This window comes from Sphingobacterium sp. UBA5639, assembly GCF_002421245.1.
GTDB classification, from domain to species: domain Bacteria; phylum Bacteroidota; class Bacteroidia; order Sphingobacteriales; family Sphingobacteriaceae; genus Sphingobacterium; species Sphingobacterium multivorum.
The window spans coordinates 1-57671 of record NZ_DIJR01000014.1 but is presented as its reverse complement, the minus strand read 5'-3'; the positions used below and the strand labels follow the sequence as shown (position 1 = coordinate 57671).

The window sequence follows — 57671 nt, the reverse complement described above, 5'->3', positions numbered from 1 at the left end:
CTGAATCCCAAAAAGGTGCGCGTTGTTGCATTGCCTAAACCAACCGAGGAGGAAGCTGGACAATGGTATTTTCAACGATATATCAAACAGCTCCCCAATGCTGGGGAAATTGTGATTTTCGACCGCAGCTGGTATAACAGAGCTGTTGTTGAACCAGTATTTGGATTTTGCACCAAGGAACAGCACGAGCTGTTTATGAACCAAGTTCCTGAATTTGAGAAGCAGTTAATCGACGATGGCATCATCCTTATCAAATTATTCCTGAATATCAGCAAAGAAGAGCAGGCCGAAAGATTAAAAGAGCGAAAAGAAGATATCCTAAAACAATGGAAAATCGGTGTGCTGGACGAGCAGGCGCAGGAGAAATGGGATGTTTATACGGGTTATATTGAAGATTTATTTAAAAAGACAAGCACCAAAAAATCGCCTTGGTTAGAAATTACCAAAGATAACAAGAAAAAGGCCCGCTTAGCGTCCTTCAAACTGATTATCAATGCGCTTGTTGGAAGTGAGCAGGAAAAAATAGATTCTTTCGTTACAAAACACGACTAAATGACTGTCGGTCTGGTAAGGTATCATTATAAAAAAACAGGAGGAAAAGTATTTCCTCCTGTTTTTTTATAATATTAAAACGAATTAAGATACAAGTATCGTAGTTTCGATTTTAGGTCCTGCGGCCAGCACGGAGTCCGGCATTTCATTATTGAATTTTTCAAAATTCGAAATGAACAGCTTCGCCAAGCGTTTTGCTTGCATGTCATAAGCCTCATCATTGTTCCATAAACCGCGTGCATCTAAAATTTGTGCAGGAACATGCTCTCCACAGCTCGTTGGATATTCCAATCCAAAAATATCATGCTTATTAAACTGAGATTCCAGTAGTGAACCGTCCATGGCCGCGCGAATTAGCGATCGTGTATAATTCAGCTTAATACGTCTACCTATTCCGTAAGGACCAGCAATCCAGCCTGTATTCACTAGCCAAACTTTGATGTTACGATTTTGCTCTAGTTTCGAACGCAGCAAGGCCGCATATTTTGAAGGATGGAGCGGTAAAAATGCCTGTCCAAAACAGGTTGAAAATGCTGCTGTAGGCTCCTTTATCCCGACCTCTGTACCGGCAACCTTTGCTGTATAACCACTGACAAAATGATATACCGCCTGATCGGTGGTCAACAATGAAATGGGAGGAAGTACACCAAAAGCATCTGCTGTAAGGAAAAAAATATTTTCTGGTTCATTGCCAATTCCATTTATTTCGGCATTTTCCATAAAATCGATGGGATAGGATACCCTCGTATTCTCTGTCTTGCTAATATCGTTATAATCAGGTCGATCAAATTCATCCAACACAACATTTTCAAGGAGAGCCCCAAAACGAATTGCGTGAAAGATCTCAGGTTCTTTGTCTTCTGACAACCCTACACATTTGGCGTAGCAGCCGCCTTCGAAATTGAATATTCCCCTTTCGCTCCATCCATGCTCATCATCACCAATCAACTTTCTGTTTCTATCAGCCGACAGGGTCGTTTTCCCTGTACCTGAAAGTCCGAAAAATAACGCTGTCTCCCCTTCCTTCGAAGTGTTCGCCGAGCAGTGCATAGAAAGCACATTATGCTGGAATGGCAAAATAAAGTTCAATATTGAAAAAATGCTCTTTTTAATCTCCCCCGTGTAACCGGTCCCTGCAATCAGTACTATCTTTTTTGTAAAGTCAATCGCGACAAAATTTTCGTTGATAATGCCATATTGATGCGGCTCATCGATAAGCAGCGTCGGAGCGGCTAAAATCGACCAGGCTGGCTGGGCATCTGGATTTGGCTCCGGCCGTAGAAACAGGTTATTGGCAAATATACTTTGATAAGCTGTTTCCGTAACAACACGTAAATCTATTTGATAAGCTGGATCAGCCCCTGCAGCACAATCTCTTACATAGATGATTTGATCACTTAAGTGAGCCGCTACTTTCGAGAGTAGTGCTTCGAAATTAGCCGGAGACATTCGTTGATTGATCTCTCCCCACCAAACGCTATCTTTAGTTAAAGAATCTTCGACCAGAAACCGATCTTTTGGCGATCTTCCAGTAAATTTCCCTGTATCAGCAGCTAGCGCTCCCGTATCAGAAAGTCGACCTTCGTGATTTGCTAAGGCATGTTCGACCAATTCAGAAACAGGCAATTGATAAAATACATTTTTTGTACTATCAATTTTTAAATATTTCAAATCAGGCGCGTTTCCAATGTTACCCTTTTTCATATTTTTTGTTTGTTTTAAAATGTGCCCAAATTTAAAGGCATTTTTCGCTAAAAACAAAACTTAATTACCTAAAAATCAAGCTTATTGTACAAAAAACACAAAAACAAAACACTCATTAACAGCAACTTATAGAGGTAAAAAAAATTAAACTTTTTAGCATATTTTTTTAGCACATCAATTTATCACCATCAAAAAATATCACATATTTTTCGTAAATTGTTCCAAGCTTTACAAATATTAATAAGGTAAAAACAGATCATTAAAAGACATATCATCTGCGAATGAAATTACATGCCATAGAAACGGGATTTTTCAAACTTGATGGCGGTGCAATGTTTGGCGTTGTCCCCAAGAGTATCTGGAACAAAACAAACCCGGCCGACTCAAACAATATGTGTACCTGGGGAAACCGCCTGCTCCTCATCGAGGACAGTAATCGTTTAATGCTGGTCGATACAGGATTGGGAGACAAACAAAATGAAAAATTCTTCAGCTATTATTATCTTCATGGCGATGCAACGCTGGATAAATCATTAAAAAATAGTGGGTTTGACAGAAGTGATATCACCGATGTCATCCTTACACACCTGCATTTCGATCATTGTGGTGGCGCTATCGCCCGCCAAGGTGAACAACTCGTTCCGGCTTTTAAAAATGCTCATTTTTGGAGCAATAGCGACCATTGGTCTTGGGCTACCGATCCTAATCCACGCGAAAAAGCTTCTTTCTTAAAAGAGAACATTTTACCAATACAAGAGAGTGGGCAATTAAAATTTGTCGAAGATCACCAAAATCCTTTCGGAAGCAATATTGCTATCCGTTATGCACACGGTCATACAGAAGCGATGATGCTGCCTCAGATACTGTATAAAGGCAAAACGATCCTCTATATGGCGGATCTATTGCCATCGGTGGGACATATCCCCATTCCTTATGTTATGAGCTATGATGTTAGACCTCTCGTGACCATGGAGGAACGCAACAGCTATTGGAATGAGATCGTCGATAATGAATACATCTTATTTTTCGAACACGATCCGATACATGAATGCTGTACACTTCAGCGTACTGAAAAAGGTATTCGGGTAAAGGATATTTTCAAACTGAGCGACATTTAGCTGAGACGTTTATAGAAGATGAAATAGGATATAAAAAGAATATACAAAAAAGGCTACTTTAAAGTAGCCTTTTTTGTATCGAATATATTTTAAAACCTAAAGCCCAAAGCCCAGTAATTTTCAAAAAACCATATTTGTTGAGAGGCTTTATCTACGCCTCTTCTTCCAGTTGTACGAATGTTTGTTAAATCAGTCCAGCCCGTTTTGAAATTCCCCTGAAGATAGAGTCCTTTATAAAAACGGTAGTGCAAACCAACTTTTGCCGAAGCGCCATACCCTGCAATGTTCCAAAAATGGTTGGCTCCTTCACCAAAAAGATGTACGTCGGAACGAGGAATCAATAAGCCTACATCCACACCCGATTCCATCGTCAATACCTGTTGACCCTTGCGGTTATTGATGATGTCGTCATAACGCTCTAGCCCTACTGAGGCAAAGTTATAGCCATCGGTGTGTTCAAATGTCAGCATGGCGGAGTCTACAGTAATCAATTCACCGTTATATTGACCAGCGCGATTTCCTGTCGGAATACCAGGGTTAGAAATCTCTTCACCGATAAAACCCGAAATTTTCACCTGTTGCGGAATATCGACCACATATTTCATATGGTCCCATCCCAATGAAATGGAATAATTATCCTTGATATAATAACCAAAGTGCAGATTAAATTGCGGAATAGTCAGTCTGCTTGGATCAAAATACGTTGAACCAAATTTAGTTGGCCTGTCACCCGCTTTTACATCATGCAGAATAAAATCATAATTAGGTCCCGTAAAATGAATATCTGATTTCGCGTAAGAAGAGAAGTTGTACCCCCAAAAGAAGAAGAATTTGCCCTTGTTACTCTCTGTTCTCAAATTTTTCGGTTTGAAAATGCTTTTTCCTATCTCAGGATTTTCTTGGGCAAATAAGGCAGAAACACTTAGTGCAAGTGCTCCAATCGTTAAAAATATTTTTCTCATATCGGTGCTAAAAACGTTGGGCAAAAGTACCGGCATTCTATTTTATAAGCAAATAAAAACAGTGGAAATTGGTAAAATATGACGAAGATCACAGAAATGTCATTCGATTTAAAAAACAAACCTTCTTGACTTCTCAAGCACCGAGAGCAGTTAAAGCAAACTAGCAAGTTCTTTCTGTCGAATAACATCAGACACTTTCAAAAAAAAGCTGCTTCCCATTTCCAGGAAAGCAGCTTTTCATTTTATTTCTAAAGAATTATTATCCTTGATTTTTGCGGATGATATTCAAAGCTCCACCGGCTTTAAACCACTCGATTTGTTGCGCATTGTAGGTATGATTCGCCAAAATCTCTTCCGAAGTACCATCAGCATGATGTAACACAAGCGTTAATGGTTTACCTGGAGCAAATTCTGTCAGACCGATAATATCAATGGTATCATTCTCCTGAATCTTGTTATAATCGTCTTTATTTGCAAACGTTAATCCCAACATACCTTGTTTTTTCAGGTTTGTTTCGTGAATACGGGCAAAAGACTTAACTAAAACAGCACGAACACCTAAATGACGAGGTTCCATCGCAGCATGCTCGCGGGAAGAACCTTCACCGTAGTTTTCATCACCGACCACAATTGAACCAATACCGTGTGCTTTATAGTCCCGCTGTGTTGCAGGAACAGGACCATATTCGCCTGTAAGTTGATTTTTAACGCTATCAGTCTTCTCATTGAAGAAATTCAAGGCGCCAATCAACATGTTATTTGAGATATTATCCAAGTGACCACGGTATTTCAACCAAGGACCAGCCATAGAAATATGGTCAGTAGTACATTTACCTTTCGCCTTAATCAATAGTTTCAACCCTTTCAAATCTGTACCTTCCCATGGAGCAAAAGGCTCCAACAATTGAAGACGATCAGAAGTAGGTGCTACATCAACCACCACCGAACTACCATCAGCAGCTGGCGCTTGGTACCCTGGGTCATCTACCGCAAATCCCTTTGTTGGCAACTCATCCCCCACAGGTGGATCCAGCTTCACTTGTTCACCCTTGTTGTTTATCAAGGTATCAGTTACCGGATTGAAACCCAAATCACCAGAAATTGCAATTGCAGCTACCAATTCTGGCGATGCAACAAATGCATAGGTATTTGGATTACCATCTGCACGTTTTGCAAAGTTACGATTGAAAGAATGAACGATTGTATTTTTCTCTTGTTTATCGGCCCCTACACGCTCCCACATACCGATACATGGACCACATGCATTTGTAAAAATTGTCGCATTGAGATCTTCAAAAGTTTTCAGCAAACCATCGCGATCAGCCGTAAAACGCACTTGCTCTGACCCTGGATTAATACCGAATTCAGCTTTTGTGATAAGCCCTTTATCAACAGCCTGTCTTGCAATAGAAGCCGCACGTGACAAGTCTTCATAGGAAGAGTTTGTACATGAACCGATCAATCCCCATTCAACTTGCAGAGGCCAGCCATTTTTCGTTGCTTCTTCACGCATGCGTGAAACCGGAGTATACAAATCTGGCGTAAAAGGACCGTTTAGAGAAGGCTCTAATTCAGACAGATTGATTTCAATTAACTGATCAAAATATTGTTCTGGGTCAGCATAGACCTCAGCATCCGCAGTCAAATGCTGTTTTATAGCATTGGCCGCATCAGCTACTTCGGCACGACCCGTAGCGCGCAGATAACGTTCCATCGATTCGTCATAACCGAAAGTTGAGGTTGTTGCACCAATTTCAGCACCCATGTTACAGATGGTTCCCTTACCTGTACACGATAGCGACTCCGCACCTTCGCCAAAATACTCGACAATGGCACCAGTTCCACCCTTTACAGTCAAAATACCCGCGACTTTGAGGATCACATCTTTTGCTGCCGCCCATCCACTCAACTTACCCGTTAATTTTACACCGATCAGTTTCGGGAATTTAAGTTCCCAAGGTAAACCTGCCATCACATCACACGCATCAGCACCACCCACACCGATCGCAACCATACCTAAACCACCGGCATTCACCGTATGCGAGTCTGTACCGATCATCATACCGCCTGGAAACGCATAGTTTTCCAAAACGACTTGGTGAATAATACCAGCTCCGGGTTTCCAAAAACCGATACCATATTTATTGGATACAGAACTCAAAAAGTTGAATACTTCAGAACTTTCGCTTTTAGCACGAGCCAAATCTTTATCCGCACCCTCTTTCGCCTGAATCAGGTGATCACAGTGTACAGTAGAAGGAACCGCTACCTTTGGACGCCCAGCTTGCATAAATTGCAATAATGCCATCTGTGCAGTTGCATCCTGCATAGCAACGCGATCTGGAGCAAAATCAACGTAAGAAACGCCACGTTTGTAATCCTCAGTAGCATTGCCATCCCAAAGGTGGGCATACAAAATTTTCTCAGATAAAGTCAAAGGTTTGTTAACCACCTGACGAGCAGCAGAAATGCGCTCATCATATTGGCTATAGACCTTTTTAATCATATCTATATCAAAAGCCATATCTCTCTAATTTATGTTGTTTAATTAAGTTACTAAACCCTATCACTAATTATTTTGTTGGAATAGGCGCAAACTTCGTTAAGTTAATGCCTTCCACAGCAGCTTTATATTCTTCAATATTCGGAATCCGGCCCAAAATCGCTGAAAGAACAACAACCGGAGTTGATGCTAATAAAGACTCCCCTTTTTTACCATCTCTGTCTTCAACGACACGTCCTTGGAATAAACGGGTTGACGTAGCCATTACCGTGTCACCTTTAGCTGCTTTCTCCTGGTTACCCATACAAAGGTTACAACCAGGACGCTCCAAATACATAATATTCTCGTATTCAGTACGCGCAGTACTTTTTGGTAAAGCATCGCTAAATTCAAATCCAGAGTACTTTTGTAAGAATTCCCAATCGCCTTCCGCTTTTAGCTCATCAATGATATTGTATGTTGGCGCTGCAACGACCAAAGGCGCTTCAAACGTAACAACACCTTTTTGCTGTTCAATGTTTTTCAACATCTTCGATACGATCTTCAAATCGTCTTTGTGAACCATACAAGAACCGACGAAACCTAAATCCACCTTTTTGTTTCCACCATAGTAAGAAAGATCGCGAATTGTATCGTGTGTATAACGTTTCGAAACATCTGCATTATTCACATCCGGGTCGGCGATCATCGGTTCTTCGATAATATCCAGATCAATAACAACTTCAGCGTAATACTTCGCATTGGTGTCTGGAGTTAAAGCAGGCTTAGCACCAGATTTAATTTCCTCAATACGTTTGTTCGCTTTGTCAATTAAGCCCTGCAAAACATTGTTTTTGTTTTCCATGCCTTTATCGATCATAATCTGGATACGGTTTTTAGCGATTTCCAATGATTCGATCAGCGTATTATCCTGTGAAATACAAATAGAAGCTTTCGCTTTCATTTCTGCAGTCCAGTCTGTAAAAGTAAATGCCTGATCCGCTAAAAGCGTACCGATATGAACCTCAATAATTCGACCTTGGAACACATTTTCACCAGCAAACTGTTGCAACATCTGCGCTTGTGTCGCATGAACCACATCACGGAAATCCATGTGTTCTTTCATACTGCCTTTAAACGTAACTTTGACCGATTCAGGAATTGGCATAGAAGCTTCACCTGTCGCTAAAGCTAGCGCCACCGTACCGGAGTCAGCACCAAAAGCAACACCCTTAGACATACGGGTATGTGAATCACCTCCGATAATGATTGCCCACTCATCGATGGTAATATCATTTAATACCTTATGAATAACGTCCGTCATCGAATGATACACCCCTTGAGGGTCGCGTGCTGTGATCAATCCAAAATCATTCATAAATTTCATCAATTTAGGAATATTGGCTTGTGCTTTTTTATCCCATACCGATGCAGTATGACAACCTGATTGATAAGCCCCGTCTACTGTAGGCGAAATTACTGTAGCAGCCATCGCCTCTAACTCCTGCGCAGTCATCAAACCTGTCGTATCTTGCGAGCCAACGATATTCACCTTCACACGCACGTCAGAACCAGCATGTAATACCTTACCTGGCGTTACACCTACCGCATTTTTATTGAAGATTTTCTCCACTGCCGTTAGACCCTGGCCTTCAATTGTAATTTCTTTTGAAGGGGCAAATACTGCTGGCGCTTGAATACCTAAAGTTTCCGCTGCAAAAGTTTGGATCTTTTTACCAAAGACAATAGCATAAGAACCACCTGCTTTAATAAATTCCATTTTTTGAGGAGTCAAAGCTTTCGAAATATCGATTAGCTCCTGCTCGCCGTTATATAATTTTTTAGTCTTGGTATTAATTGTTAAGACAGTACCTGTAGCAACAGAATAAGCTTCTTCAAGAATTGGCTCGTTTTTCTCATTACGGATTACGTTACCATTTTCATCCACTTTCTTCACCCAGTTTTTAAGGTCTATACCGATACCTCCGGTTACGTCCACTGTTGTCAAGAAAATTGGGGAGATACCATTCGTACCACCAACAATTGGTGCAATGTTGACAAAAGGAACGTAAGGGCTCGCTTGTTTACCGGTCCATAGTGCAACGTTGTTTACACCCGACATACGAGATGACCCCACTCCCATTGTTCCTTTCTCAGCAATTAACATAACGCTTTTACCAGGGTGTTGCGCCTGTAATTCAACGATCTGTTGCTGTGCTTCAGGTGTGATCATACATTTTCCATGTAATTCACGATCTGAACGCGAGTGTGCCTGGTTACCTGGCGACAATAAATCTGTCGAGATATCACCTTCACCAGCGATAAAAGTAACCACTTGAATTTCCTCAGCAACCTCAGGCAGTTTCGTAAAAAACTCTGCTTTTGCATAGCTTTCTAAAATATCTTTCGCAACTTCATTGCCTTGCTCAAAAGCTTCTTTCAAACGAGCAGTATCTGCGTCGTATAAGAAAACTTGTGTTTTAAGAACCTCAGCCGCCTGTTTTGCAATAGCTAGGTCTGTGCCCAAAGCCAGGTCCAATAAGACCCTGATCGAAGGACCACCCTTCATATGTGACAACAATTCAAAAGCAAAATCAGGTGTAATTTCAGCAACAACTGATTGACCCAAAATAATTTCCTTCAGAAATTGTGCTTTAACACCCGCTGCAGGCGTAGTACCCGGCAACGTGTTGTAAATAAACAATCTTAAAGATTCAGCTCTATTTTCATTGTTTAAATCTTTAATCTGAGCAATTACCTCACTTAGTAATTCTGCTCCATCAATAGGCTTAGGATGTAATCCTTGGCCTTCTCGTTCTACAACCTCTTGTACGTAATCGTTGTAAATACTCATAGATATCTATCTTTCTATTTTATGGGCAGCATAAAAACACATTATCTTTCTACGCCACCATGTCTGTTATATAATTAAGCTAATACGCCATCTATCGGGTCCCCCTAACAAATCACAAATTAACCCTTCCACTTCATGTTTTGAAGTTGATTCATTTGTCGTAAATCAACTTGTATGACTAATTACAAAAATAGTGAAAATCCAACTTTAAACGCATGCATTCCATTTATTTAAATCAATTTGGAATTGTTCTAAACAGAACTTATGCAATCCCGCCATCTTTCTTTGCAATCCACTATTTTGCATTTATTTCTTTCAAAAAAAAAGGTGATTTATATTATCAAATCACCTTTTCCTTTAATATACTTTCTACAGTTATATCAATGTCTTTTAATGCTTTCACAGTTTCCAAAGGATCTGTCGCGTTGAAGACAAATGAACCTGCCACCAGCACATCTGCTCCCGCTTTCAATAACTGTGCTGCATTCGCAGTCGTTACTCCTCCATCGATTTCAATCAGCAGTCCATTATTCACGCCCTGTGCCATCGTCCTTAGTTCCTGCACCTTGGCGTAGGTATTCGGAATAAATTTCTGACCACCGAACCCTGGATTAACAGACATGATACACACCAAGTCTAAATCTGCAAGAACATCTTTTAATAGAGCAACCGGTGTATGTGGATTCAATGCGACACCAGCTTTACATCCCAATTCTTTTATAGCAGCTATTGTACGATGCAAATGTGTACATGCTTCGTAGTGCACTGTAATGATCTCAGCACCCGAATCTTTACATACTTGCAGATAACGATCGGGGTCAACAATCATCAAATGTACATCCAAAGGTTTAGCAGCATGTTTTGCAATAGCCTGCATAACTGGAAATCCAAAAGAGATATTTGGAACGAAAACCCCGTCCATAATATCAATATGAAACCAATCTGCCTCACTGTTGTTTACCATGATAATATCATCGTATAATTTTGCAAAGTCTGCAGCAAGAACGGATGGTGCAATTAGATGTGATTTTGTTGACATGTTGTATTTTTTTTGCAAAGATAACAAGTATTTTTTGTTCATCACAGCATTTACCCGATTTAATACCTACAAACGACAATTGGCAGAAGCTGCAGAAAATAAATTATAACTACATTTGTATATTAACATTATATTAAAAATATAGCTCACAGTGGGAAGACTAAAAATAAAGTACAAAAGAGAATTAAATACAACGGAGAACCTCGTCCGAAAAATTGGATTAATACTTATCACTATTATTCTGATCTGTATATTCCTTCCCAAACAGCCTCGTTTTCGCTATGAATTCCAAAAGGGAAAAGTATGGAATCATGAGAATCTGATATCACCTTATAATTTTGCCATATTAAAAACGCAGGAAGAATTGAATGCGGACAAGAAAAGTATCTTGAACACGATTCAACCGATTTATAATGCCAATACGACGACAAGCAAAGAGCAAATTGATCAGTTCAATACCGATTTGGCCGAAAAATGGCAAAGCAGCAAGCTGGATACAACACATGAGAATATTGCGGATTATAGAAATGCCGGCAATGCCATCTTAAGCCATCTCTATGGTAAAGGCATCCTTTCATTGAACAATCGGTTTCAGAACCGCAGCAATGACAAATCTCCAGCTTCCAAGCATTACAATTTCACACTGATCCAGGACAAAGTTGCCAGTCAAAAAAACACGGCCGACTGTTACACCATCGAAAGCTCCTATGGTTACATGGATGAGATCATGCCCAAATTGACCAAAATAAAACAAAAGAGCTGGCTCGAGGAGACTTTAAAAAACTATATTACCATTAACTATATTTATAACGACCAGCAGACGGAGGCCTTGGAACAGAATGCCATTGCTAATATTTCAGCGACACGGGGTGTAGTCCAAAAAGGCGAACTGATCGCCGAAAAAGAAAAAATAATTTCCAATGAAACTTACCAGAAACTCGAATCGCTCCGGAAGGTATACGAAGATGAAGGCAAGATCAGTGGTAATCAAAATTATGTGACATTAGGGCAATTTCTAATCATCTCGCTCGCCCTTTCAATTCTAATGGTTTTCCTTTTTCTTTTCCGCAAGGACATCTATTTCAACAATAGATTGCTGGTCATTATCATGATTGTCATTATAGGTATGCTCGGCGTCCTATCCTGGGCCATTAAAATCAAGATACCGAATCTCTACTATATGCCGTTTTGTGCTGTCCCTATTATAATCCGTATTCTTTTTGATACACGGGTTGCACTCAACATCCATCTGTTGATGGTACTGCTGGCGGGTCTTTTTGTACCAAATAGTTTTGAGTTTGTCTTCCTGCAATTTATGGCGGGAATCGTCGCAATCTATAGTATTAAAACATTGGTCAAACGGGAGCAGCTGTTCATTTCCTCGGCTATCATCCTCGGTACCTATTGGATTGCTTATATCGGCTTGGTCGTCACAAGAAACGGATCAATAGACACCATTTACTGGTCTGACCTTCTTCCCTTTTTCGTAAGCGTAATGATCACCTTATTGGCTTATCCGATGATCTATGCATTCGAAAAGTTGTTTGGTATTGTCTCTGATCTCACACTCATGGAACTTACCAATAGTAATTCCAAATTATTGCGGGAACTTTCTTTTAAAGCTCCGGGAACCTTTCAGCACTCCCTACAGGTGGCTAATCTAGCGGAAGCCGCTATCTACAAAATCGGCGGGAATCCACTGTTGGTCCGCGCCGGAGCCCTATACCACGATATCGGAAAATTGACAAACCCTCAATTTTTCATCGAGAATCAGAAGACAGAAAAAAATCCGCATGACGAGCTTTCACCGGAACAAAGTGCGCAGATTATTATATCACATGTCATCAAAGGGGTCGATATTGCCAAAAAACATCAATTGCCCGACGTGATCCTTGATTTTATCCGCACACACCACGGAACGACGCGTGTTGACTATTTTTATAACGTTTTTGTCAAGAACAATCCCGACAAACTGGTGGATGAGTCTTTATTTACCTACCCCGGCCCTATTCCTTTTTCAAAGGAAACAGCCGTACTCATGATGGCAGATTCGGTCGAAGCCGCATCCCGTGCGTTAAAAGAACCATCGGAAGAGTCTATCAATAATCTTGTCGATAAGATTATTGAACATAAATTGATGCGGGGACAGTTCAATAATAGTAACATTACGCTAAAAGATATCACTGAATCGGCAGTTATTTTTAAGGCAATGCTCAAAAGCATCTACCATGTTCGGGTAGATTACGATTTAAGCAAAAAAACAATGTAATTTTAATTGTCAAACAACAAATTGAATTTCAAACGCTTATTGCAACGTTACATTTTTTTTGCATTTTTTTTATTATTTAGACTTTGCAGAATCAAATAATTGCCTTATGTTTGCAATGTCAAAACGAGGAAGGGTGCCTGAGTGGCCGAAAGGAACAGTTTGCTAAACTGTCGTACTGGAAACGGTACCGCGGGTTCGAATCCCGCCTCTTCCGCAGACAAAAGCGCTTTCAGAGGTATCAGAAAGCGCTTTTTTTGTTTCTGGCGCCAAGGCAGCACCAAATAGCCATCTCGCCTACCGTTGCTATTTGACATTCTTTATTTAACTCCGGCCCATAAAATTGCATTCCTGAACATCGTTGTACAGTCTTTAGGCCCCAATAAGTATTGCAAATATTTTATCGATTTATTACATTGTGTTTGATTTTCATAACGCTATTAGATTGTTAAAAGCAATTTGTCCAACTTTGGCAATATGAAACAGCTTAAAAGAACAGGTCATCTACAAATTCCCTTCGGTACGCTCGAACTTGTACTCCTGACAGATGGTTATTTTACGCTAGAAACATTACAGCCTACCCTTGCCCCAAAAATACCGTCTCAACTAGTCGAAATGGAACTGCAAAGGCTTTCACTTTCAACAAAGATCTACCAAGCACCCATCATCATCATGCTGATTAAACAACAGAATCGATACATACTCATTGATACTGGTGAGGGACATTATGACACCGACAAAGCCGGAAATTTAATGGAAAGTCTGCTTTTAGCGAATATTGACTGTAATAAGATAACAGATATTCTCATTACGCACGCACATCGCGACCATATCGGTGGCATATTGGATGCCGATGGTTCACCCAATTATCCAAACGCAACATACTACATGGCTAAACCCGAATTTGAGTTCTGGATGTCAGATCGTCCTGATTTTTCGAAGAGCGAAAATCCAGAAATTGCTCAAGCTAGCATCGATTTAATACGAAAAACACTCGTTGCTATTGAGGTCAAATTACAGCTATTTGAACCGGGCGATCAACTATTTTCCTGCATTCATACAGAATCAGCAGCTGTGCATACCCCAGGACATATCATCTATACAATAAAATCCGACAATAGAGCAATAACAAATCTTGTCGATCTGATACATTCACCGATCCTAGTTTCCCAGCCTCATTGGGGAACTCAATGGGATATTGACTTCAATCGTGCTGTGGATACACGGATAAAAATACTTGATCGCTGTTATCAAAAACAGACACTTGTGCTCGCATCTCATATGCCTTGGCCGGGGATAGGCTTCATTGGTAGAAAAAACAACGGTAAAGAATTGGAGTGGATTCCTAAAAACAGCATTAACTAAAATGTCTTTTCCAAAAGACACACAGCAAATAAATAATCTTCTTCAATTCCTGAAATATTCAAAATGCTCTCTTTCATAATTTTTGTTTTTCATCATATCCAATTTTTTGTAGCAAATGACATTCTCAAGGATTATCAAATATCGTTTCTGGCACTATACAAAAAAATACCTGAAACCAGTGATAAGGGGTATGGGCCAATTCAGCTATTTTTGTAGAAAAGAAGAGTGAAAAATGAAAAAGTTAATTGGATGCTATTTAATTATTTTAAGCATCGGACCACTTTGCTTAAAAGCGCAGGAAAATTTAAAGTTTGACGATAATTTCAACGTTTGGAACATACAAAAAGGCCAGTCAGCAACTGTTTTTGCAGCCAAGGCTTACGTCCGTGCTCACCCCAGTCTAAAGGCAGCAATCGTAGATTCTTTATCCGTCGGAAATGTCGTTACGATCAATAGTAATCCCATCAAAGGAAATACACTAAAAAATTTCTATGCTCCTTGGTATGAGATAAGTTATTCCGACGGTAACAGCAAAAAGAATGGATTTATTTGGCTTGGACTATTAGCGCTCGGAAAACAGACCGCATCAGACGGCTCGCAATATATTTACGGTTTTGAACGTTTCACCAAAGGTATCAACGAACAGGAACAGGATCATTTCTCAACCGGGGTAAAACTTATCGACGCAAATGGAAATTTTCTAGCTGAACACACCTTCCCTTTCGCCTATTCAGAACAAACCTTCTCCCAAAGTAAATTGCTGCCTGCAATGGGGCTGCAAAATGTCAAACACATTATTCGCATCGAATTTCTTGGCGAAGCTTGTGGCATACCCTCTGAATATAACTATGTGGCCTGGACGGGACGGCAGCTGGTTGATCTTCCTAGCCGATATTCGGTTAGTGATGCTGGTGTGTTCTATTATGATGAAAAGATTCTTTTCCCTTCCGAACACGGAAAAAATAATCAGATTATCTATAAATACATTGAAGAGGGAGAAGTTATCGACGATAATGCGGAAAATTCAAATTTTAGGGTCACAAAAAAGAGTGAAGAATTTCTATGGAACGGTATTGGCTTTGAAAAGCTTTCGAAAGCTAAATAGTATTTTAAACAGATTTCAATATACTGAATACATACAAGAATTAATAAATGGAAGAAAAGAATATATATGATTTGTTCTACAGCGGACAACTAGACCTCTTTATTATTGAAGGAGAAAATCAACTACGACAAAACGATCAAGATGTGACGCTTTGGACACACCTCGCCATCGCCTACCACGATCAGCTATTTTATGAGGGCCACGAAGCTATTTTCGATGTGATTCAGGAAAAAATGATTCCCTATTTTCAAAAAGCATTGGCCATCGAACCTAATAATGAAACGACTCTATATCATATACTGAATTATGTTTTAGACAATCAAGCAACACTAGCGCAAATTGGTCGACCAAAATCCCATATTACCGAAGACAATAAAGGTTTATTTATCGAATATGCAAAAAAATTAATCGCTTCCCCAAATATGTCCGGATATGGTCACAACTATTTAACCAATATCTACGAAGGACTCCAGGATGATACAGCGTTGCTCCCAGCTTTGGAGGAGAGTATTGATTTCGTTAAAGAAACATTCAAGGATGAACGAGAAACCTCTGATCATAATTTTTCCCTCTTTTGGATAAAGAAAATATATCTGCTCGACCGTACAAAACAGATCAACACATCCAATATTTTAGCTTTAATGAAAGCAGATTTTAAGCATTTCATCAGCAGCAATGAAATGAATTATGTGGATCTTGCTGAAATTGCTTACGAAAACAAAGCAATCGACCTAGCATTGCAGATTTTACTTAAGCTCATCAAAGGGGAAAACTCAGCCGTGCATATCCATCAGGAGCTGGTTAAATGGCATACTCGATTTGAAGAATTGATTGCCGAGGGGTATGAGCACCCTGAGGTCTTCTACTATCAGCTTATCATTGAGCGTAATTACTCGGAAGAAATCGGAATCCCCCTTGACTATTATTATCTCCATGCACTCAAATTGATCGACGCCTATCCTGACTCTTACGTCGGTTACCATTTTGCGGCAGCCTATCTCTATGACGAGGGACAGTATGCTGCTGCTATTCCATATCTGACTATGGTAGGCGAACGGAAATGGAACGCAACATCCTGGCGACGTCTTTTTGAATGCACTTTTAAAGCCAATGGAACAGTTTACGATCAGGTCCCTACTTTCAATGACCTTCCCCGTGAATGTTACAATGAAGCTGTTATGCTATCTGATTTCATTCACTCCCTGGACAACTTAACCGCAGTCGATCAGTCTGCACTACAATTGCTCGTCCTCGGACTTTACCGTCAAGCCTACGACGCCTTCAAGGACTATTTTGAACGAAATAAATACGAAAGTGACTATTTTGGAGGCAGTCACAATAGGGCCATGAATTGCAATAATCTAGCTTTAGCTTATAAAGAAGCCGGTGAATTGGAAACCTGTTACGCTATCGCAACCGAAGGATTAAGCTATTCCGACTTTGAAGAACTTCATTTCACCCGAGCCGATACCTTGTCAGCCTTGGAAGATTACGTAAGTCTCGAGCAAGTACTTCAACAGTACTTTGACACCTATCAGATCTCGTTGGAAGCCACTCTTGCGCAGCAAGAATTTACTTCGGAAGAAGACGAAGAAACGGAGTCTGCCATATTTCCTCCTTGTTACCGCATGCTTATGCATCAAATCGACGTCGAATATCAACTGGGTCGTACAGCGGACATTCAATCCCGGGCGCAACAGCTTCTCGAGTTTATTTACAAATTCTATATTGATCATCCCAATTTAGACGAATATCACTACCGTGACTTTGAAGCGTCAAAGAATGGGATCGAGCATATTATCTATCAGATTACCGAACAGGATAGTTTAGCGCAACGCATCTATTATTACGAACAAATGGCTAAACAATATCCACACGAGGCCCAGCCTCAATATGTGTTGATGCAGCTATATAATGAAAAGAGCAACTACAAAGCCATGAACATCGCTGCGCAGCAATATCTTAAAAATAAACCGGAATTTATTATCGACAATTTCGACAAGGCAAAGACACTCTATCTCATCATTAAAAGCCATTATTACCTTATGGAATTTAGTGATGGTAAGGAAACATTCCAAAAGCATGATAACTGGGTACAATCGATCATGGAGCCTAATGACTATGTTCTTTGGTTAAAATTCGGCATTGAACTTTTGGCCGAAAACGGAGCTATAAATGAAGTAGATAAATACGTCAAAGTTTTCAACGGTATTTATGCCCAACACGATTGGGGTTATGACGATGATGTCGAATCGGTTAAATTGGCAGAAGCACATGTGAACTATAAAACTGGGAATCTGAAAAAAGCACACAGCTTACTGGATGAAGTGCTTTCCTATTCGGATCACTCTCCTCTGGCTGATGAATATAAACGTACCTGGAAAAAGCCAGGCTTCTTCTCTGGTTTTAAATTTTAAGTACTTCTTTTGCTTAAAAAAAAGAAAGAATTCCAAACGTCGCTCCATGTTATTCGGCCCTCTGACCCCAAATAATATGGAGCGGATTAGAAAATCCTTAATGCCAAAAAACGTTAAAAAGGAAGCAGATTCTGCCCAAAACAACTATATTTGAACTGACATGGCAATTAAGCGACTTATACTACTTTTTTTAACCTTAGGTTTTCTGTTAAGTGCACCCGGCGCTTTTGCCTGCCATAAAATGAATGCACACAGCAGTCACACCCAAGATGATGCTACCACTGACAAAAAGGACCATTGTTGTGCAAAATTTAAATCTTCCAAAAAAAAGGCTTTCTGTAAACATCATAAAGCCTGTAAAAATTGTAATTGTCAATGTGCTTATAGTTGTACGATTTTGGCAATTTCCAACCCTCTTGAAAAAGGTCATGAGCTTTGCGGTATAGCCATCAAAAAAAATTATAAACCCATAGCGCCAACATTTATTTCTGAAGGATATTTCTGTCCCTGGGTTCCGCCAAAAATAAGTTAATTCTCGTATTGATCATTTATCAATCATTTTTGATTACTTATTTTTATATATTCTTTTATCCAATCATATGAAAATCCAACACTATATCATAACAGGGGCTTTAGTGCTATCCTCTTTGACAAACTATGCACAAGACAACAACACCGTGAACAACAATGTTAAAATTGCCGGGAACTGCGGTATGTGTAAAAAAACAATAGAAAATGCAGGAGCCGCCGCTCAGGCTAAAGTTGAATGGAATGAAGACAACCAAACAGCGACAATAGCCTATGATGCAAAGAAAACGTCCTTAGATGCTGTATTGAAAAGTATCGCTGGAGCAGGCTACGACAATGAAAAATACCTTGCTGCCGAAGATACCTATGCTAAGCTACACACTTGCTGTCAATACGAGAGGAATTTAGCTCCTCCAGCTTCAGACGCCACCCAAGATGCAACCATTGCAGCGGTAGCTTCAGTAGATAACATCAGCAACGCAAGCAATTTTCAAAAGATCTATGACCAATATTTTCTGCTTAAAGATGCGCTTGTAGCAGCGGATGGTAAACGAGCTGCAGGCCTCGCAAACGATCTTGCCGATGCTATCGCCAAGGTAAAAACTGCTGATCTAACGCAAGCGGAACAGGACGTCTGGAAAACCAAAACAGCATCACTCAAAGCCATTGTAAAGAGTCTACAACAGGCCAAGGATATCAGCAAACAACGAGAATCCTTCGCAATTTTGTCAGAAGATATCTATAGTTTGTCCAAAAACTCAAAACCATCTTCTGCTGTTTATTATCAAAAGTGCCCGATGTTTAACAAAGGTAAAGGTGCCACTTGGTTAAGCCGTCATAAAGAAATCAAAAACCCTTACTATGGCGCACAGATGCTAACCTGTGCTATCACAGTTCAAACGCTTTAACCAATAACGTCAGTTAATCGACTCTTAAAAGGTTTATCTCGTCGGGAGATAAACCTTTTTTTGTAATTGCTGCCACAATGATCGATTTTTTATAAACCAAAATAGTATATTTAATATCAGCAGAAATAGGTTCGCTTAAATGACAATATGCGTATATTATAAAACAAGGTTCGATTCATGGAAAAAGTAATTATTACAGGTGGTGCCGGAGCTATAGGTCTTCATTTAACAAAACTATTGGTTGCCAATTTCTATGAAGTTATTATTTTTACTAGAAATCCGAAATCCCATCCCGCACAGCCGAATGTCAGATACGTACACTGGGATCCCTATAAGCAAGAGATAGATGCCAAATCAATTCAGGAGGCCGATTATATCATCAACCTGGCAGGCGCAAACCTCAATGCCAAACGCTGGACAAAAACATATCAGCAAGAAATTATTGGCAGCCGGGTCGAAAGTGGGAAACTGCTCTACCAAAGTCTTAAACAACTACCTAATCAGGTAAAAGCAGTTATATCTGCCTCCGCTATAGGCTGGTATGGAACGGACGATCCCTACCAAAAAAGACCTTTTACAGAAGGAGACCCACAAGGGGGCAATTTTCTATCCTGGGTTTGCAACCTCTGGGAAGGAAGCGTAAAACCTATTGAAACATTGGGAAAAAGACTCGTTGTCTTCCGTTTTGGAGTCGTTATCAGTAAGGATCAGGGAATGCTAAAAGAAATCGGACGCTTCCTACCCTTTCGTTCAGTTCCGATATTGGGTTCTGGTAAACAGATGCTCAGCTGGATCCATATCGATGACCTCTGCCGCATGCTGCTATTCGGCCTGCAGAATAATCATGTAGCCGGGATTTATAATGCCTGCTCCTCCGAACCGCTTCCGCTTGCCGAGTTTACCAAAAGAATAGCGAAACGTCAATACGGTCCATTCTACATACCCCTCCCAGTCCCATCACTGATGATTAAGCTGATGCTCGGAAAAAAAGGAGAGGAAATGGTACTCAATGGGACATGGGTGAGCAACAAAAAGATTGTTCATGAGAAATTCCCTTTTAAATATCCCCTTTTGGACAATAATTGTATAGATAATTTACATATCGATTAATTGTTAATTCGCGTTAATTTCCGCCCTTTTTGGGACAAAATCCGTATATTTGCGGCTTATGAAGATTTTTAGATATGGCGCAAAGGGCTCCGAAAAAGCGGGAGTCATTTTAAACGAAAAGAAATATGATGTTTCGGAAGGAAATTTTCAATATAACCGCGATTTCTTTGCGGATATTGCAAATTTGGAAAGACTTCAAGCATATATAATTGAAAAAGGCGACAAGCTTAAAGAGATAGCCGACGACGAGCGTATTGGTACACCATTGGAAGCTCCTTCCAAAATACTTTGTGTAGGACTTAATTTCGATGATCACGTCAAAGAGACCAAATTACAACAAGCTTCCGAGCCTATTGTATTTATGAAATCTGTATCTGCATTCAATGGCCCTTTTGATGGAATTACCCTTCCGAAGTTCTCTGTAAAATCTGATTGGGAAACCGAATTTGCCATTGTAATAGGAAAAAAAGCTTCTTATGTTACTGAAGAAGAAGCTTTGGACCATGTGTTTGGCTACGTGCTACACAACGATGTGACAGAGCGTGAATTTCAAATCGAGCGTGGCGGAACCTGGGACAAAGGTAAAGGATGTGACACGTTCGCCCCTATTGGTCCGTTTATAGCAACCAAAGATGAAATCACAGATATCGATAACTTAAGAATATGGCTTAAACTCAATGGTGAAATCATGCAAGACGGCAATACAAGTGATTTTATCTATCGTGTGCCCAAATTGATCTCTTATTTAAGTCACTTTATGAGCTTACTTCCTGGCGATATCATTTCCACAGGATCGCCTGCAGGATCTGGCATGGGCAAATCTCCACAAAGATTCCTGAAAGATGGCGATGTCATCGAATATGGTATTGATGGACTTGGATCGGCAAAACAAGTGATTTCAGCTTATCAAGGTTTATAAAAAATAGATATCTGGGTTCTTTCATTCTTTTTCAGTCTGAAAGAGCCCATTTTCTTTCACTTGATTTTATTTTATCCGCGGCATTTGTGTACATTTATATCAACATCATCCATTTGTCCAACTAAAATTGCTAAATCCCTACAGGGTCAATGATTCAACTAAACAACATATCCAAATCTTTTGCGGTAAAAGCGACACGTATTGATGCTTTAAAAGACGTCTCACTGTCTATTGCAAAAGGTGAAATTTTTGGTGTAATAGGCGCTTCTGGAGCGGGTAAAAGTACTTTGATTCGTTGCGTCAACCTTTTGGAAAGGCCAGACAGTGGTCAGGTAATTATAGAAAACAACGACTTGATGTCGCTGCCTGCCAGTGATCTTATGTTAAAAAGAAGGAAAATTGGTATGATTTTCCAACACTTCAATTTGCTATCATCACGAACAGTTTATGGAAACATATCCTTCCCGCTCGAACTTGAGGGCAAATCTAAAGAATTTATCAGCGGAAAAGTGTTGGAGCTATTACGTTTGGTTGGGTTGGAAGACAAAGCCGACGTGTACCCTGCAAATCTTTCAGGAGGCCAAAAACAACGCGTTGCCATCGCGCGTGCATTAGCCAATGATCCTTACATTCTACTTTGCGATGAGGCTACAAGTGCCTTAGACCCAGCAACCACAAAATCTATCCTCAAACTGCTAAAAAAAATCAATAAGCAGCTTGATCTTACGATATTATTGATTACGCACGAGATGGATGTTATAAAAAGTATTTGCGATCAGGTTGCCGTATTAGACCACGGAAAATTGATTGAAACTGGTCCGGTAGAATCAATATTCGCCAATCCTCAGGAAACAACAACCAAAAACTTTATTCAGTCTTCACTTGAAGTTGAAATTCCACTAAGTTTTCAGGAACGCTTGAAAAGCGCTGGAAACCCACTCGTAGAAATCTATCTAACTTCAAATGAAGAATCCATCCCATTTATACAACATTTGGAACAACAATTTCAAGTCAAGACAAATATCATCACCGCTCAAATAGATTATATTGGCGAAATGAAATTTGGTGTTATATTAGCCGAACTATCGGGTGAAAAAGAACATGTTATGCATAGTCTATCTTTCTTAAAAGAAAAGCATTCACAAACTAAAATCTTAGGCTATGTCTGATCAGGTATTTAATCTTCTGCTATCGGGTACTTTAGAAACCCTAACCATGACTTTCTTATCAGGTTTCTTTGGTTTTGTACTGGGTCTTCCACTCGGGATTTACCTGTTCTTGACCCGCAAACATCAACTGCTCGAAAACAAAGCCATGCACCAACTTGTTTCATTGCTGGTGAATGTGTTTAGGTCTATCCCCTTTATTATACTTATCGTATGGATGATTCCGTTTACACGCAACCTTGTCGGAACATCTATTGGTATGGCCGCAGCATTGGTTCCCTTGAGTATAGGTGCAGCTCCCTTTATTGCAAGACTTGTGGAAAATAGTCTTCTAGAAATTCCAAATGGCCTGATTGAGGCCTCAAGAGCAATGGGAGCAAATGCCCAACAGGTAATTTTCAAAGTTTTACTTCCTGAGGCTCTCCCCTCGCTGGTAAACAATGCAACAATTACGTTGATCACACTTGTTGGATACTCCGCGATGGGTGGCGCTGTAGGTGCCGGTGGACTTGGACAGATTGGTTATCAGTATGGTTATGTCGGATATGATACTTTTATCATGAATTCTGTTCTAATTTTATTAATTTTAATCGTATTCCTGTTACAGTATACAGGAGACTACATCTCAAAAAAAGTAAACCATCGTTAACATAAATTATATCATATGAAAAAATTGAACTATGCATTTGCAATCTTAGCCTTCAGTCTCGTATCGATTGTGGCATGCAACAACAGCGAAAAGAAAGAGAATACCCTTAAAGTCGGTGTGGTATCCGGACCAGAAAAGGAGCTTGCAGAAACGGCTAAGAAGGTTGCAAAAGAAAAGTTCAATCTTGATGTGGAGTTGGTAGCTTTCAACGACTATGTTGTGCCCAATGAAGCCCTAAATCAAGGAGATATCGATGTAAATGTATTTCAGCATCAGCCTTATTTACAGGAACAATCCAAACAACGCGGTTTTACAAAGTTAACCATCGTCGGAAACACATTTGTATTTCCGATCGTTGCCTATTCTAAAAAAATAAAAAGCATCACCGAGTTACAGCCTGGCGCCAGTATTGCCATCCCCAATGATCCTACCAATGGTGGCCGCTCACTTTTACTTCTCCAACGCGAGGGCATTATCGGCTTAAAAGAAAATGTAGGCATACAGCCTAAAGTAACAGATATAGTAAGCAACCCTAAGCAGGTTAAAATCATTGAGATGGAGGCACCACAGTTGCCGCGCGTTCTGGATGATCCTCAGGTTACAATTGCCATCATCAACAATAGTTTCGCCGCTCAGGCTGGGTTGGATCCCGAAAAACAAGGCTTATTCACAGAAGACAAAGAATCACCTTACGTTAATCTGATTGTTACCCGTTCGGATAATAAAAACGATGAAAAGGTGCAGCAGTTTATTCAAGCGTATCAGTCACCTGAAGTGGAAGCTACCGCAAAAAAAGTCTTCAAGAATGGCGCCATTAAAGGCTGGTAAAATTTTTAAAATACAAGTGATAGCATCAGATCAATTATGCCCCTGTGGCTCTGGCAATACCTTTGGAGAATGCTGCCAACAAATTCATCGTTTCCATGCCAAAGCAACCACAGCAGAGGCATTGATGCGTGCACGTTATAGTGCTTTTGTGACACAACAGATCGATTTCCTATACGATACATTTCACCCCTCAACACGACGGTTCCAAAATAAACAGGCCATTGGGCAATGGGCGCGGGACAATAAATGGATGCAACTCGCGATCCTGAAATCTACACTCCATACGGTCGAGTTTGAAGCACATTATCTGGATCCACAGATGGAAGTTCATATTCACCATGAAAAGTCTACCTTCAAAAAACAAGGTGATTTATGGTACTACGTTGACGGGCGCTGATATAAATAGTTTGCTTGCAAGCCATTGGAAAGGATACCAGACTATCAACAACAGCTTGCAAGCAGCTTTTCGTTCCATAAAAATTCCCTTCTATGAAATAAAATGTGGTTTCAACTAAGTCCTTATTTTTGCTCATAAAAAAGCAGTCTCAACGGGGATGTCAAGACTGCTTTTCTGCAACGAATATTCGTTAGTTATTTCTATTAGATCGCCTGTTCAGTATCTTCGCGATAAGGAGCTTCTTCATCAAACTCACCCTCCCATTTAGCAACAACAACGGTTGCCAAACAATTTCCGATCACATTGACAGAGGTACGCGCCATATCCATGAGTTCATCGATACCTAAAATGGCAGCAATGACAAATGTTGGTAAACCAAACTGATCCGCTGTCGCAATCAAAATAATTAATGAAGCCCTTGGGACAGCAGCAACACCTTTGGAGGTGATCATCAATGTAAATGCAATCATCAATTGATGTCCAAACGACAAATGGATACCAGCCGCCTGAGCGACAAAGATGGCAGCCAATGATAAATAGAGTGAAGTACCATCCAAGTTAAAACTATATCCTGTCGGAATGACAAACGAAACAATCTTACGTGGCACACCAAATTTCTCCATTGCGCTCATTGCTTTCGGTAATGCCGCATCTGAACTTGTAGTGGCAAATGCAATGGAAACAGGTTCCTTAATCGCATTTATAAAACGTTTAACAGGTATCTTTAAATACAAAGCTACAGGAAGCAATACCAAGCATAAAAAGCATACTAAAGCAAAATACAGCGTCGCTAAAAGCATGAAAAGATTCTTAAGGATATCGACACCGAGATGCCCCACAGTGTAAGCCATGGCAGCACCGACCCCGATAGGCGCAAAGTACATAATCATGTTCGTAAACTTAAACATCGTTTCAGACATACTTTCGGTAAAATCAACCAAGGGTTTACGCTTTTTCTCATCGACCATTGCCAATCCAATCCCGAACAAAATTGAAAATACAACAATCTGTAAAACTTGGTTATCCGCTACAGATTTGACAATATTTTCAGGAAACAAGTCGCGTATAAAAGAAGTGAACTTGTATACAGGATGCACATGGTCCGGAAGGGTTTTAAGGATATGCTCATCCATACTTTCCTTCGGCGCAGGGAGTTCTTCATGTGGCATATGTGCAACATCAACGCCCACTCCTGCTCGAGTCAGGTTTATAGCACCTAAACCAATAAAAATAGCACATGTCGTTGCGCAAAAGAAATAAAGCATCGATTTCCATGCCATACGCCCCACCTGTTTCAAATCAGAATGCCCTGCAATTCCATATACAAGCGTAGCAAAGAGAATCGGTCCCACAATCGTCTTGACTAACTTGATAAAACCTTTACTCAAAGGTTGCAGAGAAATCGCTAGATTTGGAAAATCCAACCCGACAAATATCCCCATAATCATACAGGTCAAAATCCAAGTGGTCAAATTTTTCTTAAAGAGCGCATTTACAACCAAAACGGTAGCAACTATCCAACGGACAGCCATTAGAAATTCATGCGAAAAGCCTACAACATCAAATTCGTATAATACAGCAATGATACAAGCTAATGTAACTGTGATTAGGGTTATCAACCCTATTTTGGTTTTTAACATTTAAAAGATTTTAATGGTCAAAAGAACAAAAATAAAAAAATACTATGCTTTTGCAAATATTATTATTCCAAATAGCCAAGATTCACAACAAAATATCGATTTCGCCAAAATAGAAAGGCACAAAAAAGGCAGGAAAATTTCTTATCCTGCCTTATATTTTAACGGAACACTAAATTTATTCCGCGTGTAACCAAGCTTTTTTCGCTAATAGCTCATCGTTCGATTCACGTACATCTTCGTCATCCACACAACAATCTACAGGGCAAACCGCTGCACATTGAGGCTCATCGTGGAAACCTACACATTCCGTACATTTATCTGAAACAATATAATAGACTTCATTAGAGATCGCTTCTTGAGACTCGTTGGCATCTAGTGTAACACCATCGCCAAAATCAATAACCCCATCCAAAGCCGTCCCATCTGAGAATTTCCAAGTTACACCAGCATCGTATATTGCATTATTTGGGCATTCCGGTTCGCAAGCACCACAGTTAATGCATTCGTCTGTAATTTTAATCGCCATTTATAACCTCACAATTATGATAAATAAACTATTTTTGCATTATCAATATGAAACAAAGTCTGATTGAACAATAAGGCTAGTTGATTCACGTTGATTAATGTTAACAGCACAAATATAATACAAATTTGTGTATTCATCTTTTAAAATTTTAATATTTTGACAAAGCAACAACGAATAAATGCATTTGTAAAATTAGGCGAGCGGCTGCAAGAGCGACCTGATGATTTGATTCAAATCATTCAATTCGCCCAACATAAAAACCCCTGGTATACGCCTCAAAATGTTGAACGTGCCATTCAAGCCATTGCTGCCAATCTGACAATAGAAAAGCTGAATCACTGGTTAGCTCCTTATCCAGATCTAAATTCAACGAAAATTGTAGGATTAATTCTGGCCGGCAATATCCCCTTGGTTGGCTTCCATGATATGCTATCGGTACTGATCAGTGGCTTTAGAGCCAAAATCAAAGTCTCATCGGACGACGCAGGATTGACAAGTTATGTGCTCCGCCTCCTTAAACAAATTGACCCGTCCTTTACCGATGCCTTTGAAATTGTTGACAAACTAAAAGATTTCGATCTGGTTATAGCAACAGGTTCCAACAATAGCTCGCGTTATTTTGACTATTATTTTGGAACCAAACCACATATTATTCGTCGCAATAGAAATAGTGTTGCCATCATCGGTGGACAAGAATCTCCCGACCAGCTTGAATCACTGGGACATGACATCTTTGATTATTTTGGGTTAGGCTGTCGCTCTGTATCAAAGTTATTCATTCCAAAAGATTATCCAATAGCACACTTCTTCGAAGGTATCGCTGCGTTTAACAACGTGACGGAACATTTTAAATATAATAACAATTACGACTACAACAAATCCATCTATCTGATCAACGGCGACAAGCATTTTGATAATGGATTTTTATTGCTAAAGGAGGATGAGCGCACAGCTTCTCCCCTTGCTGTAGTTTATTATGAAACATACGAAACACTGGCTGAAGTTGAAAATAAACTCCAATTAGCGCAAGAAAATATCCAATGTGTTGTATCAGAAATAGCTTTAAATGTGCCCTCGCCAGTATTTCGTTTTGGAGAGAGCCAATGCCCTGCTTTGGATGATTTTGCTGACGGCGTGAATACATTGGATTTTTTATTCGCAAACCAATAAGCTTCCTTTAAATTCATAGTAAATAAATTGCATTAAAAATACTAACTTTGAAATTATGTATATCATTAAAGTAAAAGGTGTCGCCAAAATCCCTGATTATGTTCAATTAAGAGATGATGCCTTCACCTTGCTGGCATATTTTAGAGTCGACCGCCCAGATAAATCACTTGATAAGATTGGATTAGGAGAAAAGGCAGAATATATCATGCAACTGGTTAAAGAAATGCCTTTTGGGCAAATTAAAAAATTAGAATTTTAGCTTCCATGATTGAAAATAAAGTCATTACATTAAAAAACGTTGATATCTTCCAACAAAAACATTTGGTATTGTCCAATGTCAATTTAAACATTGGTAAAGGAGAGTTTATTTATCTTATCGGCCAGTCCGGCAGTGGAAAAAGTAGTTTACTAAAAATCATTTACGGCGATTTATACATCGGCAATGGTGAGGGAATGATTGCGGGCTTTGATCTTAAAAAGCTGCACGAAAATGATGTTCCCTACCTGCGTAGAAAATTGGGTATTGTATTCCAGGACTTCCATCTTTTATCCGATAGAAGCATCGAGAAAAACCTCGAATTTGCACTGAAAGCAACAGGCTGGAAAGATAAGAAAATGATCGATAGCCGGATATTGGATGTATTGGAAAAAGTTGGGCTTCGTTCCAAACTTAAGAAAATGCCACATGAGCTTTCTGGTGGTGAGCAACAACGCATTGTAATTGCCCGCGCATTACTAAATAATCCTGAAATTATTCTGGCAGATGAGCCGACCGGTAACTTAGATCCTGCGACATCAGAAGAAATCGTCTTATTATTGCGTGACATTGCCAATTCCGGAACGGCTATTTTAATGGCAACACACGATTATACCATTATCCGTAATATGCCATCCCGCATCATCAAAACTACTGATGGGGTATTACAGGACAATGTCAGTATCTAGACAGAAAACTGACATATAAAAATAAGATTCCGACAAATTGTTAGGCTTTTTTAATAAAATCTGACAAGCTGTCGGAATTTTATTGTTTGGCAAAAACTTTGACAAACGAAGCATAGAGTAAATTTTTGAATCTAATTTTAGCATTGAAGATATGAATGAGCAAGATAATTATTACGATGAAGGTCAAGATCCAGTAGAAACAAATTCTTCTGAACAACAGGAACAGCCTGCTGATAATATAGCAGAAGAACTGTCTACTGAAGAGAAATTGGCTGCAGAATTGGCAGAGGCAAAGGATAAATACATTCGTCTTTCTGCTGAATTTGACAATTATAGAAAACGTACAAGCAAAGAACGTGTTGAATTGATTCAATCAGCAGGAAAAGATGTCATCAGTAAGCTATTACCTACACTAGATGATTTTGACAGAGCGTTAACAGCCATGGAAACAGCGACAGATGTTGAATCTGTAAAAACAGGAATGGATATTGTTAACAACAAATTCAGACAAACGTTGTCGCAATTGGGGTTAAAGGAAATGGATACCATAGGCCAAGCCTTCGATCCTGAATTACAAGAGGCTATCACAGCAATTCCTGCACCCACAGCAGAATTAAAGAATAAAGTAGTTGACGTGATCGAAAAGGGGTACTACCTAGGTGACAAAGTGATCCGTCACGCAAAGGTAGTTATAGGTCAATAATATTAAGACGATGTCAAAAAGAGATTATTACGATATACTTGGTGTCTCGCGATCAGCGGACGAGAAGGAGATTAAATCAGCATATCGCAAATTAGCGATAAAATACCATCCGGATAAAAATCCTGGTGATCATGAAGCTGAAGAACAGTTTAAGGAAGCTGCTGAGGCATACGATATCTTGAGCAATCCACAAAAACGTCAACGTTATGACCAATTTGGCCATGCCGGTAATTCTGCAAATGGTGGTTTTGGCGGTGGCGGCGGTATGAATATGGAAGACATATTCAGCCAATTTGGTGATATCTTTGGTGGAGGACATCCATTTGAAAGTTTCTTTGGCGGTGGCGGTGGCCAGCGTGGCGGCCGTCGGGTAGCTCGTGGAAGCAATTTACGCATAAAAGTTAAATTAACACTCGAAGAAATTGCCAAAGGCGTCGAGAAAAAGGTAAAGGTCAACAAACAAGTGGTCTGTCATTCTTGTGACGGATCTGGTGCTAAAGATAAATCTTCGTTCCATACCTGTAAAACCTGTGGCGGATCAGGATCAGTTCGAAGAGTAACAAATACCATCTTAGGACAAATGCAAACAACAAGCACTTGCCCTACGTGTAATGGTGAAGGTGTTGAAATCACAGCAAAATGTACAACTTGTAGAGGTGAAGGACTCGAACGCGGTGAGGAAACAATTGCGATAAATATTCCTGCGGGTGTAAGTGAAGGCATGCAACTTTCCATGAGTGGAAAAGGAAATGCTGCTCCGCGTGGCGGCGTCCCAGGAGATTTAATTATCCTGATCGAAGAAGTACCACACGAAAGTCTAAAACGCGACGGACTAAATGTAATCTATGATCTATACATTAATTTCGTAGATGCTACCTTAGGCACTAGCGTGGAAGTTCCTACAATAGATGGAAAAGCGAAGATCAAAATTGAGCCCGGTACACAAGGCGGTAAAATTTTACGGTTAAAAGGAAAAGGTATTCCCGAAGTCAACTCTTATCACAAAGGGGACCAACTTGTATACGTTAATATCTGGACACCAAAAGCTGTGTCTAACGAAGAAAAAGAATTATTGAACAAACTGAAAGAATCACCAAACTTTAAACCTCAACCAGGTAAAAGTGAAAAATCATTCTTCGAGCGAATCAAAGAATATTTCGATTAAAATCGGTCTTTCAAATACAAAAAAAAGCCATTTGTCCGCTGTTGACAAATGGCTTTTTTTTATCTTCTTACTTGAAATTGACAATTAAAAACAAAAAGTCAGGCCAATATCATTATCGTTAAATAGAAACGATAAAAATAAAAATACACTAAATTTTAACGCGCTGAACCACTATCAATTACCATAATGGCAAAACATCTAGACAATCTAGTGACAAAAAATTAAAATAAGATTTCGATATTTGACTAACAAATTTAAAAAGTCAGGAAGTATTTACTGGCTTATTAGAACAAACTATTTTAAATAAAAAAGACATGAAAAAAGTTTTACTAACATTGACTGCCATTGCAGGTTTAACAATAGCAGCACAAGCTCAAACTGAACAAGGAAAAATTATGGTTGGTGGTCAGGTTGGCTTCCAAACTTCTAAAGTTAAAGACACAGACTTCAAAAATAACTCATTCTCAATCAACCCAACAGTTGGTTACTTTGTAAGCGACAACTTGGCAATTGGTACAGGTATCGGTTACAACTGGAGTAAAGATGAAAGTGTTATGGACTTAAGCACAAAAAGAGACGCGTTCCAAGTTTCTCCATTCGTTAGAAAATACTCTGCTAATGGTCCATTAAGATTTTTTGCACAACTATCCGTACCAATGTCTTGGGGAAAAACTACCGTTGAAACAAATAACGTAAAAGCAGAATCAAAATTTGAGAACTACGGTGTCGAATTGGCTCCAGGTTTGGCATATTTCCCAACAAGCAAAGTCGGTATCGAATTAAAAGTTAGAGGTTTATACTATAATTATAACAATAACAAAACAGCTGATAGAGCAACAAATACATTTGGTTTAGACGCAAATTCATTAGCGCCAACTTTAGGTGTACAATTCCACTTCTAGTCAGTACGGAATTTAACAATAGGAAAGGCTATAATTACTTATAGCCTTTTTTTATGTCCTTCGCGATCATGTATACCGTTTAACAATCCGGAGTTTGTGTGTGTAACGGTTCTGTTCAGTATTAAAAATGCCCTCCGCATCCATCCGATCGACACGCACTTTCGCTGAAGCGTGGATAATCGTATCGCGATCCAGCATAATCCCTACATGGGTAATCCTTCCTTCGGCGTTATCGAAAAAAGCCAAATCCCCTACCCGTATTTCCGAAACAAAATCCACTGTCTGCCCCATCTCCGCCTGCTGGTAAGCATCGCGAGGTAAGGAAAGGTCAAAGCAACGATAAATCAATTGGGAGAAACCGGAGCAATCAATTCCCCATTGTGAACGTCCACCCCATAGATAAGGAACGTCATTATAACTTAAGGCCAATCGCACCACCTCGGTTTCAAATTGCTCTCTGGTAAAGGTATTGATACTACCTTGATACGTTAATGTCAATGGCGATAAATTGACGGTATTCCCTGTATTTAGATAAAGCTTGGTACCATGACAGAGCTGAAATTGTGTTGTATCGGTAAAAAGAACTCCACCCTCCCGTCCAACGATAGTAGGTTTTCCACTCAGATAATGTTGCCTATCCAAGTCGTTTAGTTCCTGAAACTGTCCGTTTTGAATCCAACCCAAATAGTCCGTTTCCAATAGACGTATTGAGGTCCAATCGGCCTGTTCATCAAGGATCTCAAAAAGTTCCCCAAACAATACCTGAGAAACCATTTCACTGCGGTGTGCCTGTTCTGAACGTAACGGAACGAGAGCTAGTGTACAAATACCATATTTCATGTGCTAAACAAAACAAAATCGTCAAAAATGTGATTATATATTATATGACGAAGATAAATTATTTATAGTAGAAATGGACAATACAAACTCAAAATTCAAAAGGATACTCGTCGCTGTCGACGACGAACCATGCTCAGAGAAGGCGATACTATATGCCAAAGAAATGGCCGCAGTATTTGGAGCCTCCATAGCGCTTGTCACTGTTGTTCCCCCTACTTCTCCGGCCAACTTTGGCGCGGATCCACTATTAGGTCAGCAACCTATCATTGTTCCGGAAGTATCGGAAATGGAACAGGATAATGCACAAAAATACCTTGAGAAAATAAGCCGCGAGTTTACAGGTGCAGGCGAAGTTTATCTTTTTAATCGAATCGGATCCATTAAAGAAGAAATTCTGGCGGCATCCCACGAGTGGTCCGCCGATCTTATTATTATGGGGACCAATGGACGGACTGGCTTTGACCATTTCATTTCTGGTTCCGTATCCGAGTCAGTCATTCGCAAATCAACTTGCCCTGTGCTCGTTATTCCCAGTAAATGTGACTGATACTAAATGATTTCTACATATAAAAGGCTATTTTTTCCAATGAAAAAATAGCCTTTTGCTTTTATTGCTTCTGAAAATTACCTTTTAATCAATCGCGCCACAAACATACTATCCGCTTTCTCTTCATAACCTTTCAAATAGTCCATGCGTTCGATTTCAAAACCAAAATTATCCACAATGTAATTGACAACATCTTCATTTTCCGCTTTAAAAATGGAGCAGGTTATATAAATCAAAGGCTTGCCCACTTTAACATGTCCTACTACATTACTTGCAATATTTTTTTGTAGTGCATTGAATTCGCCAATCTTAGCAGCCCGAAACTGTCTAATCATTTCTGGTGTACGCCCCCAAGTCCCCGATCCTGTACAAGGCGCATCCAATAACACCCCATCAAATCTTTCGCTCCCAAGAAGCGCAAAGGTATCCTTAGTAAGATCAAGTATTTTTTTTCGGTAATGCTTGATTCCAGCACGGTCAAAACGTTCATCGAGATTTCGGAGAATACTCATGCGAACATCGGATACCAAAAGATTGACAGTCGGACAAGCGTCCATCAATAAGAGAGATTTGCCACCTGAAGCTGCGCACGCATCCCACCAGGATTCCTTTTCAGCTGGATCCATATAATCCAACGTGCGCTGTGAAGAAAGATCCTGCACTTCTATCATTCCATCCAGCGTATCAAATCGCTGCAAGGATGTTCCATTATTCAAGGCAATAGTCTGATCGCCAATCATGGAATAAGGAATCTGATTGTTATCCAAAATAGCACACACGACTTTTGTCTTTCCGCGTTTCACCCGAATATATAAATAAGGCTGTATCAACTGGCTCTCTAAAAATTGTACCATGTCGATCTCATCAGAAATATGATCCGTAAATGGAAAGAGGTCATTCAGGTTAAAAACGCCTTCTGATTCCAGAAATGCAATTTTGTCCTTCAGTGGTAGATGGATCTTATCGCTGTACGAAGGCTCAAAAAGAGCCACCAAGGGGCTTTCGTGTTCACACAGGAATTCCGCAAGCACCAATCTACGCTGTTGTGACAGCTGCGAAGCTGCCGTTCCCAGACGAAAATAATTATAACATAAACGGGAAGTAGCCTTGCGATCGGATGATCCCATTTGCTTATTCAGCTTAAAAAAAGTAGTCAAATAACGCGAAAAGGGTTGATCCGCTTCAAAACCATCCATTGCCCGCTCAAAATTACGTATTTGCTGATGAACACGTCTTTCACTGAATTCCGCCATTCAAAGATTATTTTCTTTCAAATTTTTTGTTGTGATAAACCATCATACCCAAAGCTCTATTGGCATAGCCCCATTTTGGATAAAATTCAAATTTGTAATCGCTATTCAATCCCGAAAACTTATCCTGCGTCATTCGGCTAACATAATCTACGCCATATTTGTGGATCAATCGACCGAAATACAACGCCGCGTCATAACCTTTATAAGAAAATTCAGACGGGTCCACTTTATAAGCCGATTTATAATTTCCAATAAATTTACGGGTATCACTATCACTCTCATTCACCAAGTTGGAAGAAGTAATAGTAAGTCCATAAAAATCCATATTTTCGAAATTCTCATACGAAAGCTTAGCCATGTTTGGATGTCCATACAACTTAAATTGATTACCTGGATTCAAAAAGCGTTCGTCCATCTTATCCAATAAAGCTTTAACAAGATTCTTATTGGCTGTACCACTTACAATATGATTTGAACCGGTCAAGACAAGACTATTATCCAGTTCAGCAAGATTATAAACCGTTTTCACTTTTGCCTGTGCATTGGCTTTTGAAATTTCGCTAACAAAATTAACTAGAAACTGTTTGCTTTCATCGTCACCGGCATCGTATACTAATATTTGATCACCCGTATAGTATTGATCAGCAACATATTTCGCCAATGTCTCGGAATGTGTTCGAATAGAAGGTGTTATGGAAACCAAATTAGGTAAGCTAAATTCAGAAGCCATAGTGGCCGCCAAGGGAGAAACTTGCAGCACATTCTTATTTGCAAATGTTTGCCCAAAGCTTTTTATCTCACGTGGATACACCGGGCCCACCACAAGTACGGCATCCTTCACATTGACCGCTGTCCCCAAGGTCGCATTATAGGCAACATTGTCTCGAGAATCAATTACTTGTAAATCAAATAAAGCGCCCTCTTTGGCAATTTTGTCAAGGCCCAACTGAAACCCCTGATAAAAATCAAGTGCCAGGGAAGAACGCTCCACATCTTCTTTTGTAATTGTACCGGCAATACCACTTAACTCAAATGGCAATAGTAGTGCTATTCGATTATTCTTCACGGCGTGCCCATTGACATTTTGCACATCGCCCACTTTGGCAATCGTCGTCTCTTTGTCAACGGCCGGTTTAGTCACAGCAGTTTGCTGTTCGCCTTGACCAGAGGAAGGCGAACGCAATACTGTGCTTTTTTTGGTTGTACAGCTTGCAAGGCATAATGCTACAAGTGCCGCAACCCATATTTTATTCCCACTCAATTGTAGCGGGCGGTTTTGAACTGATATCATATACAACTCTGTTTATTCCTTTCACATGGTTGATAATTTCATTTGAAATTTTTGCCAACAGGTCATATGGTAAATGTATCCAATCCGCAGTCATTCCATCAAGAGAACCAACTGCACGTAAGCTAACAACATGCTCGTAAGTACGCTCGTCACCCATCACGCCTACAGAACGCACTGGCAAGAAAATTGTACCAGCTTGCCATACTTTATCGTACCAGCCAGCTTCCTTCAGGTTATTGATAAAGATCGCATCAGCCTCTTGTACAATACGTACACGCTCAGGCGTAATATCACCTAAAATACGAATTGCCAAACCTGGTCCAGGGAAGGGATGTCTGCCTAAAATTGCCTGATCCACTTCTAAAGCTTTTCCTACTCTTCTTACTTCATCTTTAAACAACGTTTTAAGTGGTTCTACGACTTTCAATTTCATAAAATCAGGTAAACCACCAACGTTATGGTGTGATTTGATTGTTGCTGAAGGTCCTTTCACTGAAACCGACTCGATAATATCGGGGTAAATTGTGCCTTGTCCCAACCATTTCGCTTCAATTCCCTCAGGTAATTCCTTTTGGATTTCTTTTGCAGCTTCATCAAAAACATCAATAAATGAATTACCAATGATTTTGCGTTTCTCTTCTGGTTCAGAGATCCCAGCTAATCTACCATAAAATAAATCTTTGGCATTTATTCCTTTAATATTTAACCCCATATTTTTGTAAGAATCCAATACCTGCTCGTATTCATCTTTACGAAGCAGACCATGATCTACGAAAATACAATGTAAATTTTTTCCAATTGCTTGGTGCAACAATACCGCTGCTACTGTCGAATCTACGCCCCCTGACAAAGCCATGATAACGTGATCGTCACCCAATTGTTCTTTCAAAGCGGATACTGTTGTTTCAACAAATGCGTCTGGTGTCCAATCCTGTGCACAACCACAAATGTTTACAACAAAGTTTTTTAATAAGATAGCACCATCTGTACTGTGTGTTACTTCCGGATGGAATTGTATACCATAGGTACGGGTGCCTTTTACTTGATAAGCTGCAACGCGCACTTTATCCGTACTTGCAATAATATCAAAATTTGCAGGAACTTCTTTGATGGTGTCTCCATGTGACATCCATACCTGCGATTGAATGGGTACTCCTGCCAATAATTCATTCTCGCTATTGACAAACTGCAGATTTGCACGACCATATTCACGAATTTCAGATGGCAACACTTCACCTCCTGATTTTTGAGCAATGTATTGCGCTCCGTAACAAACTCCTAAAAGTGGGAAACGATCCTGAATAGCAACAAAATCAATTTGCGGTGCATCTTCTTGTCTAACAGAATAAGGACTTCCCGAAAAGATAACACCTTTTACGGTATCGTCAAAATCTGGCAATTTATTGAACGGGTGTATCTCACAATACACATTTAGTTCTCTGACACGTCTAGCGATTAACTGTGTGTATTGAGACCCGAAGTCTAGAATTATAATTTTTTCTGGCATGCTGCAAAGGTAAGTATTACGAATGAATTATTAAATGTCAAATCAGGAAATAATGCCTGCTTTTAATAGTTCTACTTCCATTTCTTTCTGTAGAATCAGCGCTTCCTCCCGTGCCCTTTCAGCGAAATCACGTCCGTTTGAGGCATAGATAATTCCCCTTGTGCTGTTTACTAAAAGCCCGCAATCTTTGTTCATACCAAATTTACAAACATCTTCAAGCGAGCCGCCTTGTGCCCCCACTCCTGGAACCAATAAAAAATGATCTGGTGCATGTTCTCTAATTTTAATAAAGCCCTCCCCACGTGTTGCTCCGACCACATACATCAAATTGTCAGGTGTACCCCAAGTATTGACTTTATCGATCACCTGTTCGAACAATTGCAATCCTTCTTTGTTTTCAAAATTTTGAAAGTCCAGGCTACCTTCATTCGATGTCAACGCAAGTACGATTGCCCATTTATCGTTAAAATCCAAAAATGGTGTCACCGAGTCCTTCCCCATATAAGGTGCGATAGTAATACTATCAAATCCAAGTCCAGACGTCTTTTCATCAAAAAATGCCATCGCATAACGTCCCGACGTATTACCGATATCGCCCCTTTTTGCGTCAGCAATACTGAAACAATCCTTTGGCAACGCAGCCCAGGTTTTTTGAAGCGACTGCCAGCCTTTAATGCCATAACATTCATAAAACGCAATATTAGGCTTATAGGCAACACATAAATCAGCTGTTGCATCTATGATAGCCTTATTAAAGCTATAGATCGGATCCTCATCATCTAAAAGATGCTCCGGGATTTTGGTGAGGTCTGTATCGAGTCCGACACATAGAAATGAGCGTTTCGCTTTTATTTGATGAATAAGTTCTGCTCTTGTCATACTATATTTAGAGATCTTAAAAATTATTATTGATTAAATCTTGCATAAATTTGCCTACATCCGGACTTGAATAATCCGCCATACCTTCATGCCGTGTCGCGATCTTACCCGCTTTGTCCAATATCACCGTTGATGGAATCGGTCCCGAGAGCCATTCTTTTGGAATATCACTATTTGGAAAACTAATTGGCAGGGTCAACTGCTGTTCTTTCATGAAAGCCTCAGCCTTAGCCCTGTCGCCTTCAATCTCCACAATTAAAAACACCATATTTGGGTCATCTTTATACCGCTCATAGAGTACATTGATCGAAGGCATTTCGGCACGACAGGGAGCACACCAGGTTGCCCAAAAATTAATAAAGACCACTTTTCCCTTCAGATCCGCCACCTCGATTGTTTCTCCCCGCGAATTGACAAAGGAGACATGATTCAATGAAGTCTCTGGAGCCCGCCTGTCGGATTCTTTAGTGGCTGAAACAAGCTCCAGTTTAGGGTTGAAAAAACCCAGTTTCATTAAAAATTGCTGAAAATAACTTCTACTTGTTGGCCAGATCAACAAACCGATGAGCAGTACAAATACAACGTTTCCGATGATGTTTCTTGTCTTTGGACTCATTAGGCAATCCCGGTATTAAGCATCGAACTTATCCAACAGCTTCAATAAGGTCGCAAAATCCTTTGGATAAGGTGCCTCAAAAGCCATCTTAACTCCATTCAACTCAAATTCAACCTGTTTTGAATGGAGCGCAAAACGTTTCATAATAGGCTGCTCCTCTTCATCTTTGGACAATGTATATCCCCTTTTCTTAATTTGGGACAAATACACAGGTTTACCGCGATACATATCATCCCCCACGATAGCGGCATGTTGTGTCGCGAGGTGAATACGGATTTGGTGCATACGTCCTGTAATAGGTTTACATTCCACCAAAGTATAATTCTTATAGTATTTGATCGAATTGAAGATGGTCTCGGCCGGTTTACCGTTTGCACGGTCAATAGATACGTTTTTATTGCCCTGGTTCAAGATGGGTAAATCGACAAGCAAGTCCTGAAAAGTATGTGTACCTCCTATGACCGCATGATAAACCTTATTCACTTTTCTTTTTTCAAATGCAATGGAGATTGTACGGTATGTTTCTGGATTTTTTGCAATTAGTAAAATACCCGAGGTCTCTTTATCCAGGCGGTGGCACACCTGTGCATCAGGATGATATTTCTTCGCCAAACGAAGAATATTGACCTCCCCTCCCTCACGTTCATCTAACGAAGCGACAAACGGCGGTTTATTGATAACGATCAAATTTTCATCCTCATGGATGATTAATTCTGAAAATTTGGGGAATTTAAATAGACGAGTCTCATTTTGTATCATTCTGCAAAAATACAAAACACAAGGCAGAATATTGGTCAATGTATGATAAAAAGCTTACTTTTGAACACACAATATAAGTTAAGATGTCTGTAAACAAAGAAATGAAACGAGTAAGCACAGCAATGCTGCAAGCTATGAAAGAACGTCAGGAAAAGATTTCTATGCTTACAAGCTATGATTACTCCATGGCCAAAATGGTCGATCAAGCCGGTGTTGACGTTATTTTAATTGGAGATTCTGCTGCTAACGTATTCGCTGGCTACGAAACTACCTTGCCTATCACCCTAGATAATATGATCTACCATGCCGCTGCCGTTGCTAGAGGTACCGAACGTGCCATGGTATTGGCAGATTTGCCATTTGGATCTTATCAGGGCTCCGCCAATGAGGCTTACAATGCAGCTGTACGCATGATGAAAGAATCAGGAGCGCACGCATTGAAACTAGAAGGAGGTCTTGAAATCATCGAAAACATCAAAAAAATCATTGCCGGAGGCATCCCTGTATGTGGACACCTGGGCTTGACTCCCCAATCCATCAATAAATTTGGAAATTTTGGTGTGCGGGCGAAAGAAGAACAAGAAGCCGCTAAATTAATAGACGATGCCCTCGCTTTACAGGAGGCGGGCTGTTTTGCCATTGTTTTGGAAAAGATACCTGCAAAATTAGCTAAAACAGTTACCGAAAAATTGGTGATTCCGACAGTTGGTATTGGAGCTGGACCGGATTGCGATGGACAAGTCCTTGTGGTTAACGATATGCTGGGTATGAATGCTGATTTCAAACCAAAATTTATGCGTCATTTCGCTAATTTGCACGAACAGATCACAACTGCAGTAGCTCATTATGTGGCCGAAGTAAAAGCGGTACAGTATCCGAACGAAGACGAACAATATTAGAAAAATATGCGGTTTTTGATCATTGGACTTATTATTCTTATTGCTTATCTGATGATACGCAAAAAATTCAATCTATTTGGGTTTACCGAGGATATGTCCAGAAATTTGAAATCAGGTTTTCAGTTGATTGAAGCTTCATCTCCGGTCATCCAGGCAAATCTAAAGAAGAGCGTTTCCAACGCCATGATGGGGGTTGTCCTCATTTTGATCACCGTCTTGCTGTTCATGAAGATAAAAATTGTCCTGTTCCTGCTTCCGATTGCCTTTTTCCTGCTGGGTTATCTTTTTCTGTTCAACAACCACTTTAGTAAGCTCAAAAGCCAGCAAATCTGGTACAATGCCAAAACCAATGAAGTTTTTATTGAACAGCTCAAAGGAGAAAATTATGCTTTTAACATGTTTAAGGACATAGAAGCCGTTCAGAAAATCGAATCAATTCAAACGACCAAAGGTTTATTATACGGCTACTACCGTCTCAAGTTAAAGAACAAAATAGTAGAGATCCCCTATTTGGTCGCCGAAAACAAGCCGGTCAATAATTTATTTTTCGACACCATTAACCAAAATTTCACCATAACTGTTCAAAAACGTATTTTTCCAATCATTTAAAAATGAACAAATTGAATATCTAAAAAGAATGTGGTATATTTAGGTAATTAATAAAATTTGTTAAAACCAAAATATTTCACACTATGGGAAAAGGTGACATCAAGACCAGAAGAGGAAAAATATCGAATGGTTCTTTTGGAAAAAGAAGACCACATGTATCGAAAACTGCAATCAAGGCGGAAGTAAAACAAGAGGCTCCAAAAGAAGTCCAACCAAAAGCAAAATCAAAGAAATAGTAAACAGGAAGCTAGAAAGTTATTTCTAGCTTTTTTTATTTCCAACCATTCGCGCTCGTCCATTTCGCTGTCCATTTGCAAAGTTTTCGTGGTATTGTAAAATCCTTTTGACAACTGATATCGGCATAATAATAAACCTATATTTACCTGTTAAATGTAAAAAGTACATAAGAGACTATATCGTATGAATAAAAAATCGATCATTTACCTCCTTTTGGCCTGTGCTGTGTTTGGAGGTGGATACTTTCTGATAACTGCTAAAAAAGATAAAAAAGAAGCTGATAAGCCCAATGGAAAAAAAGATATGCCCGTCCCCGCACAGGCTATCATTGCCAAATCTTCCGTCGCCGATAGATCCATTAATCTCTCGGGAAGCATTGACGCAGAAGAGCAGGTTGAAATCAGAAGTGAAGTAAGTGGTCGAATCACCAAAATCTATTTCTCTGAAGGACAGCGCATCAAACAGGGCGAGCCCTTGATCAAGATCGATGATATTGAGCTGCAGGCACAATTAAGACAAGCGCAAACAACAAATCAGCTGAATGCCGAAAATGAACGTCGGGCCAAACTGCTGTTGCAAAAAGGAGCAATCAGTCAGGAAGAGTTTGATATTGCCAGTGCAGCCTTAAAAACCTCCTTAGCACAGATCCAGTTGATTCAGGCACAAATATCCAAAACAACCATCCGCGCCCCTTTTAGTGGCATGATTGGACTTCGGAACATTTCCGTAGGTGCCATTGTCTCATCCAGTACCCTGATTACAAATTTAGTGAAGGACAATCTTGTCAAAGTTACTTTTGCAGTGCCCGAAAAATACAGCAATATAGTTAAAATAAATATGCCCATTGAGTTCAGTGTAGCCAACGACCCAACGATCATTACAGCAAACATTTACGCTATTGAACCACAAGTATCACTTAACACCAGAACACTCACTGTCCGCGCCAGAGCGACGAACGATCAGGGCAAATTGAAAGTCGGATCCTTTGTTAACGTTATTGTGCCGATCGAAGTGGAAAACGATGCGATATCCATTCCTACAGAAGCTATTGTTCCCGTACAGGACGGAAAGAAGGTCTTTGTACTACAGCACGGCCTCGCCAAGGAAGTGAAGGTTGAAACAGGTGCACGTACCGACAAGGACATCGTTATTCTATCTGGCATCAGTGCCGGCGACACCGTTTTAACCACGGGCGTTCTGTCTTTAAAAGATGGAGCAAAAGTTAAGGTATCATTAGCTAACTAGTTGTACATGAATTTATCTGCAGTTTTTATTAAACGCCCTGTTTTAACTATTGTCGTCAATATTACCATCATCTTGTTTGGCTATATTGGTTTTAGTTTTCTGGGCGTACGCGAATACCCCTCCATTGACCCCGCCATTGTTTCTGTCAGAACAAATTATGCCGGTGCCAATCCTGATATCATTGAATCTCAGATTACCGAGCCACTAGAGAAGGCCATAAACTCGATCGATGGTATTCGTAACATCTCTTCTTCGAGTAACCAGGGATCCAGCAATATTACCATCGAGTTTGATTTAAAAAAGAACCTGGAGGAAGCCGCAAATGATGTCCGGGATAAAGTATCCCAAGCCGTCCGAAGCCTACCACAGGATATTGATGCTCCACCGGTGGTATCCAAAGCCGATGCGGATTCCGATCCCATTATTACGTTGACATTGCAAAGTGAGACACGCGACAAACTGTCGCTGAGCGACTACGCCGAAAATGTGATTTCTGAAAGGTTACAAACCATCCCCGGCGTCAGCAGCACACAGATCTATGGCCAAAAACGTTACGCCATGCGGCTATGGCTCAATCCCGACCGTATGGCTGCCTATGGTATCACGGCTTCAGATATTCGTACAGCATTAAATAATCAGAATGTTGAATTACCTTCGGGAAAAATTGTCGGAAACACAACCGAGCTCACCGTAAAAACTATAGGCAATCTGTCTACCCCCGAGCAATTCAACAACATCATTCTAAAAGCCGACAGCAGCCGTATCGTCAAGTTTACCGATATTGGTCGGGCCGAAATAGACGCTGAGAATCTCGAAACAAAAATGGTGAGTAATGGTAAACAGCTGGTCGGTATTGCCATTATTCCGCAACCGGGGACAAATTACCTTGATATTGCCAACAATTTTTATAAAATGCTCGATCAGATCAAAGAAGATCTGCCGCAGGATATTATACTCAACATCGCTTCTGATAATACGACATTCATCAAAAAATCAGTTGAAGAAGTCGCCGAGACACTCCTGATTTCGATCATACTGGTCACTCTAATTATTTATTTTTTCTTTCGCGACTGGGGCATAGCGTTACGTCCGTTATTGGATATTCCGGTATCCTTGATTGCGACATTCTTTATTATGTATATTTTTGGTTTTTCCATCAATGTACTGACGCTACTCGCTATTGTACTCGCGACGGGGCTTGTCGTCGACGACGGGATCGTTGTTACCGAAAATATCTTCAAGAAAGTTGAAGAAGGAATGTCTCCAATTGAAGCCGCGCTAAAAGGGTCTAAGGAAATATTCTTCGCTGTTATTTCCATTTCAATTACACTTGCAGCGGTATTTTTACCGGTTATATTTCTTCAGGGCTTTGTGGGAAGGCTGTTCCGGGAATTTGGTGTCGTCATCGCCTCGGCCGTATTGGTTTCGGCATTTGTTTCCCTCACCCTTACACCGATGCTCAACGCTTATCTGATCAAAGGTGGTGGCCACAAAAAGACGAAGTTTTACGATTGGACAGAACCCATGTTTGTCAAAATGAATAAAGGTTATGCCAAGGCTCTGGAAAAATTTATGAAATTCAAATGGATAAGCTTTCCAATTCTGATCCTATGTTTTATCATTATTGGTATCCTTTTCTCCTCCATTAAAAAGGAAACAGCGCCTTATGATGACAGAAGTAACATCTCCGTCAATGTAACAGGTCCTGAAGGTGCCACCTATGAATACATGGATCGCTACATGCAGGAATTGGACAAATTGGTCTACGACTCCATTCCTGAAAACAAAATCAGTTTAAACATTACCTCTCCGGGTTTCGGCGCGAGCTCAGTCAACTCCGGACGTATACGGATGACTTTGGTTGATCCTGGTGAGCGCAAAAAATCACAGGACGATATTGCCAAGGAGCTCACTAAATGGACAAAACAATACGATGCCGTACGCGTAAATGTTTCTCAAACGCCAACGATATCCATGAATCGAAGAGGTGGATTACCTGTTCAGTACATTATCCAAGCACAGAATTTTGAAAAACTTCAGGAAAAGATTCCCGAATTTATGAATGAGGTCAACAGCGATCCAGCATTCTCGACAACGGATATCAACCTGAAGTTCAACAAGCCCGAACTGCATGTCGAAATTGATCGTCTGAAAGCACTTAGTCTGGGTGTTTCCGTACTTGACGTTTCACAGTCCCTCCAATTGTTGTTAAGCGGTCAACGTTTCGCCTATTTTATGCGTGATGGCAAACAATATCAGGTCATTGGCCAAGTTGAAAACGACCGTAGAGCTACGCCGACAGACCTTGCTTCAATTTATGTACGTAATAACATCGGTCAGCTTATCCAGTTAGATAACGTCGTAAGCGTCAGGGAAGAAAGCAGCCCACCACAACTCTACCACAATAACCGGTACATGTCGGCTACAGTTTCAGCTGGCTTGGCGCCAGGCATGAGCATGAGCGACGGAATTGCAGCAATGGATCGCATAAAAGAAAAGGTACTCGACCAGAGCTTCACCACTGACCTTAGTGGTGAATCACGTGACTTCGTTGAAAGTAGCTCCAATACCTTATTTGCTTTTGGTCTTGCTTTATTGCTTATATATCTAATCTTGGCAGCCCAATTTGAGAGCTTCCTCGACCCATTTATCATTATCCTTACGGTGCCTATGGCCGTTGCCGGTGCACTAATAAGTCTATGGCTATTTGATCAAACCTGGAATATATTCAGTCAAATTGGAACAATTATGCTTATCGGTCTCGTGACCAAAAATGGTATCCTGATTGTTGAGTTTGCCAACCAAATGCGTGAAGAAGGGATGGAAAAATTTGAGGCAATTATGCACTCTGCCGAATCACGCCTCAGACCGATCCTAATGACAAGTTTAGCCATCGCCTTGGGTGCATTACCGATCGCCATGTCACTTGGAGCTGCTTCGACCAGCAGAATTGGTATGGGGGTTGTGATCGTTGGCGGTACAATATTCTCCCTTATCCTAACCTTATTCATTATCCCGGCGATCTATTACATGTGGTCAAGACAAAAAAAGCATAGACCTGAATTTGATAACATTAAAAGCTACGAATAATAAAGACATGAAGAGAAATTTCATCCTATTAGTATTACTTTACTCCATCATGTTTCAAGCTCGGGCGCAAGAAGTACTGACTTTGGAAGATGCACTGAAAACCACGTTGAGCAATAACTTCAATATTCTCCTGGCTAAAAATGACAATAACATTGATATGGAGAATACCAGTTTAGGAAGCGCCGGTATGCTTCCAGCAGTAACTGGAACGTTCAACAGAAGCAACTCCATCCAGAACTCCAGACAGGTCAGAGCAGATGGTCAAATACAGCAGATCTCCAATGCAAAAAACGACAACATGTCTTATGGAGTCAACCTAAACTGGACGATATTCGATGGATTGGGTATGTTTGCCCGTCGCGATCGCTTCAAAGAAATACAACGCCAAGGGGAAGCGGAGATCAAATATCAAGTGATCACCCAGCTCAGCGAAGTCATGGCAACCTATTACAATCTGGTGCAGCAAAAGCGCCTGATAAACGCACTGGATACCACCATTACCTTATCGAGATACCGCGTCACGCTGGCCGAAAATCGCCTGGAGATCGGAAAAGGCTCCAAGCTGGATCTCCTGAATGCGAAAGTCGATTTAAATACCGATCAGACAAACTTACTCAGACAGCAGGAAAGCTTCAAAAATACCAAGACTTACCTCAATCAGCTGATGACACGCGACTTGAGCCTAGATTTTCAGGTTGAAGATGAAATGAAACTTGATACGGATCTTAAACTTGGTAATCTGATCGAAATTGCCGATCGCCAAAATCCACAAATCCAGCTCGCCATCATCAACAATCGGGTGGCCGAACTCAACTTAAAAGCAGTTAAGGCCGAACGTTATCCCAAAATTGGATTAAACAGTGGTTACAACTGGAACGAATCCCACTCCTCCCTCGGTTTCTCGACAGAAAATAAAAATAGAGGTCTTACCTACGGTATATCGGCTTCCCTTAATATTTTCAATGGATTTCTTCAAAATAGAAACGAACGGATCGCTAAATTTCAGATTAAAGGTTCTGAGCTGCAGATACAACAACAAAAACAAGATATTCAGGCACAGGTCAGAACGCTGTTCCAAACCTACATCACCAATATGGAACTGGCTCATGTAGAACGGAAAAACGAGGAGCTGGCAAAAGAAAATTTAAACATCACCATGGATAAATTCCGTATCGGTACCATCACAACTTTGGAAGTAAGAACAGCGCAGTTAAACTACATCAATGTAATGACTCGGAGCTATACAGCACAATATGATGCAAAGGTATCCGAAATAAGGCTAAAAGAATTGACAGGCGAAACATACTAGAAATTTCTTTCAGCATGAGGTCCTCTTCATGAAGGGACAGGATTTTGAAGCGCTTTTCAGCAGCATCTATTCTTAAAAAGCGAAAGGCTCCTTAACTAAATGAGGAGCCTTTCGTTTGTCTATTTAATAGTCTATTGCTATAATAGATTTCAGTGGTATTAACACGCCACTTTTAATCTGAATATATCTATCGGTTAACGACCATACGGTGGTCTCGATACGCTTTGGTCCGGAATCAGTCTCAAAGGCGATTTCAGTTTTGGATTTAAACTCATTTCCCAACCGAAGTGCCCCTTTCAATTTATCCATAAAAGTCGCTGTCTTATCTTCACTCGCCGGGATAAATTTAAATTGAGGAATTTCCTCTTTAGCTATTAGTTCTCCAACCATAATACTAGCATTTAATGTGTAAATTATTGTTTTGCGCTATGCTACTCTTATAACGCTTTAAAGCCAATCTTATTTTATCTCTTTCTGCCATTGGCTTATTTAAATCTACCGATTCCCATGATAAAAATCAATTAAATCCTTGAAAACTATCATTTATTTTACAATAAAAAAACGATTGTACTTTGGACACACTACTCCCCTTTGAGGGTCACCGGCAGGTCCAACAGGCATTTATAACGAGATATCTAAATATAGTGTCATTTCATTTTGAATTTATAGCCCAAATCATTCATATTACCTATTTTTGATCAAAAAAATATGTAAATGGAAAAATCTGTTTTTGAAAAAGAGTGGGAAATTTATTTCACGCAATGCTATTCTAATGGCCGTATTCGTTTCTCCGATTTATCCAATATTCTGCAGCTTACCGCGGGAGAACACGCCAATGCTGTGGGATTCGGTTTTAAAGAAATGGCCAAACATAACCAAACTTGGGTACTTAGCCGCATACGTATAGAGATTGCACGATTGCCCAAATGGATGGACATCGTCAAGGTTAAAACTTGGATACAGGAATTAGAGGGCGCACGCTCAACACGGAATTTCGAAATTACCGTCAATGGACAGATCTATGTTACGGCAACCAGTTATTGGGCTGTCATCAATACCGTGAAGCGGAGCTCTGAAACACTCGCGATTTCCACCGAAAATTTTACCACCTATCCGGAACGTCCCGCAACACAACGGCCATTTTCAAAATTGGATATTTCCCAAACAGTCAAAAATCTTGATGAATATTGTGTTAAGCTCTCGGATCTGGATATTGTCAATCACGCCAACAATGTAAAATACCTGGACTGGTGTATGGACAGGTTGCCCATTGAGCTTGTATTGACCAATCAAATCAAATCATTAGAGATGAATTACCTGCGCGAATTACGCTATAATGATACCGTAGATATTAATGGTGATGCGACAGATCAGGGTTACTTTATGACAGTGACCAAACAGCAGCGCATTCATTTTGCGCTGGCCATAGAAACAAAATAAAAAGGGGAAACAAAATAAAAACGCGAAACGACAAAAAAAGGGAGGCTACGGGCCTCCCTTTTTATCTTACATAGTGCATCGTTTATGCAAATGCCTTATCGCCTTTTTTGTAAGGAAGGTTACCATCAAATTTTCCCGGAATCTTCACAAAACGCAACGCTTTTGTACAACCCAGCTCCGAGTTAAAGAAACCAGTCAATGTCAATTGTTTGAACATCGTAAACCAATGTGGTGGATCGTTCTCAACATAATTGTACAATTGATTTTGTTTTTCTTTATTCTTCTCCAGAATATCCTTTTGATCTTCAGCTTGCTTTTTATTAAACTCGTTTGCTTCTTTATCCAAAGCAGCTGCAACAGCCGTTCTGTCTTCCGCAGAAAGCTCCAGGAATGGTTTTCCTTTCACCTCTTTTGCCTTATCATCTAAGCTCGCAAAACCAGTTAAAAATGCCTTTTGTTGCTTCTCCGTATAACAATCGCGAACCATGACTGGGATAAAACTTCCTACCCCTGCTTCTTTCGCACCCGGAGTTGCGGTAGCTGGTAAGATTGCTTCAGCAAAGTCACCTAATAAATCAGTTGTCTTCGCTTCAAATAATGCTTGCACATCTTTGGTTGCTGAGCGTGTACAACCTTCCAAAAATAAATTAGCGCCGATAACGGTACCTCCTAAAATTAAGGCAACTCGTTGTAATGCTTCTCTTCTATTCATACTACTAAATATCTTAATTTTAGAAATTATATTTCATTTCCCAACCTTGTCTGTAATTACGTTTTACATATTGATTGACGTTGTCAAAGTTGGTGACACGCATGTTATCGTTATCCCACAACAATTTCAGGTTACGTCCAGGGTATTTACCATCAATACGTAAATCAGCACCTCTGATTGCCAGGTTAGCCATTAATAAAGCTTCTGTCAACGGACCTGCTATTTCAAAAGGTGAACTTACTTCTTTCTTGCCGTATCCAGCCTGACAAGCTTCAACCCATTGTGCGTAGTGTCCACCTTCTTGTCCTGGTACACGGGCATATTTCTGTGCCACCTGCTCTTTTCTTGAAGTCGGCAACAAGCGTGCATTCTGGCCGTAGGTATCCGCAAGGATTTTACCTTTTGTACCTACAAGTAAGATACCGTTACCACCATCACCAAAAATTTCGTTTGGACCTAATTCATCCGGGCGAGCAGGCTGAATACCACCATCCATCCAATGTAAAGTCACCGGACCATTGGTACGTGGTGTTTTAGGGAATGTTAATGTCGCATGGCTCGATGGAGGGCAGCTTTCAGGGAAATATCCACGTTTGAATTCATCCACATACACCGATCCTACAGTTGCCTGTACATCCTGTACGTAGGTCAATCCCAAGGTACTGAAAGGAACTTCCAACAAGTGACAGCCCATATCGCCCAATGCACCGGTACCATAATCCCACCAGCCGCGCCAGTTGAAAGGCACCAATTTATCCACATACTCTTTATAAGGCGCTGTACCTAACCAAAGGTCCCAATCTAATTCTTTTGGAACTTCGGCCTTGCCTGTAGGCCATGCAATACCTGAAGGCCATACCGGACGATCTGTCCAACAATACACCGTATGTACATCACCGATCAGACCTGCTTCGTACCATTCACGCACAAAACGTGGTCCATCATTCGATGCACCTTGATTTCCCATCTGGGTAACCACTTTATATTTTTTAGCTGCATGCGTCAATGCTCTCGCTTCCCATACATCGTGAGTCAACGGTTTTTGAACGTACACGTGTTTACCCAATTGCATAGCTGCAAGTGCCTGAATCGCATGTTGATGATCTGGAGTTGATACAGAAACGGCTTCTATACGTTTGTGCTCCTTATCCAACATCTCACGGTAGTCTTTGTAATACTTTGCTTTCGGGTAACGTTTCAACGCACCAGCTGCACGACGGTCGTCCACATCACACAAGAAAGCAAGATCTGCTTTTCCTGAATCATGGAATGCATTGATGTCACTAAAACCTTTACCCCCTACACCAATACCTGCTACTTGTAATTTGTCACTTGGAGCTGTAAAGCCATTTCCGCCCAATACATGGCGAGGGACGATCATAAAAGCCGCAGCAGCTGTTGCCGCGCTCTTTATAAAACCTCTTCTACTCGTCTTATTTGAGTTATTTTCCATTGTTATCAATCTTTAGCTATTAGATGTTACCTTTTTTCAATTCGCTCACTGCGAAATCAACCGCACGAGCAGTAAGTGCCATATACGTCAATGAAGGGTTGACACAACCTGCAGAAGTCATACAAGCACCGTCCGTTACGAAAACATTCAATGCATCCCAAACTTGGTTGTTACCATTTAATACCGAAGTTTTTGGATCACGTCCCATGCGGGCAGTTCCCATTTCGTGGATACCTTGGCCCAAACCATATACGTTATCGTACGTATAGGTATCTTTTACGCCAATGCTTTCCAACATTTCCTTCATTTCATTTTGCATGTCGCCACGCATCTTCAATTCATTATCCTTGATCTCAGCGTCAAATGATAATACAGGTAAGCCCCATTTATCTTTTTTGCTCTTGTCAAGTGTAATTTTATTTTCGTGATATGGCAAGGTTTCTCCGAAAGCAGTAAAACCAACAGTCCAGTCACCTGGCTCACAGATCGCATCTTTCCATGCACCACCAACTTCCATCTCGGCAACAGCACCAGACCAACGTCCACGACCTGCAGCACCCTGGTAACCAAATCCACGTACATAGTCACGTTTTTTGGTATCACCTTCTACATTTACAAAACGTGGCACATACAAGCCTGTTGGTCTACGACCATATACATAGCTATCCAAATATCCATCTATTTTACCTCCGGCACCACAACGGAAATGGTGATCCATCAAATTGTGGCCCAATTCACCGCTGCTGCTACCCAGACCGCCTTCCCAAACATCTGTAGCTGAGTTCATTAACACCCAAGTCGAGTTCAATGCAGATGCACAAACAAAAATTACTTTAGCGAAAAACTCATACGTTTGGTTTGTTTCAGCATCAACAATTTCAACACCTTTTGCCTTTTTCGTGTTTTTATCGTAGATAATCTTTGTTACGATAGAAAAAGGACGTAAAGTTAGATTGTTTGTTTTACGTGCTGCAGGAAGAGTTGCCGATTGCGTACTGAAATAAGCACCAAAATTACAACCCAACCAACATTGATTTTGATATTGACAATTTACACGATCATGATGCGGAACAGTAATGTTGGCTGTTCTACCCATGATGAAATGACGTTGACCACCATATTGCTTTTTCAAACGCTCAGCCAGGTCTTTTTCAACAATGTTCATCGCCATTGCTGGCATGTAATCTCCATCTGGCAAAGATGGTACACCATCTCTATTTCCGGAGATACCCGCAAATTTTTCAGCATAACTATACCAAGGGGCAATATCCTTATAACGAATCGGCCAATCCACACCGTGGCCATCTTTTAAGTTAGCTTCAAAATCCAAATCGCCCAAACGATAAGATTGTCTCCCCCACATTAAAGAACGTCCACCAACATGATACCCACGGTACCAGTCAAAACGTTTTACCTCTGTATATGGACTCTCCTTTTCATTTACCCAAAAATCCAGGTTCTTCTCATTCAACGGATAATCTCTACGCAAAACCGGATATTCTTCGATCATTTTTTGTGTACGACCGCCAGCATGAGGCCATTCCCATGGATTTTTATTTGGCGCAGTGTAATCCTTAATGTGTTCAATGTTACGACCACGCTCCAGCATAATTGTTTTCAGCCCTTTCTCTGTCAATTCTTTCGCAGCCCATCCACCACTTATCCCCGAACCGATTACAATTGCGTCATAAGTATTTGTTGCCATCTCTCTTCTAATTATTTGTTTTTAAATAGTTATTTTTTCTGTTTAGTGTGCAGCATTTGTACTGTCGATCTTTTCGTCCTTAAATAAAGCTAAAAAGATAAAAAATACAACAGCTGCGATAATTGCAGGTACAACCCAGGTATGATTCCAGAATCCTGCTAGGTCTGTTGCTTTCATTGCTTTGTATTTGTCTCCGACGTAACCCGCTACCCAGAAACCGATCAACTGTCCAACACCATATGTTGCCAGCGTGATCAAGCCCTGTGCTGCAGATTTGTATTTAACACCTGCTTTGCTGTCCGTATAAATTTGTCCCGAAACAAAGAAAAAGTCATAACAGATACCGTGCAATGCAATACCGATCAACAACATGAACGACAATTCACCTGCATTGCCATAAGCAAATAACAGGTAACGGATTACCCAAGCCAACATACCGACCAAAATTGTTTTCTTAAAGCCAAATCTTGTAAAGAAAATTGGGAGTGCCAACAAGAACAATACCTCAGATCCCTGACCAATTGTCATTTTACCAGTAGCATTTTCCAGCCCTATCTCAGAAAGAAAAGGGTTTGCATTTGAATAATAAAATGCCAATGGAATACAGATCAATACCGAAGAAATGAAAAAGATCAAGAAGTTTTTGTCTTTCAACAATTTGATCGCATCCAGACCAATGATTGATGCAAAGGACGGTTTTTCGTTTTCGTCCAGTTTAACCGGTGGAGTTTTAGGTAATGCAAAAGAAAATATACCCAATACTAAAGAAGCAACACCCGATAATAGGAAGGTATTTTTTAATGCTCCTTCAGATGCTTTTGCATCCCAAAAATAGCTAATAACTAAACCAGCAACAATCCAACCAATTGTCCCCCAGATACGTATTCCTGAAAATTGTTTTTCCGGATTGGTCAATTGCCGAAAAGAAACTGAACTAGTCAGAGCCAATGTTGGCATGTAAAGTATCATATAAGCCAAAACATACGGATAAAATGTCGACATGTCTGTTGCACTATACATCTGATACATTAATACTGCACCGACCAAGTGTAAAACACCCAAAATACGCTCCGCATTAAAATAACGGTCTGCAATCATTCCGACAATAAAAGGCGCGATAATCGCTCCCAATGATTGTGTTGAAAATACATTGGCCTTTTCAAATTCTGTTGCATTCAAATTCTTGCTCAAGAAAGTACCTAATGTGACAAACCATCCCCCCCAAATAAAAAATTCGAGGAACATCATAAAGGATAGTTTAAATTTTATTGTTGATGAAATCATAAAAAAAATGGTGTTTTACAATACTACTAATTGGTTTTACCTGCTCAATTTAAGAAATTAAATCTAATTGTCAATAGTACACTATTAAAATATTACAAAAAGCTATCGACCTCGCGATATGCCGCCACCAAGCGATCCTCACCCTCTTTACCAGGCTTGGAAATACCATGCTCCATCCCCATGATACCCTTATATCCTTTACTATGAATGTGTTTGAATACGTTTTTATAATTGATCTCGCCCGTAGTCGGTTCTTTACGACCTGGATTATCGCCGATTTGAATATACGCAATTTCATCCCAACAACGATTCATATTTGCAATTAAATCTCCTTCGGTACGCTGCATATGATAAATATCATACAAAATTTTACAGGATGGACTATTCACGGCCTTACATAAAGCATAGGTCTCATGCGTTTGCTGCAAAAACAAATCTGGTGTATCACTTAAGGTTTCCAACACCATCACCAAACCATGTGGTTCAAAGATCTCCGCACCTTTACGCATCGCAGTAAGGATATTGCTGAACTGATTACCCCAAGGCAGTTTTCTTTCATAAAAGCCCGGTACCACAGTCAGCCATTTTGCGTTACAACGCTTGGCAGCTTCGACAGACTTCTTGCATGTTTCGACAAACTTGTCCAAATACTCCTGTTTTCCTGTCGCTAAAGAAGGCATCCAGTTTTGTCCGCCATCCACAACAAATACACCCATGGTCATGCCTAACTTCGCTAATAAATCACCGATCTTCTGCTGCTCGTCCAATGTTCTACCCAAATAGCCATTATCTTCTATTCCACGGAATCCCAAATCATACATATACCGAATTTCATCCAGGAAATTATCACCTGCATGATTTTTGAACATTCCCTGATGGGGAGCATAATTTAAATTGAATGTCTTTCCTTTATCCATCGTATTTGCTGTATTTTGAGTTGTAGACGCAAAAGTCTGTCCAGCTAGTCCTGCCCCCGCGGCCAAAAGACTACCTTTAATAAAATCCGATCTCTTCATTTTATTTATAATTGATTAATTTTTAAATAATTTACCAAATCCATCCGAATAAATCGTTTCTATGGACTGATTTTTATTTTTAAAAATGACAAAAACCGCCACACCTTTCAATTTTTTGGCCTTTGTCTTAATTTGTTCGGGTTCCATGCCCATAAAATAATTATCCAGTGCATCCGCTTCCATAGCAGTCTTCGCATAGACGCTGACACTCAATATATGGGTCATGTATGGGAAACCCGAAACAGGGTCAATATGATGACCCAATTTTTTCCCTTTGTATTGAATAAACTTTTCGAAACTGCCGGCTGTTGTCAGCGCCCCTTCATTGAGCTGCGCAACAGCAGTCATCAATTCCTCCCCACTTTCACCATCGGGCTGAACAATACCAATGGAAAAGCCCTGCCCACCTGGCGGAGTTCCCAAAGCCCTGATTTCACCACCTACCTCGACCATATAATTGGCAATTCCCTTACGTTCGAGATAGTCGGCCAAGACGTCTACCGTATACCCCTGTGCAATACCATTAACATCGATTTTAATCCCCTGTTTCTTTTTAATCAGCCGGTTGCCGCTGACCTTCAGGTAATGCATTCCCACCAGTTCCTTCGCTTTTCGTACCGTCGCCGAATCCGGGGCCACCGGGCTCTTATTAGCACCAAAGCCCCATAGGTTGACCAACGGGGCAATAGTGATATCGAATTGACCTTTCGATAATTTGTGGTATTTAAAGGAAGCATTTATCACCTTAGCCATGTGGCTATCCATCACAACAGACATTACCGTATCTGTATTGAACTTGGATATCCTCGAGTCTTTGCGGTAAATTGACATCGACAAATCGATTGCCGTTAAGATACTGTCAACTTCCGACCGCCTAACAAGACTGTCGGAAGCGAAGTAAGTGATATGGAATTGGGTACCCTGCGCGGGTCCCTCCAGCCGAATTTTATGGGGTTTCGTTGCCGGTATCTGCGCCTGTGCATCAATGCAACAAATCGTAGCAAAAAATAGAAGGCACAAATTCCACTTTAATCCCATCGGCCCAATTGCTTAAATATATAAGTTGGTGTTTTGACCAGGCATCGCTACTGGGTAAAAACCTTCTGCATCCGGAAGTAATTTTGGTTTAGCATCCCAAGCAAGTACATCTGGTCCCAATTTGATGGTCGATTTCAAGGCTTCATCCCACTTGATTACCTTACCGGTATAACAAGCGATACGTCCGATAATACCTGTTAACGTACTGTAAGCACCATATTCTGCATTATCAAATTTATATTCGCCTTTCGAAATTGCCGTAAATAGTTCTTTATGTTCTTGCTGATACGGGTTTGGATTACCCTTCGCATCATGGCGATAGATTTCCTTTCCCTTCCAGTCGTACAATACAGCCTGTCCACCTGCAGAAAGATAAGCACGTCCTTTTGTTGCCTGGAATTGCTCGTCTACACGGTTATGTATACCTTCGAAGTGTCTACATTGACTATAAACAACGCTGTTGTCGGCATAGGTCAATTCTAATGCAAAATTATCATAGATTTCACCATACTCTTTGCCGGTGCGGTGTGCCCTGCTACCTGTACCTTGGATCGATACCGGGTAAGCACCTTTCACCCAATTGGCGATATCAATATTGTGTACGTGCTGCTCTACGATATGATCGCCACACAACCAGTTGAAATAATACCAGTTACGCATTTGGTACTCCATTTCAGTTTGCTCTGGCTTACGCGGACGCACCCATACGCCACCTGAGTTCCAATAAACTTGTCCCGAAGTAACATCACCGATTGCACCCTCGTGGATACGTTTGATCGCCTCACGGTAATTCGTTTGATAACGGCGTTGTAAACCGACTACAACATTCAATTTTTTACGTTTAGCTTCTGCAGCCACACGTAAGACCTGCTGTACACCAGGGATATCAACAGCGACCGGTTTCTCCATGAAAACATGTTTACCTTGACGGATCGCTTCCTCAAAATGCATTGGTCTAAATCCTGGAGGAGTCGCTAAAATAACAACATCGGCCAATTGAATTGCATCTTTATATGCATCGAACCCCACAAATTTGTGATTGTCACTTACATCGATCTTATCTTGCCATTTTTCCTTCAGCGTTTTATAAGTACTCTCTAAATTATCTTTAAAAGCATCTGCAAGAGCCACCACTTTAATGTTCATGCCCGAACTTAGCGCATCAAATGTAGCTCCAGTTCCGCGGCCCCCACAGCCCACTAAGGCAACTTTGATAACATCCGAACCAGCGGCATATGCACCTGATAAAGGCCTTGAGCTCAGCACAGCGCCTCCAGCAACTACAGCAGAAGTTTTAATAAAATCTCTTCTTTCTAGATTTTCCATAACAGTTTTATATTGATTATTTTATATTAAAAGTCTTTGATTGGCTGTTTGTCGTAATAAGCCATAATCTCTTCGTGACTAGGTGGGTTGAGGGGTCTGACTAGTCTCATGCCCACGAATGGGGCTTCTGGAAACCACCAGTTACTTTTTGGAATTTGTGGATCCAACTGTTTCCATACGGGATCTGAGGCACCACGCGCTGCAGAGCGCATGTCCTCGGCACCACTGTCAAAAGCACCACCACGTACAACATGTGGATACAGGGTTGTCGGAACGACTACAGGATTAGTCAATACCTTGCCTTTACCTTCATTGTAACTATCGGCCTTATATTGATCATAAGTCCATTCGGCAACATTGCCATAAATATCATAAAGGCCCCAAGGATTCGGTTTCTTCTGTCCTACAATATGTGTTTTCTGTTCAGCATTATCTTTAAACCAGGCATAATCTGCTAATGGCGTTGCTTGATCACCGAAAAAATAAGTCGTCTTTGAACCTGCCCGAGCTGCATATTCCCACTCGGCCTCTGTTGGTAAACGGTAAAATACACCGGTACGGACATACAGCCACTTACAGAATTGAATAGCATTGTAATGGGTCATCGCTAGGGCCGGGTGCCCTTCCTTTCCAAAACCAAAAGTCATATCCAAATAAGGTTTGGTCGGTCGCGTAACGGCATCAATCTCTTTCGATACTTTACCGTCCTTACTCTTTGCGATCTCATAATCTTTATACAGAAATGGCTCAAACAGATCCCAGGTTACTTCATACTGGCCCATCCAAAATGGATCCAACTTCACCTCGTGTGCAGGTTTTTCATCCTCTTTCCCACCGCTTGTAGTTCCCATTTTAAAACTACCGCCAGGGATTGCCAGCATTTTGAACGTCAGATTAGTCCCTTCAATGGGTTGCTCATAAGGTTCGAAAGCTTTCTGAGCCATAGCGTGCACGCCGGCAAATAACAAAACAGGAATAAAGATTCTTTTTAACATATTTAGGTTTGTAATTAAAGACTAAAATATAAAATAAGGTGTATACTTTACACTTTGACACTATAACTTTTTTATTACAGTTTAATTCTTAACATAATAGTCCATTCGTAATATCGATTTAGCCAGATGCAGGTAAGTATCCCCCGGGAACTTAACTAGCCTGAAAATCAAGATCAATAAAAAAGAGGCTGTCTCAAAAAG

Annotated in this window: 51 protein-coding genes and 1 tRNA gene (1 of these 52 running past the window's edge); 29 read left to right on the top strand and 23 right to left on the bottom strand. The window is 40.4% G+C overall.

Going from position 1 to position 57671, the window contains the following annotated elements; translation table 11 throughout:
- Positions 1 to 552, top strand: the 3' portion of a protein-coding gene (ppk2, locus tag B4Z90_RS10080) for a polyphosphate kinase 2 (protein ID WP_046672869.1). Its footprint begins 258 nt before the window's first position; 552 of the gene's 810 nt are visible here — the last part of the coding sequence; its start codon lies beyond the left edge, outside the window; it ends in the stop codon at positions 550 to 552.
- An 84-nt stretch (positions 553 to 636) separates the two neighbouring features.
- On the opposite strand, the gene pckA is transcribed toward ppk2, so the two are convergent.
- Positions 637 to 2256 (bottom strand): phosphoenolpyruvate carboxykinase (ATP), encoded by a 1620-nt coding sequence (pckA, locus tag B4Z90_RS10075; RefSeq protein WP_070561208.1) that lies wholly within the window; start codon positions 2254 to 2256, stop codon positions 637 to 639.
- 281 nt (positions 2257 to 2537) lie between these two features.
- Between pckA and B4Z90_RS10070 the strand changes: the two genes are divergently transcribed.
- Positions 2538 to 3374 (top strand): MBL fold metallo-hydrolase, encoded by an 837-nt coding sequence (locus tag B4Z90_RS10070; RefSeq protein WP_112376373.1) that lies wholly within the window; start codon positions 2538 to 2540, stop codon positions 3372 to 3374.
- A gap of 89 nt (positions 3375 to 3463) precedes the next feature.
- Here the strand turns inward: B4Z90_RS10070 and B4Z90_RS10065 are convergent, their stop codons facing one another.
- From B4Z90_RS10065 to rpe, 4 genes are all read right to left on the bottom strand, one after another.
- The gene (locus B4Z90_RS10065) at positions 3464 to 4336 is read right to left on the bottom strand and encodes a hypothetical protein (protein WP_046672928.1); all 873 of its coding nucleotides are present in this window, start codon (positions 4334 to 4336) and stop codon (positions 3464 to 3466) included.
- Between the two features lie 259 nt (positions 4337 to 4595).
- Positions 4596 to 6860 (bottom strand): aconitate hydratase, encoded by a 2265-nt coding sequence (locus tag B4Z90_RS10060; RefSeq protein ID WP_286802106.1) that lies wholly within the window; start codon positions 6858 to 6860, stop codon positions 4596 to 4598.
- Between the two features lie 49 nt (positions 6861 to 6909).
- Positions 6910 to 9672: a bifunctional aconitate hydratase 2/2-methylisocitrate dehydratase gene (locus B4Z90_RS10055; protein WP_070561104.1), complete on the bottom strand. Its 2763-nt coding sequence runs from the start codon at positions 9670 to 9672 to the stop codon at positions 6910 to 6912.
- Positions 9673 to 10012: 340 nt separating this feature from the next.
- Positions 10013 to 10711, bottom strand: a complete 699-nt coding sequence (gene rpe, locus B4Z90_RS10050; protein WP_112376372.1) for a ribulose-phosphate 3-epimerase — start codon at positions 10709 to 10711, stop codon at positions 10013 to 10015.
- Positions 10712 to 10862: 151 nt separating this feature from the next.
- Between rpe and B4Z90_RS10045 the strand changes: the two genes are divergently transcribed.
- The 13 genes from B4Z90_RS10045 (at position 10863) to B4Z90_RS09985 (ending at position 24369) form a co-directional block, all read left to right on the top strand.
- A complete protein-coding gene (locus B4Z90_RS10045; RefSeq protein ID WP_046672874.1) occupies positions 10863 to 12980 on the top strand; it encodes an HD family phosphohydrolase in 2118 nt (705 codons plus the stop codon).
- Between the two features lie 127 nt (positions 12981 to 13107).
- Positions 13108 to 13194 (top strand) — tRNA-Ser (locus B4Z90_RS10040).
- A gap of 260 nt (positions 13195 to 13454) precedes the next feature.
- Positions 13455 to 14342, top strand: a complete 888-nt coding sequence (locus B4Z90_RS10035) for an MBL fold metallo-hydrolase (RefSeq protein ID WP_112376371.1) — start codon at positions 13455 to 13457, stop codon at positions 14340 to 14342.
- Positions 14343 to 14574: 232 nt separating this feature from the next.
- Positions 14575 to 15447 carry an SH3 domain-containing protein gene (locus B4Z90_RS10030; RefSeq protein WP_112376370.1) on the top strand — a complete coding sequence of 291 codons (873 nt, stop codon included), beginning with the start codon at positions 14575 to 14577 and terminating at the stop codon, positions 15445 to 15447.
- Positions 15448 to 15494: 47 nt separating this feature from the next.
- Positions 15495 to 17864 (top strand): hypothetical protein, encoded by a 2370-nt coding sequence (locus tag B4Z90_RS10025; protein WP_204991116.1) that lies wholly within the window; start codon positions 15495 to 15497, stop codon positions 17862 to 17864.
- A gap of 160 nt (positions 17865 to 18024) precedes the next feature.
- On the top strand, positions 18025 to 18396 hold the full coding sequence (locus B4Z90_RS10020) for a hypothetical protein (RefSeq protein WP_112376367.1): 372 nt from the start codon (positions 18025 to 18027) through the stop codon (positions 18394 to 18396).
- 67 nt (positions 18397 to 18463) lie between these two features.
- A complete protein-coding gene (locus tag B4Z90_RS10015; RefSeq protein WP_204991115.1) occupies positions 18464 to 19300 on the top strand; it encodes a DUF3347 domain-containing protein in 837 nt (278 codons plus the stop codon).
- A gap of 177 nt (positions 19301 to 19477) precedes the next feature.
- Positions 19478 to 20410: a TIGR01777 family oxidoreductase gene (locus B4Z90_RS10010; protein ID WP_204991114.1), complete on the top strand. Its 933-nt coding sequence runs from the start codon at positions 19478 to 19480 to the stop codon at positions 20408 to 20410.
- Positions 20411 to 20468: 58 nt separating this feature from the next.
- A complete protein-coding gene (locus tag B4Z90_RS10005) occupies positions 20469 to 21329 on the top strand; it encodes a fumarylacetoacetate hydrolase family protein (RefSeq protein WP_204991113.1) in 861 nt (286 codons plus the stop codon).
- A 149-nt stretch (positions 21330 to 21478) separates the two neighbouring features.
- On the top strand, positions 21479 to 22498 hold the full coding sequence (locus B4Z90_RS10000) for a methionine ABC transporter ATP-binding protein (RefSeq protein ID WP_201639159.1): 1020 nt from the start codon (positions 21479 to 21481) through the stop codon (positions 22496 to 22498).
- The gene (gene metI, locus B4Z90_RS09995; RefSeq protein WP_046672885.1) at positions 22491 to 23144 is read left to right on the top strand and encodes a methionine ABC transporter permease MetI; all 654 of its coding nucleotides are present in this window, start codon (positions 22491 to 22493) and stop codon (positions 23142 to 23144) included. Before B4Z90_RS10000 ends, metI begins: the two co-directional genes overlap by 8 nt.
- Positions 23145 to 23159: 15 nt before the next feature.
- Positions 23160 to 23972, top strand: coding sequence for a methionine ABC transporter substrate-binding lipoprotein MetQ (gene metQ, locus B4Z90_RS09990; protein ID WP_112376360.1), 813 nt, complete (start codon positions 23160 to 23162; stop codon positions 23970 to 23972).
- The gene (locus B4Z90_RS09985) at positions 23950 to 24369 is read left to right on the top strand and encodes a YchJ family protein (protein WP_070561116.1); all 420 of its coding nucleotides are present in this window, start codon (positions 23950 to 23952) and stop codon (positions 24367 to 24369) included. Before metQ ends, B4Z90_RS09985 begins: the two co-directional genes overlap by 23 nt.
- Before the next feature lie 203 nt (positions 24370 to 24572).
- On the opposite strand, the gene B4Z90_RS09980 is transcribed toward B4Z90_RS09985, so the two are convergent.
- A complete protein-coding gene (locus tag B4Z90_RS09980; RefSeq protein WP_070561117.1) occupies positions 24573 to 26009 on the bottom strand; it encodes a dicarboxylate/amino acid:cation symporter in 1437 nt (478 codons plus the stop codon).
- A 175-nt stretch (positions 26010 to 26184) separates the two neighbouring features.
- Positions 26185 to 26535, bottom strand: a complete 351-nt coding sequence (locus B4Z90_RS09975) for a 4Fe-4S dicluster domain-containing protein (protein WP_046672889.1) — start codon at positions 26533 to 26535, stop codon at positions 26185 to 26187.
- 156 nt (positions 26536 to 26691) lie between these two features.
- Between B4Z90_RS09975 and B4Z90_RS09970 the strand changes: the two genes are divergently transcribed.
- From B4Z90_RS09970 to B4Z90_RS09945, 6 genes are all read left to right on the top strand, one after another.
- Positions 26692 to 27705 carry an acyl-CoA reductase gene (locus B4Z90_RS09970; protein WP_112376359.1) on the top strand — a complete coding sequence of 338 codons (1014 nt, stop codon included), beginning with the start codon at positions 26692 to 26694 and terminating at the stop codon, positions 27703 to 27705.
- Between the two features lie 55 nt (positions 27706 to 27760).
- Entirely contained in the window at positions 27761 to 27964 is a 204-nt protein-coding gene (locus B4Z90_RS09965) for a fructose-6-phosphate aldolase (protein ID WP_070561119.1), read from the top strand.
- Positions 27965 to 27969: 5 nt separating this feature from the next.
- The gene (locus tag B4Z90_RS09960; RefSeq protein ID WP_070561120.1) at positions 27970 to 28650 is read left to right on the top strand and encodes a cell division ATP-binding protein FtsE; all 681 of its coding nucleotides are present in this window, start codon (positions 27970 to 27972) and stop codon (positions 28648 to 28650) included.
- Between the two features lie 151 nt (positions 28651 to 28801).
- Positions 28802 to 29353, top strand: a complete 552-nt coding sequence (locus tag B4Z90_RS09955) for a nucleotide exchange factor GrpE (RefSeq protein ID WP_112376358.1) — start codon at positions 28802 to 28804, stop codon at positions 29351 to 29353.
- A 10-nt stretch (positions 29354 to 29363) separates the two neighbouring features.
- The gene (dnaJ, locus tag B4Z90_RS09950) at positions 29364 to 30518 is read left to right on the top strand and encodes a molecular chaperone DnaJ (protein WP_112376357.1); all 1155 of its coding nucleotides are present in this window, start codon (positions 29364 to 29366) and stop codon (positions 30516 to 30518) included.
- 314 nt (positions 30519 to 30832) lie between these two features.
- Positions 30833 to 31420 carry an outer membrane beta-barrel protein gene (locus tag B4Z90_RS09945; RefSeq protein WP_115049011.1) on the top strand — a complete coding sequence of 196 codons (588 nt, stop codon included), beginning with the start codon at positions 30833 to 30835 and terminating at the stop codon, positions 31418 to 31420.
- 66 nt (positions 31421 to 31486) lie between these two features.
- Here the strand turns inward: B4Z90_RS09945 and B4Z90_RS09940 are convergent, their stop codons facing one another.
- Positions 31487 to 32260 carry a C40 family peptidase gene (locus B4Z90_RS09940; protein WP_070561122.1) on the bottom strand — a complete coding sequence of 258 codons (774 nt, stop codon included), beginning with the start codon at positions 32258 to 32260 and terminating at the stop codon, positions 31487 to 31489.
- Positions 32261 to 32333: 73 nt separating this feature from the next.
- On the opposite strand from B4Z90_RS09940, the gene B4Z90_RS09935 reads away from it, so the two are divergent.
- On the top strand, positions 32334 to 32807 hold the full coding sequence (locus B4Z90_RS09935) for a universal stress protein (RefSeq protein ID WP_046672897.1): 474 nt from the start codon (positions 32334 to 32336) through the stop codon (positions 32805 to 32807).
- A 77-nt stretch (positions 32808 to 32884) separates the two neighbouring features.
- On the opposite strand, the gene B4Z90_RS09930 is transcribed toward B4Z90_RS09935, so the two are convergent.
- Genes B4Z90_RS09930 through B4Z90_RS09905 form a run of 6 tightly spaced genes read right to left on the bottom strand, consistent with a single transcriptional unit; the run spans position 32885 to position 39112 of the window.
- On the bottom strand, positions 32885 to 34060 hold the full coding sequence (locus B4Z90_RS09930) for an RsmB/NOP family class I SAM-dependent RNA methyltransferase (protein ID WP_070561123.1): 1176 nt from the start codon (positions 34058 to 34060) through the stop codon (positions 32885 to 32887).
- A gap of 7 nt (positions 34061 to 34067) precedes the next feature.
- Positions 34068 to 35351: an ABC transporter substrate-binding protein gene (locus B4Z90_RS09925; protein ID WP_083295756.1), complete on the bottom strand. Its 1284-nt coding sequence runs from the start codon at positions 35349 to 35351 to the stop codon at positions 34068 to 34070.
- Positions 35308 to 36858 (bottom strand): glutamine-hydrolyzing GMP synthase, encoded by a 1551-nt coding sequence (guaA, locus tag B4Z90_RS09920; RefSeq protein ID WP_046672899.1) that lies wholly within the window; start codon positions 36856 to 36858, stop codon positions 35308 to 35310. Before guaA ends, B4Z90_RS09925 begins: the two co-directional genes overlap by 44 nt.
- Before the next feature lie 42 nt (positions 36859 to 36900).
- Positions 36901 to 37737 carry an orotidine-5'-phosphate decarboxylase gene (gene pyrF / locus B4Z90_RS09915; RefSeq protein ID WP_112376356.1) on the bottom strand — a complete coding sequence of 279 codons (837 nt, stop codon included), beginning with the start codon at positions 37735 to 37737 and terminating at the stop codon, positions 36901 to 36903.
- Between the two features lie 16 nt (positions 37738 to 37753).
- On the bottom strand, positions 37754 to 38353 hold the full coding sequence (locus B4Z90_RS09910) for a TlpA family protein disulfide reductase (protein WP_204991112.1): 600 nt from the start codon (positions 38351 to 38353) through the stop codon (positions 37754 to 37756).
- A 15-nt stretch (positions 38354 to 38368) separates the two neighbouring features.
- Positions 38369 to 39112 carry an RluA family pseudouridine synthase gene (locus tag B4Z90_RS09905; RefSeq protein ID WP_204991111.1) on the bottom strand — a complete coding sequence of 248 codons (744 nt, stop codon included), beginning with the start codon at positions 39110 to 39112 and terminating at the stop codon, positions 38369 to 38371.
- A gap of 83 nt (positions 39113 to 39195) precedes the next feature.
- Here B4Z90_RS09905 and panB point away from each other — a divergent pair, with 83 nt between their 5' ends.
- The 6 genes from panB (at position 39196) to B4Z90_RS09875 (ending at position 46501) form a co-directional block, all read left to right on the top strand.
- The gene (gene panB, locus B4Z90_RS09900) at positions 39196 to 40011 is read left to right on the top strand and encodes a 3-methyl-2-oxobutanoate hydroxymethyltransferase (protein ID WP_070561127.1); all 816 of its coding nucleotides are present in this window, start codon (positions 39196 to 39198) and stop codon (positions 40009 to 40011) included.
- Between the two features lie 6 nt (positions 40012 to 40017).
- On the top strand, positions 40018 to 40620 hold the full coding sequence (locus B4Z90_RS09895) for a hypothetical protein (protein WP_112376355.1): 603 nt from the start codon (positions 40018 to 40020) through the stop codon (positions 40618 to 40620).
- An 83-nt stretch (positions 40621 to 40703) separates the two neighbouring features.
- A complete protein-coding gene (locus B4Z90_RS09890; RefSeq protein WP_070561129.1) occupies positions 40704 to 40856 on the top strand; it encodes a 30S ribosomal protein THX in 153 nt (50 codons plus the stop codon).
- Between the two features lie 184 nt (positions 40857 to 41040).
- A complete protein-coding gene (locus B4Z90_RS09885; RefSeq protein ID WP_070561130.1) occupies positions 41041 to 42102 on the top strand; it encodes an efflux RND transporter periplasmic adaptor subunit in 1062 nt (353 codons plus the stop codon).
- A gap of 6 nt (positions 42103 to 42108) precedes the next feature.
- Positions 42109 to 45192, top strand: coding sequence for an efflux RND transporter permease subunit (locus B4Z90_RS09880; RefSeq protein ID WP_204991110.1), 3084 nt, complete (start codon positions 42109 to 42111; stop codon positions 45190 to 45192).
- Positions 45193 to 45199: 7 nt separating this feature from the next.
- Positions 45200 to 46501 (top strand): TolC family protein, encoded by a 1302-nt coding sequence (locus tag B4Z90_RS09875; RefSeq protein ID WP_070561132.1) that lies wholly within the window; start codon positions 45200 to 45202, stop codon positions 46499 to 46501.
- A gap of 123 nt (positions 46502 to 46624) precedes the next feature.
- On the opposite strand, the gene B4Z90_RS09870 is transcribed toward B4Z90_RS09875, so the two are convergent.
- Positions 46625 to 46891 carry a hypothetical protein gene (locus B4Z90_RS09870; RefSeq protein ID WP_172462508.1) on the bottom strand — a complete coding sequence of 89 codons (267 nt, stop codon included), beginning with the start codon at positions 46889 to 46891 and terminating at the stop codon, positions 46625 to 46627.
- 324 nt (positions 46892 to 47215) lie between these two features.
- Here B4Z90_RS09870 and B4Z90_RS09865 point away from each other — a divergent pair, with 324 nt between their 5' ends.
- Complete coding sequence (locus B4Z90_RS09865) at positions 47216 to 47941, top strand: acyl-[acyl-carrier-protein] thioesterase (protein ID WP_286802101.1); 726 nt, start codon at positions 47216 to 47218, stop codon at positions 47939 to 47941.
- Positions 47942 to 48023: 82 nt separating this feature from the next.
- On the opposite strand, the gene B4Z90_RS09860 is transcribed toward B4Z90_RS09865, so the two are convergent.
- From B4Z90_RS09860 to B4Z90_RS09825, 8 genes are all read right to left on the bottom strand, one after another.
- Positions 48024 to 48653, bottom strand: a complete 630-nt coding sequence (locus B4Z90_RS09860; RefSeq protein WP_286802100.1) for a gluconate 2-dehydrogenase subunit 3 family protein — start codon at positions 48651 to 48653, stop codon at positions 48024 to 48026.
- 19 nt (positions 48654 to 48672) lie between these two features.
- On the bottom strand, positions 48673 to 50106 hold the full coding sequence (locus B4Z90_RS09855; RefSeq protein ID WP_070561135.1) for a Gfo/Idh/MocA family protein: 1434 nt from the start codon (positions 50104 to 50106) through the stop codon (positions 48673 to 48675).
- Positions 50107 to 50125: 19 nt separating this feature from the next.
- On the bottom strand, positions 50126 to 51811 hold the full coding sequence (locus tag B4Z90_RS09850; protein ID WP_070561136.1) for a GMC oxidoreductase: 1686 nt from the start codon (positions 51809 to 51811) through the stop codon (positions 50126 to 50128).
- A 42-nt stretch (positions 51812 to 51853) separates the two neighbouring features.
- A complete protein-coding gene (locus tag B4Z90_RS09845) occupies positions 51854 to 53092 on the bottom strand; it encodes a nucleoside permease (protein WP_070561211.1) in 1239 nt (412 codons plus the stop codon).
- Between the two features lie 95 nt (positions 53093 to 53187).
- Positions 53188 to 54111, bottom strand: coding sequence for a hydroxypyruvate isomerase family protein (locus B4Z90_RS09840; protein ID WP_070561137.1), 924 nt, complete (start codon positions 54109 to 54111; stop codon positions 53188 to 53190).
- A 15-nt stretch (positions 54112 to 54126) separates the two neighbouring features.
- On the bottom strand, positions 54127 to 55149 hold the full coding sequence (locus tag B4Z90_RS09835) for an FAD:protein FMN transferase (RefSeq protein WP_070561138.1): 1023 nt from the start codon (positions 55147 to 55149) through the stop codon (positions 54127 to 54129).
- Positions 55150 to 55161: 12 nt separating this feature from the next.
- Positions 55162 to 56475 carry a Gfo/Idh/MocA family oxidoreductase gene (locus B4Z90_RS09830; RefSeq protein WP_112376353.1) on the bottom strand — a complete coding sequence of 438 codons (1314 nt, stop codon included), beginning with the start codon at positions 56473 to 56475 and terminating at the stop codon, positions 55162 to 55164.
- Positions 56476 to 56501: 26 nt separating this feature from the next.
- Positions 56502 to 57470 (bottom strand): formylglycine-generating enzyme family protein, encoded by a 969-nt coding sequence (locus tag B4Z90_RS09825; RefSeq protein ID WP_070561140.1) that lies wholly within the window; start codon positions 57468 to 57470, stop codon positions 56502 to 56504.
- Positions 57471 to 57671: the final 201 nt, after the last annotated feature.

Bases quoted from the DNA above. Each gene is read 5' to 3' on its own strand.
- B4Z90_RS09890 (WP_070561129.1), top strand. From the start codon at position 40,704: ATGGGAAAAGGTGACATCAAGACCAGAAGAGGAAAAATATCGAATGGT.
- B4Z90_RS09960 (WP_070561120.1), top strand. From the start codon at position 27,970: ATGATTGAAAATAAAGTCATTACATTAAAAAACGTTGATATCTTCCAA.
- B4Z90_RS09885 (WP_070561130.1), top strand. From the start codon at position 41,041: ATGAATAAAAAATCGATCATTTACCTCCTTTTGGCCTGTGCTGTGTTT.
- B4Z90_RS10035 (WP_112376371.1), top strand. From the start codon at position 13,455: ATGAAACAGCTTAAAAGAACAGGTCATCTACAAATTCCCTTCGGTACG.
- B4Z90_RS09875 (WP_070561132.1), top strand. From the start codon at position 45,200: ATGAAGAGAAATTTCATCCTATTAGTATTACTTTACTCCATCATGTTT.
- B4Z90_RS09935 (WP_046672897.1), top strand. From the start codon at position 32,334: ATGGACAATACAAACTCAAAATTCAAAAGGATACTCGTCGCTGTCGAC.
- B4Z90_RS10060 (WP_286802106.1), bottom strand. From the start codon at position 6,860: ATGGCTTTTGATATAGATATGATTAAAAAGGTCTATAGCCAATATGAT.
- B4Z90_RS09975 (WP_046672889.1), bottom strand. From the start codon at position 26,535: ATGGCGATTAAAATTACAGACGAATGCATTAACTGTGGTGCTTGCGAA.
- guaA (WP_046672899.1), bottom strand. From the start codon at position 36,858: ATGCCAGAAAAAATTATAATTCTAGACTTCGGGTCTCAATACACACAG.
- B4Z90_RS09840 (WP_070561137.1), bottom strand. From the start codon at position 54,111: ATGAAGAGATCGGATTTTATTAAAGGTAGTCTTTTGGCCGCGGGGGCA.
- B4Z90_RS10025 (WP_204991116.1), top strand. From the start codon at position 15,495: ATGGAAGAAAAGAATATATATGATTTGTTCTACAGCGGACAACTAGAC.
- B4Z90_RS09965 (WP_070561119.1), top strand. From the start codon at position 27,761: ATGTATATCATTAAAGTAAAAGGTGTCGCCAAAATCCCTGATTATGTT.
- B4Z90_RS09860 (WP_286802100.1), bottom strand. From the start codon at position 48,653: ATGAATAGAAGAGAAGCATTACAACGAGTTGCCTTAATTTTAGGAGGT.
- B4Z90_RS09985 (WP_070561116.1), top strand. From the start codon at position 23,950: ATGGCGCCATTAAAGGCTGGTAAAATTTTTAAAATACAAGTGATAGCA.
- B4Z90_RS10070 (WP_112376373.1), top strand. From the start codon at position 2,538: ATGAAATTACATGCCATAGAAACGGGATTTTTCAAACTTGATGGCGGT.
- B4Z90_RS09905 (WP_204991111.1), bottom strand. From the start codon at position 39,112: ATGATACAAAATGAGACTCGTCTATTTAAATTCCCCAAATTTTCAGAA.
- B4Z90_RS09925 (WP_083295756.1), bottom strand. From the start codon at position 35,351: ATGATATCAGTTCAAAACCGCCCGCTACAATTGAGTGGGAATAAAATA.
- B4Z90_RS09945 (WP_115049011.1), top strand. From the start codon at position 30,833: ATGAAAAAAGTTTTACTAACATTGACTGCCATTGCAGGTTTAACAATA.
- panB (WP_070561127.1), top strand. From the start codon at position 39,196: ATGTCTGTAAACAAAGAAATGAAACGAGTAAGCACAGCAATGCTGCAA.
- B4Z90_RS09895 (WP_112376355.1), top strand. From the start codon at position 40,018: ATGCGGTTTTTGATCATTGGACTTATTATTCTTATTGCTTATCTGATG.
- B4Z90_RS09855 (WP_070561135.1), bottom strand. From the start codon at position 50,106: ATGGAAAATAACTCAAATAAGACGAGTAGAAGAGGTTTTATAAAGAGC.
- B4Z90_RS10055 (WP_070561104.1), bottom strand. From the start codon at position 9,672: ATGAGTATTTACAACGATTACGTACAAGAGGTTGTAGAACGAGAAGGC.
- dnaJ (WP_112376357.1), top strand. From the start codon at position 29,364: ATGTCAAAAAGAGATTATTACGATATACTTGGTGTCTCGCGATCAGCG.
- B4Z90_RS09955 (WP_112376358.1), top strand. From the start codon at position 28,802: ATGAATGAGCAAGATAATTATTACGATGAAGGTCAAGATCCAGTAGAA.
- metI (WP_046672885.1), top strand. From the start codon at position 22,491: ATGTCTGATCAGGTATTTAATCTTCTGCTATCGGGTACTTTAGAAACC.
- B4Z90_RS09825 (WP_070561140.1), bottom strand. From the start codon at position 57,470: ATGTTAAAAAGAATCTTTATTCCTGTTTTGTTATTTGCCGGCGTGCAC.
- B4Z90_RS10010 (WP_204991114.1), top strand. From the start codon at position 19,478: ATGGAAAAAGTAATTATTACAGGTGGTGCCGGAGCTATAGGTCTTCAT.
- B4Z90_RS09910 (WP_204991112.1), bottom strand. From the start codon at position 38,353: ATGAGTCCAAAGACAAGAAACATCATCGGAAACGTTGTATTTGTACTG.
- B4Z90_RS10030 (WP_112376370.1), top strand. From the start codon at position 14,575: ATGAAAAAGTTAATTGGATGCTATTTAATTATTTTAAGCATCGGACCA.
- B4Z90_RS09880 (WP_204991110.1), top strand. From the start codon at position 42,109: ATGAATTTATCTGCAGTTTTTATTAAACGCCCTGTTTTAACTATTGTC.
- B4Z90_RS09930 (WP_070561123.1), bottom strand. From the start codon at position 34,060: ATGGCGGAATTCAGTGAAAGACGTGTTCATCAGCAAATACGTAATTTT.
- B4Z90_RS09865 (WP_286802101.1), top strand. From the start codon at position 47,216: ATGGAAAAATCTGTTTTTGAAAAAGAGTGGGAAATTTATTTCACGCAA.
- pckA (WP_070561208.1), bottom strand. From the start codon at position 2,256: ATGAAAAAGGGTAACATTGGAAACGCGCCTGATTTGAAATATTTAAAA.
- B4Z90_RS10005 (WP_204991113.1), top strand. From the start codon at position 20,469: ATGAAGATTTTTAGATATGGCGCAAAGGGCTCCGAAAAAGCGGGAGTC.
- B4Z90_RS10065 (WP_046672928.1), bottom strand. From the start codon at position 4,336: ATGAGAAAAATATTTTTAACGATTGGAGCACTTGCACTAAGTGTTTCT.
- B4Z90_RS09940 (WP_070561122.1), bottom strand. From the start codon at position 32,260: ATGAAATATGGTATTTGTACACTAGCTCTCGTTCCGTTACGTTCAGAA.
- B4Z90_RS09980 (WP_070561117.1), bottom strand. From the start codon at position 26,009: ATGTTAAAAACCAAAATAGGGTTGATAACCCTAATCACAGTTACATTA.
- B4Z90_RS10020 (WP_112376367.1), top strand. From the start codon at position 18,025: ATGGCAATTAAGCGACTTATACTACTTTTTTTAACCTTAGGTTTTCTG.
- B4Z90_RS09830 (WP_112376353.1), bottom strand. From the start codon at position 56,475: ATGGAAAATCTAGAAAGAAGAGATTTTATTAAAACTTCTGCTGTAGTT.
- B4Z90_RS09850 (WP_070561136.1), bottom strand. From the start codon at position 51,811: ATGGCAACAAATACTTATGACGCAATTGTAATCGGTTCGGGGATAAGT.
- B4Z90_RS09870 (WP_172462508.1), bottom strand. From the start codon at position 46,891: ATGGTTGGAGAACTAATAGCTAAAGAGGAAATTCCTCAATTTAAATTT.
- B4Z90_RS10015 (WP_204991115.1), top strand. From the start codon at position 18,464: ATGAAAATCCAACACTATATCATAACAGGGGCTTTAGTGCTATCCTCT.
- B4Z90_RS09835 (WP_070561138.1), bottom strand. From the start codon at position 55,149: ATGGGATTAAAGTGGAATTTGTGCCTTCTATTTTTTGCTACGATTTGT.
- metQ (WP_112376360.1), top strand. From the start codon at position 23,160: ATGAAAAAATTGAACTATGCATTTGCAATCTTAGCCTTCAGTCTCGTA.
- B4Z90_RS10000 (WP_201639159.1), top strand. From the start codon at position 21,479: ATGATTCAACTAAACAACATATCCAAATCTTTTGCGGTAAAAGCGACA.
- rpe (WP_112376372.1), bottom strand. From the start codon at position 10,711: ATGTCAACAAAATCACATCTAATTGCACCATCCGTTCTTGCTGCAGAC.
- pyrF (WP_112376356.1), bottom strand. From the start codon at position 37,737: ATGACAAGAGCAGAACTTATTCATCAAATAAAAGCGAAACGCTCATTT.